General features: G+C 70.7%; 52 protein-coding genes and 2 pseudogenes (2 of these 54 only partly in view). 21 read left to right on the forward strand and 33 right to left on the reverse strand.

Annotated features, from left to right (window positions below; translation table 11 throughout):
- From OHA61_RS06525 to OHA61_RS06540, 4 genes are all read left to right on the forward strand, one after another.
- Positions 1 to 550, forward strand: the final stretch of a protein-coding gene (locus tag OHA61_RS06525; protein ID WP_266482984.1) for an acyl-CoA dehydrogenase family protein. 656 nt of this gene lie to the left of the window's left edge; the window shows 550 of its 1206 coding nt (coding positions 657-1206); its start codon lies beyond the left edge, outside the window; the stop codon is at positions 548 to 550.
- Positions 551 to 720: 170 nt separating this feature from the next.
- Complete coding sequence (locus OHA61_RS06530; protein ID WP_142212906.1) at positions 721 to 1368, forward strand: phosphatidylserine decarboxylase; 648 nt, start codon at positions 721 to 723, stop codon at positions 1366 to 1368.
- Positions 1361 to 2218 (forward strand): CDP-diacylglycerol--serine O-phosphatidyltransferase, encoded by an 858-nt coding sequence (gene pssA / locus OHA61_RS06535; protein ID WP_324974585.1) that lies wholly within the window; start codon positions 1361 to 1363, stop codon positions 2216 to 2218. The genes OHA61_RS06530 and pssA overlap by 8 nt, the downstream gene beginning before the upstream one ends.
- A gap of 85 nt (positions 2219 to 2303) precedes the next feature.
- On the forward strand, positions 2304 to 4145 hold the full coding sequence (locus OHA61_RS06540) for an AMP-binding protein (RefSeq protein ID WP_406302183.1): 1842 nt from the start codon (positions 2304 to 2306) through the stop codon (positions 4143 to 4145).
- On the opposite strand, the gene OHA61_RS06545 is transcribed toward OHA61_RS06540, so the two are convergent.
- The 6 genes from OHA61_RS06545 to OHA61_RS06570 all read right to left on the reverse strand — a co-directional run bounded on the left by OHA61_RS06545 (position 4146) and on the right by OHA61_RS06570 (position 10802).
- Entirely contained in the window at positions 4146 to 5822 is a 1677-nt protein-coding gene (locus OHA61_RS06545) for a GNAT family N-acetyltransferase (protein ID WP_406302185.1), read from the reverse strand. It abuts the gene before it with no gap.
- A gap of 83 nt (positions 5823 to 5905) precedes the next feature.
- The gene (locus OHA61_RS06550) at positions 5906 to 7171 is read right to left on the reverse strand and encodes an ABC transporter substrate-binding protein (protein WP_406302186.1); all 1266 of its coding nucleotides are present in this window, start codon (positions 7169 to 7171) and stop codon (positions 5906 to 5908) included.
- 2 nt (positions 7172 to 7173) lie between these two features.
- A complete protein-coding gene (locus OHA61_RS06555; RefSeq protein WP_324974582.1) occupies positions 7174 to 8235 on the reverse strand; it encodes a branched-chain amino acid ABC transporter permease in 1062 nt (353 codons plus the stop codon).
- 52 nt (positions 8236 to 8287) lie between these two features.
- Positions 8288 to 9178, reverse strand: coding sequence for a branched-chain amino acid ABC transporter permease (locus OHA61_RS06560; protein WP_324974548.1), 891 nt, complete (start codon positions 9176 to 9178; stop codon positions 8288 to 8290).
- Positions 9175 to 9999, reverse strand: a complete 825-nt coding sequence (locus OHA61_RS06565) for an ABC transporter ATP-binding protein (RefSeq protein ID WP_406302187.1) — start codon at positions 9997 to 9999, stop codon at positions 9175 to 9177. Before OHA61_RS06565 ends, OHA61_RS06560 begins: the two co-directional genes overlap by 4 nt.
- Positions 9996 to 10802 (reverse strand): ABC transporter ATP-binding protein, encoded by an 807-nt coding sequence (locus tag OHA61_RS06570; RefSeq protein ID WP_406302188.1) that lies wholly within the window; start codon positions 10800 to 10802, stop codon positions 9996 to 9998. The genes OHA61_RS06565 and OHA61_RS06570 overlap by 4 nt, the downstream gene beginning before the upstream one ends.
- 160 nt (positions 10803 to 10962) lie before the next feature.
- Between OHA61_RS06570 and OHA61_RS06575 the strand changes: the two genes are divergently transcribed.
- Complete coding sequence (locus OHA61_RS06575; protein WP_406302189.1) at positions 10963 to 12156, forward strand: PucR family transcriptional regulator; 1194 nt, start codon at positions 10963 to 10965, stop codon at positions 12154 to 12156.
- 484 nt (positions 12157 to 12640) lie between these two features.
- Here OHA61_RS06575 and OHA61_RS06580 read toward each other — a convergent pair whose 3' ends face one another.
- Positions 12641 to 13756: a glycerate kinase gene (locus OHA61_RS06580; protein ID WP_406307294.1), complete on the reverse strand. Its 1116-nt coding sequence runs from the start codon at positions 13754 to 13756 to the stop codon at positions 12641 to 12643.
- 168 nt (positions 13757 to 13924) lie between these two features.
- Here OHA61_RS06580 and OHA61_RS06585 point away from each other — a divergent pair, with 168 nt between their 5' ends.
- The 5 genes and pseudogenes from OHA61_RS06585 to OHA61_RS06605 all read left to right on the forward strand — a co-directional run bounded on the left by OHA61_RS06585 (position 13925) and on the right by OHA61_RS06605 (position 18319).
- Complete coding sequence (locus OHA61_RS06585) at positions 13925 to 15001, forward strand: ADP-ribosylglycohydrolase family protein (RefSeq protein ID WP_406302190.1); 1077 nt, start codon at positions 13925 to 13927, stop codon at positions 14999 to 15001.
- Positions 15002 to 15072: 71 nt separating this feature from the next.
- Positions 15073 to 15564 carry an NUDIX domain-containing protein gene (locus OHA61_RS06590; RefSeq protein WP_406302192.1) on the forward strand — a complete coding sequence of 164 codons (492 nt, stop codon included), beginning with the start codon at positions 15073 to 15075 and terminating at the stop codon, positions 15562 to 15564.
- A gap of 96 nt (positions 15565 to 15660) precedes the next feature.
- On the forward strand, positions 15661 to 15942 hold the full coding sequence (locus OHA61_RS06595) for a hypothetical protein (RefSeq protein ID WP_406302193.1): 282 nt from the start codon (positions 15661 to 15663) through the stop codon (positions 15940 to 15942).
- On the forward strand, positions 15942 to 17504 hold the full coding sequence (locus OHA61_RS06600; RefSeq protein WP_406302194.1) for a hypothetical protein: 1563 nt from the start codon (positions 15942 to 15944) through the stop codon (positions 17502 to 17504). Before OHA61_RS06595 ends, OHA61_RS06600 begins: the two co-directional genes overlap by 1 nt.
- An 82-nt stretch (positions 17505 to 17586) precedes the next feature.
- A pseudogene (locus tag OHA61_RS06605) lies at positions 17587 to 18319 on the forward strand (SIR2 family NAD-dependent protein deacylase).
- Between the two features lie 236 nt (positions 18320 to 18555).
- On the opposite strand, the gene OHA61_RS06610 reads toward OHA61_RS06605, so the two are convergent.
- The 4 genes from OHA61_RS06610 to OHA61_RS06625 are packed head-to-tail and all read right to left on the reverse strand — an operon-like array spanning position 18556 to position 22571.
- Positions 18556 to 19050, reverse strand: coding sequence for a methylated-DNA--[protein]-cysteine S-methyltransferase (locus tag OHA61_RS06610; protein WP_406302195.1), 495 nt, complete (start codon positions 19048 to 19050; stop codon positions 18556 to 18558).
- A 12-nt stretch (positions 19051 to 19062) separates the two neighbouring features.
- Complete coding sequence (locus tag OHA61_RS06615) at positions 19063 to 20538, reverse strand: AlkA N-terminal domain-containing protein (protein ID WP_406302196.1); 1476 nt, start codon at positions 20536 to 20538, stop codon at positions 19063 to 19065.
- Between the two features lie 49 nt (positions 20539 to 20587).
- Positions 20588 to 21109: an O-acetyl-ADP-ribose deacetylase gene (locus OHA61_RS06620; RefSeq protein ID WP_406302197.1), complete on the reverse strand. Its 522-nt coding sequence runs from the start codon at positions 21107 to 21109 to the stop codon at positions 20588 to 20590.
- A 37-nt stretch (positions 21110 to 21146) separates the two neighbouring features.
- Positions 21147 to 22571: a phytoene desaturase family protein gene (locus tag OHA61_RS06625; protein ID WP_406302198.1), complete on the reverse strand. Its 1425-nt coding sequence runs from the start codon at positions 22569 to 22571 to the stop codon at positions 21147 to 21149.
- An 86-nt stretch (positions 22572 to 22657) separates the two neighbouring features.
- On the opposite strand from OHA61_RS06625, the gene OHA61_RS06630 reads away from it, so the two are divergent.
- Complete coding sequence (locus OHA61_RS06630) at positions 22658 to 23452, forward strand: nucleotidyltransferase family protein (RefSeq protein ID WP_406302200.1); 795 nt, start codon at positions 22658 to 22660, stop codon at positions 23450 to 23452.
- Between the two features lie 252 nt (positions 23453 to 23704).
- On the opposite strand, the gene OHA61_RS06635 is transcribed toward OHA61_RS06630, so the two are convergent.
- The 3 genes from OHA61_RS06635 to OHA61_RS06645 form a co-directional block, all read right to left on the reverse strand.
- The gene (locus OHA61_RS06635; protein WP_406302201.1) at positions 23705 to 24526 is read right to left on the reverse strand and encodes an inositol monophosphatase family protein; all 822 of its coding nucleotides are present in this window, start codon (positions 24524 to 24526) and stop codon (positions 23705 to 23707) included.
- A 201-nt stretch (positions 24527 to 24727) separates the two neighbouring features.
- The gene (locus OHA61_RS06640; RefSeq protein ID WP_406302202.1) at positions 24728 to 26107 is read right to left on the reverse strand and encodes an FAD-binding oxidoreductase; all 1380 of its coding nucleotides are present in this window, start codon (positions 26105 to 26107) and stop codon (positions 24728 to 24730) included.
- Positions 26108 to 26158: 51 nt separating this feature from the next.
- The gene (locus tag OHA61_RS06645; RefSeq protein WP_406302203.1) at positions 26159 to 27088 is read right to left on the reverse strand and encodes an antibiotic biosynthesis monooxygenase; all 930 of its coding nucleotides are present in this window, start codon (positions 27086 to 27088) and stop codon (positions 26159 to 26161) included.
- Between the two features lie 129 nt (positions 27089 to 27217).
- On the opposite strand from OHA61_RS06645, the gene OHA61_RS06650 reads away from it, so the two are divergent.
- Both OHA61_RS06650 and OHA61_RS06655 read left to right on the forward strand, forming a co-directional pair.
- On the forward strand, positions 27218 to 27784 hold the full coding sequence (locus OHA61_RS06650; protein ID WP_406302204.1) for a nucleoside deaminase: 567 nt from the start codon (positions 27218 to 27220) through the stop codon (positions 27782 to 27784).
- A gap of 91 nt (positions 27785 to 27875) precedes the next feature.
- Positions 27876 to 28658, forward strand: coding sequence for a TIGR02569 family protein (locus OHA61_RS06655; protein WP_406302205.1), 783 nt, complete (start codon positions 27876 to 27878; stop codon positions 28656 to 28658).
- Positions 28659 to 28903: 245 nt separating this feature from the next.
- Here the strand turns inward: OHA61_RS06655 and OHA61_RS06660 are convergent, their stop codons facing one another.
- Positions 28904 to 29479, reverse strand: a complete 576-nt coding sequence (locus tag OHA61_RS06660) for a TetR/AcrR family transcriptional regulator (protein WP_406302206.1) — start codon at positions 29477 to 29479, stop codon at positions 28904 to 28906.
- 5 nt (positions 29480 to 29484) lie between these two features.
- Entirely contained in the window at positions 29485 to 30921 is a 1437-nt protein-coding gene (locus OHA61_RS06665) for an amidase (RefSeq protein ID WP_406302207.1), read from the reverse strand.
- Between the two features lie 55 nt (positions 30922 to 30976).
- On the opposite strand from OHA61_RS06665, the gene OHA61_RS06670 reads away from it, so the two are divergent.
- The gene (locus tag OHA61_RS06670; RefSeq protein WP_324979980.1) at positions 30977 to 31768 is read left to right on the forward strand and encodes an SDR family NAD(P)-dependent oxidoreductase; all 792 of its coding nucleotides are present in this window, start codon (positions 30977 to 30979) and stop codon (positions 31766 to 31768) included.
- A 61-nt stretch (positions 31769 to 31829) separates the two neighbouring features.
- On the opposite strand, the gene OHA61_RS06675 is transcribed toward OHA61_RS06670, so the two are convergent.
- The 8 genes from OHA61_RS06675 to OHA61_RS06710 form a co-directional block, all read right to left on the reverse strand.
- Positions 31830 to 33353, reverse strand: coding sequence for an NCS1 family nucleobase:cation symporter-1 (locus OHA61_RS06675; RefSeq protein ID WP_406302208.1), 1524 nt, complete (start codon positions 33351 to 33353; stop codon positions 31830 to 31832).
- 14 nt (positions 33354 to 33367) lie between these two features.
- Positions 33368 to 34369, reverse strand: a complete 1002-nt coding sequence (locus tag OHA61_RS06680) for a TIGR03842 family LLM class F420-dependent oxidoreductase (protein ID WP_406302209.1) — start codon at positions 34367 to 34369, stop codon at positions 33368 to 33370.
- A 12-nt stretch (positions 34370 to 34381) separates the two neighbouring features.
- Entirely contained in the window at positions 34382 to 35788 is a 1407-nt protein-coding gene (gene hydA, locus OHA61_RS06685) for a dihydropyrimidinase (RefSeq protein ID WP_389373329.1), read from the reverse strand.
- Between the two features lie 33 nt (positions 35789 to 35821).
- Positions 35822 to 37105, reverse strand: coding sequence for an aspartate aminotransferase family protein (locus OHA61_RS06690; protein ID WP_406302210.1), 1284 nt, complete (start codon positions 37103 to 37105; stop codon positions 35822 to 35824).
- A complete protein-coding gene (locus tag OHA61_RS06695) occupies positions 37102 to 37944 on the reverse strand; it encodes a nitrilase-related carbon-nitrogen hydrolase (protein WP_361917937.1) in 843 nt (280 codons plus the stop codon). Before OHA61_RS06695 ends, OHA61_RS06690 begins: the two co-directional genes overlap by 4 nt.
- Before the next feature lie 258 nt (positions 37945 to 38202).
- The gene (locus OHA61_RS06700; RefSeq protein WP_406302211.1) at positions 38203 to 39801 is read right to left on the reverse strand and encodes a hypothetical protein; all 1599 of its coding nucleotides are present in this window, start codon (positions 39799 to 39801) and stop codon (positions 38203 to 38205) included.
- Between the two features lie 105 nt (positions 39802 to 39906).
- The gene (locus OHA61_RS06705) at positions 39907 to 40287 is read right to left on the reverse strand and encodes a PPOX class F420-dependent oxidoreductase (protein WP_406302212.1); all 381 of its coding nucleotides are present in this window, start codon (positions 40285 to 40287) and stop codon (positions 39907 to 39909) included.
- Between the two features lie 246 nt (positions 40288 to 40533).
- Entirely contained in the window at positions 40534 to 40791 is a 258-nt protein-coding gene (locus OHA61_RS06710) for a helix-turn-helix domain-containing protein (RefSeq protein WP_406302213.1), read from the reverse strand.
- Between the two features lie 55 nt (positions 40792 to 40846).
- On the opposite strand from OHA61_RS06710, the gene map reads away from it, so the two are divergent.
- Complete coding sequence (map, locus tag OHA61_RS06715) at positions 40847 to 41614, forward strand: type I methionyl aminopeptidase (protein WP_406302214.1); 768 nt, start codon at positions 40847 to 40849, stop codon at positions 41612 to 41614.
- Positions 41615 to 41636: 22 nt separating this feature from the next.
- Here map and ggt read toward each other — a convergent pair whose 3' ends face one another.
- Positions 41637 to 43454: a gamma-glutamyltransferase gene (ggt, locus tag OHA61_RS06720; RefSeq protein WP_406302216.1), complete on the reverse strand. Its 1818-nt coding sequence runs from the start codon at positions 43452 to 43454 to the stop codon at positions 41637 to 41639.
- A gap of 105 nt (positions 43455 to 43559) precedes the next feature.
- On the opposite strand from ggt, the gene OHA61_RS06725 reads away from it, so the two are divergent.
- On the forward strand, positions 43560 to 44303 hold the full coding sequence (locus OHA61_RS06725; protein ID WP_406302217.1) for a hypothetical protein: 744 nt from the start codon (positions 43560 to 43562) through the stop codon (positions 44301 to 44303).
- Here OHA61_RS06725 and OHA61_RS06730 read toward each other — a convergent pair.
- Both OHA61_RS06730 and OHA61_RS06735 read right to left on the reverse strand, forming a co-directional pair.
- Positions 44300 to 45580 (reverse strand): cytochrome P450, encoded by a 1281-nt coding sequence (locus OHA61_RS06730; RefSeq protein ID WP_406302218.1) that lies wholly within the window; start codon positions 45578 to 45580, stop codon positions 44300 to 44302. The two genes, OHA61_RS06725 and OHA61_RS06730, sit on opposite strands and share 4 nt — an antisense overlap.
- 28 nt (positions 45581 to 45608) lie before the next feature.
- The gene (locus tag OHA61_RS06735; protein ID WP_406302219.1) at positions 45609 to 46151 is read right to left on the reverse strand and encodes a PH domain-containing protein; all 543 of its coding nucleotides are present in this window, start codon (positions 46149 to 46151) and stop codon (positions 45609 to 45611) included.
- Positions 46152 to 46317: 166 nt separating this feature from the next.
- On the opposite strand from OHA61_RS06735, the gene OHA61_RS06740 reads away from it, so the two are divergent.
- Positions 46318 to 47907 carry a CocE/NonD family hydrolase gene (locus tag OHA61_RS06740; RefSeq protein WP_406302220.1) on the forward strand — a complete coding sequence of 530 codons (1590 nt, stop codon included), beginning with the start codon at positions 46318 to 46320 and terminating at the stop codon, positions 47905 to 47907.
- Between the two features lie 46 nt (positions 47908 to 47953).
- On the opposite strand, the pseudogene OHA61_RS06745 reads toward OHA61_RS06740, so the two are convergent.
- The 5 genes and pseudogenes from OHA61_RS06745 to pcaC all read right to left on the reverse strand — a co-directional run.
- Positions 47954 to 48112 (reverse strand): annotated as a pseudogene (locus tag OHA61_RS06745) (amino acid ABC transporter permease); the annotation flags it as partial.
- Positions 48113 to 48390: 278 nt separating this feature from the next.
- Complete coding sequence (locus OHA61_RS06750; protein WP_406302221.1) at positions 48391 to 48837, reverse strand: DUF6278 family protein; 447 nt, start codon at positions 48835 to 48837, stop codon at positions 48391 to 48393.
- 58 nt (positions 48838 to 48895) lie between these two features.
- Positions 48896 to 49675 carry an exodeoxyribonuclease III gene (locus OHA61_RS06755; protein ID WP_406302222.1) on the reverse strand — a complete coding sequence of 260 codons (780 nt, stop codon included), beginning with the start codon at positions 49673 to 49675 and terminating at the stop codon, positions 48896 to 48898.
- 44 nt (positions 49676 to 49719) lie between these two features.
- A complete protein-coding gene (locus tag OHA61_RS06760) occupies positions 49720 to 50352 on the reverse strand; it encodes an MBL fold metallo-hydrolase (RefSeq protein WP_406302223.1) in 633 nt (210 codons plus the stop codon).
- Between the two features lie 44 nt (positions 50353 to 50396).
- Positions 50397 to 51689 (reverse strand): 4-carboxymuconolactone decarboxylase, encoded by a 1293-nt coding sequence (gene pcaC / locus OHA61_RS06765; protein ID WP_406302224.1) that lies wholly within the window; start codon positions 51687 to 51689, stop codon positions 50397 to 50399.
- Positions 51690 to 51780: 91 nt separating this feature from the next.
- Between pcaC and OHA61_RS06770 the strand changes: the two genes are divergently transcribed.
- From OHA61_RS06770 to OHA61_RS06785, 4 genes are all read left to right on the forward strand, one after another.
- Positions 51781 to 51972 (forward strand): DUF5999 family protein, encoded by a 192-nt coding sequence (locus OHA61_RS06770; protein WP_406302225.1) that lies wholly within the window; start codon positions 51781 to 51783, stop codon positions 51970 to 51972.
- A gap of 453 nt (positions 51973 to 52425) precedes the next feature.
- Positions 52426 to 53811 carry an MFS transporter gene (locus tag OHA61_RS06775; RefSeq protein ID WP_406307295.1) on the forward strand — a complete coding sequence of 462 codons (1386 nt, stop codon included), beginning with the start codon at positions 52426 to 52428 and terminating at the stop codon, positions 53809 to 53811.
- A gap of 116 nt (positions 53812 to 53927) precedes the next feature.
- Complete coding sequence (locus OHA61_RS06780) at positions 53928 to 54626, forward strand: response regulator transcription factor (protein WP_406302226.1); 699 nt, start codon at positions 53928 to 53930, stop codon at positions 54624 to 54626.
- On the forward strand, positions 54623 to 56020 hold the full coding sequence (locus OHA61_RS06785; RefSeq protein ID WP_406302227.1) for an ATP-binding protein: 1398 nt from the start codon (positions 54623 to 54625) through the stop codon (positions 56018 to 56020). The genes OHA61_RS06780 and OHA61_RS06785 overlap by 4 nt, the downstream gene beginning before the upstream one ends.
- Here the strand turns inward: OHA61_RS06785 and OHA61_RS06790 are convergent.
- Positions 55999 to 56436, reverse strand: the 3' portion of a protein-coding gene (locus OHA61_RS06790) for a TAXI family TRAP transporter solute-binding subunit (protein ID WP_406302228.1). It continues 540 nt past the right edge of the window; the window shows 438 of its 978 coding nt (coding positions 541-978); its start codon lies off the right edge, out of view — the gene reads right to left on this strand; it ends in the stop codon at positions 55999 to 56001. The two genes, OHA61_RS06785 and OHA61_RS06790, sit on opposite strands and share 22 nt — an antisense overlap.

A 56436-nucleotide genomic window follows, 5' to 3' on the forward strand; every position in this document is an offset into this window, starting at 1 on the left:
CAAGGGCGTCGACACGACCGAACTCATCATGGACGGACTGCGCATTCCGGCCAATCGGGTACTCGGCGGCACCACCGGCCGAGGGTTTTACCAAATGATGGACGGGGTCGAAGTCGGCCGCGTGAATGTCGCGGCACGTGGCTGCGGTGTCGCACAGCGTGCCTTTGAACTGGGCGTCTCCTACGCCCAGCAACGTCACACTTTCGGCAAGCCGATCGCTCAGCACCAGGCGATTCAGTTCAAGCTGGCCGAGATGGCTACCAAGGTCGAGGCCGCGCATGCGATGATGGTGAACGCGGCACGCAAAAAGGACTCCGGGGAACGAAACGACCTGGAGGCAGGGATGGCGAAGTACCTCGCCTCCGAGTACTGCAAGGAAGTCGTCGAGGACGCCTTCCGTATCCACGGCGGTTACGGCTTCTCCAAGGAGTACGAGATCGAGCGCCTCTACCGAGAGGCTCCGATGCTGCTGATCGGCGAAGGTACCGCCGAGATCCAGAAAATGATCATCGGTCGTCGGCTGCTCGAGGAGTACCGATTCCAGGGTTGATTGTCGCGTTTGAGTCGGTACGGCCGCGAAGGCGATCACACGCTGTCATCGTCTTCCGGCCGCCGACTCGGGCTCTGGCTTTCCCAGTTGCGGCCCGCAACCGATAGCATCGCCCGAAAGCCGCCGTCCCCCCGTTGCCAGCGCGGCCTCATCCGCTACGAAGGTCATCCATGCCCCACAGCCAAACCTCTGCACCACGCGGCCGCGTCCGCCTTGCGCGCGGAGCATCGCCGTGGCTTCTGCCGACCGTCGCCACCGCTGCCCTCAGCCTGGCCCGCTCGCGCCGCTCCCGGCGTGCGGCGGCCATCGCCGTGCCCACCACCGCGCTCGCGGCGGGCATGCTGTGGTTCTTCCGCGACCCCGAGCGCGAGATCGCCAAGGGACGCGTCATCTCCCCCGCCGACGGTGTGGTGCAGAGCATCATGCCGTGGAAGGACGGACGCACCCGCGTCGCGATCTTCATGAGCCCGCTGAACGTCCACGTCAACCGCGCCCCCCTCGCGGGCACCGTGACGTCCGTCGAGCACGTACCCGGCGGCTTTGTGCCGGCGTTCAACAAGGAGAGCGAGAACAACGAGCGCGTTGTCTGGCACTTCGACACCGAGCTCGGCGACATCGAGATGGTGCAGATCGCGGGGGCTGTCGCCCGGCGCATCGTGCCGTACATCCCCCAGGGGACGAAGGTCGAGCAGGGCGAGCGCATTGGTCTGATCCGCTTCGGATCGCGCGTTGACATCTACCTGCCGGAAGGTGTCGACGTCGCCGTCGAGGTCGGTCAGACCACGACCGCGGGGGTGACTCGAATTGACCGTGATTGATCCCGACACACAGGCGGGCTGGGTCGCCGAGGCAGAGGCCGAGGACGACGCGGAGGAGATGCCGCTCTCTCTGCGGCTGTCGATAGCCGACACCCTCACGCTCGGTAACGCCACGTGCGGCTTCATGGCGGTGTACTTCACCACCACCGGGATCCTGATCCCGCACCTCACCGGCAGCAACGAGAGCGGCATGGCGCGCAACAGCGCGGCGACCGCCGTGATCCTCATGCTGCTGGCCGCGATCTTCGACCTCTGCGACGGGCTCGTGGCGCGCAAGCTGCGCAGCTCGCCGATGGGCGCGGAGCTGGACAACCTCTCCGACCTGATCAGCTTCGGTCTCGCGCCGGCCTACTTCGTGCTCGTGTACGGGATGGTCACGGTCGACGCCCAGCAGAAGGTCTCGGCGGTGGCCGCGATCGTGGTGCTGCTGGCGGTGGTGCTGAGGCTTGCCAGATTCTCGTGCGTGACCATGAAGGACGGCATGTTCCAGGGCATGCCGAGCCCCTTCGGAGCGCTCACGGTCGTCTCGATCGTGCTGCTGGAGCTGCCGTTCATCCCGACGCTGCTGGCGATCATCGGCACGGCCTGGCTGATGGTGAGCCGGGTCGAGTACCCCAAGCCGCGGGGTGTCCTCGCGGTGGCGATGCTCGGCTGGATCGTTGCCGCGATGGGGATGCTGGCGGCCTGGGCGTTCGACGCCCCGGGCGGTCAGGTGCTGCTCCAGACCGGCTGCGCGCTGCAGATCGTGATGGCTGCGACGATTCCGCTTTTCGCGACGGCGCGACGTGTGAACACGTTCCGTGACAACCGGCGCGGGAACCGCGAGGCAAGGGCTGCTCAACTCCCCTAGGGCAGCCTGTGAGCATGACGAGGGCCCGGGTGCGATCCGCATCCGGGCCCTCGTCATGTCCCATGCCTTCTGGAAAGATCGGTCCATGCCAGGGGGAGCGCTTCATCAGCTGTTCGAGGACAGGGTGCGGGCCGAGCCGGACCGTACCGCCGTGATCACCGACCGTGCCCGGCTGAGCTATCGCCGGCTGGACGAGCGGGCCAACCGGCTGGCCCGGCATCTGACCGAGACCGTACGACTGCCTGCCGGTGGCCTCGTCGCCATACGCACCGTACGCACCCCGGATGTGCTGGTCGCCGTCCTGGGCGTGCTCAAGGCGGGCGGGGCATACGCCGTCGTCGGGCCCGAGAGCACCGAGCCGCCCGGCCTCCATGCCCGGGCCCTCATCACACACCAGGCCCATCTGGCCCGCGTCGACGACGGCAGCGGGCGGCCCGTCATCTGCCTGGACACGGACGCCGCGGCCATCGACGCCCACTGTGGCGACCCGCTCGACGAGACGGCGGCCGCGGGCGCACAGGCCGCGGTGCTGTTCACCGCCGGGACCACGGGCGCGCGCCGTGGCGTGCCCGTCTCGCACGCGTTACTGAGAGCCGCATACGACGCCTGGGCGCAGGTCTACCGGCTCACCGGCGACGACCAGGTCCTGGTGACGGCCGCTCCGGACACCACCGAGTTCAACAGCGGCTGGATACGGACCCTGGGCGCGGGCGCCACGCTGAACCTCACGCGGAGTGAGGCGTTCACCGTGGCCGACACCGATCCGGTCACCGCGGCTTCGCTGCTGGATCACGGCACCGAGCTGCCGGGGCTGTGGCTGGTCGCGGTCGGCGGAGAGCGGCTCCGGCTCGACGAGCAGGTGCGGCTGGGGAGCAGGCTCGCCCCGGGCGCGCGGCTGATCAGCGTGTACGGGCCCACCGAGGTCGCCGGGTGCGGGACCTGGTTCGAGACCGGCCAGCTGCTGGGGCCGGTCGAGGACCCCGAGCGGCACGCCTACCTCGGGCAGCCGTTCCCCGGCTGCGCGGCGCGGATCCGCAAGGGGCAGATCTGGCTCACGCCGCCCGGCGGCGGTGACGCGGTGCCCACCGGGGATCTCGGGCGGCAGGAGGGCTCGGGGCCGCTGGAGTTCCGGGGCCGCATGGCGCACCGGGTCACGGTCGACGGCCGTACCGTCGACACCTATCGGGTGGAGACGGCGCTCGCCGGGCATCCGCGGGTCGACGAGGCGGTCGTCGGGGAGGGCGGCGGGCGGCTGATCGCCTATGTGCTGCCGGCCCCGAGAAGTGCGTCGCCGGGGGCGGAGACCTTGCGGAGCCATCTCACCGGCGTCGTACCGGCGGCGGACATCCCGCGCACAGTGGTGCCGATCACGTCGCTGCCGCGCAACAGCGCCGGGAAGGTGGACCGCAAGGCGCTGGTGCGCCCGCCGGCCCGGTCCGCCACGAGCAGGTCGGCCGGCAGCAAGGGCGGCGGCGGAGCGTTCAACGCCGAGGACCGGGCGGTCGCCGGACTGGCCGTGGCGTTCCCGGTCGCGATCATGTCGTTTCTCTTCACCGACGTCATCTGGCCCGGCTCCACCGATCTCTCCCTGGTGCCCGACCCCTGGGCCTGGTTCTTCCGCGGGCTGTACGTCGCCGAGAGCCTGGCCCTCGCCGCCGGGGTGTGGTTCCTGATCGGCGGGCGGAGGCTGATGTCGAGCCTGAGCAGGCCGAAGGGACTGACCAGCGCGGCCCATCTGGCCATCGTCTATCTGCTCGCCTCCTGGTGGCCGCAGGACAATCTGTACCGGCTGGCAGCCAAGCAGGACTGGCCACGGCAGGCGGCGCTCGTCTACACCTTCAACGTCCCGCTGATGATCGCGGCGGGTGTGGTGGCCGCCTGGGCCGTGTGGGGAGCGCTGAAGTCCGATCCGGAGGACCAGAAGTGATCAGCCGAAGATCCGGCCCAGGTCGAGGCTCGCGGCGCGCACCAGGGCCTCGGCCGCATCCAGCCGCTCTGCCCTACGCGCCGCGATGAGCACACCCACGTACGGATCGAGCTCATAGCCTGCCGTGGGGATCGACGGGACGAGATGTGCGTCGATCCCCGCGCAGCGATCCGTCAGCTCCCGCAGGAACAGCATCAGTTCAGGCTCGGGCAGCCGGGCACCGAGCGGAACGCGGTCCAGTGACCGTACGAGATGGTCGCCGCCGTGGAGCTCATCGAGGCGCAGCTTCACCATGAACGCGGCCGAGGGACCCGTGAGGCGCAGATTGATCTCGGTCGGGGCGAGCCGCCCGTCGGGGCCGGTCACGAAGTCGACGTCGAACCAGCCCCGGTAGCCGGTCGCTGCGAGCTCCTGGCCGACCGCATGCCCGAACCGCAGGGCATGCGAGGCGAGGTCGTCCGGTACGGCTCCGGGGCCCACGGTCGCCCCGCGGTAGACAGTGCCCTCGACGTCCATTGCAGCGACGCCCACATCGTGCACTTCGCCGCGCGTGTCCACCAGACCGTCGTACGTCGGATCGCTCGGCGTCCAGTCGCCCGTGATGAATTCCTCGAGCAGCAGCGGGCCGCGCGGCAGCGTGCGTGCCCGGGCCGGGCCGGTCAGCACACGGGTACCCGAACCTCCGGCGCCGTGCTCGGTCTTGACGACGGTGGCCGCACCGGCGCGGGCCCGTGCGGCGATCAGCCGGGCCGCCTCACGGCGGGTGGCGGGCGTCCACCGCTCGGGCACCACGATGGCGGGATGCTCGGGGGCGAGCTGCCGGAATAGGGTGTGGGAGGCCCGTTTGGACTCGTAGCGCAGGGCGTCCGGCCGGAGTCGGCGTCCGGAGACCTCACCGGACGCCTCGGTGTGGCCCCAGGGCACGAAGGGCAGTTTGAGTGCGCGCAGGTTCCGGAGCAGGGCAGGGCGGGCCAGTACATCGGGGCCGGTGAGGTCGTCGTACACCTCTACCTGGCTCCAGCACAGCTGCCGCGCCACCATGGCGATCCACCCGCCGGGTACGGATCCGGGCAGAACGAGCGCCGCCGGGTGCGGGCTCGCGAAGGCGGCCAAGCAGGCGTAGTGGTCGGCCGCCCGCCGGGCCTCATCCGTCATCTCGCCGAACTGGCCCTGGAACTCTGCGACATTGCCCAGATGCACCGCCCGCCGCCCGTCCGTCCAGGCCTGTGCCCAGGCGGCGCGCGGGGTCAGTGTCACCTCCAGGAGCGGCAACTCCCGCCCGGCTTCCGGAACGGGGCGTGCGCCCATCGCCCGGTAGAAGGGCTCGGCGTGCGGATCGGATTCGACGGTCAGCTGCTTGAAGCCCAACTCGCGGGCGGTGTCGAGGACATGGGCGTACAGCGTTCTGCCGATGCCGCGGCCGATCGCCGAGGGCTCGACGAAGAGCAGACCGAGGGCGCCGTGGGGCGGTTCGCCCTCCAGAGACGCGACGCCGAGCACCGCGGTGTCGTTCTCCGCGACGACGATGCAGCGTGCCGCCAACTCCCCCGCCTGGATGGCGAGTTCGTCGCGGCACGCCGCCAGGAATGCCTCGTCGTAGCCCCAGTGCGCTTTGGAGCGCAGGACCAGAGCGGTCAGGGCGTCGGCTTCATCGGGACGGGCGTCACGTATCCACACACGGCGACCTTAGGCGTCCGCCCCGCGCCTCAAGCGCCGGGAGCCGAATGTTCAGCCCGTCCGGCGACCGAGGACACTCCCCCTCAGCCGGCCGTCTTGTACGACTCCGCCGCCTTCGCGACTGCCGCGGGCCGCACCACCTTCAGACCGCCCGGCACCTTGAGGTCCGGCTTCATGATCAGGCTCTGCCGGGTCGACGGCGCCGTGGGGTCGGAGAAGTTGTGCGTGATGCCGAAGCCGCTGTCGTACGAGGACACCGTCAGCAGCGCCTTGTCGATGCCGGCCCTGGTGAGGTCCTTGGCCGCGCAGGCCTTCTTCAGCACCTCGCCGTAGACGCTCGCCGCCGTGTAACCGGCGACCACGCCGTTGTCGAGACCGTCCTTGGGGTAGGCGGCCTTGTACTCCTTGGCGAGCTTGGCCGGGCCGGCGCCCGGGTCGCCGATGGGGAGGGTGGAGGCGGCGACGTAGTAGTCCTTCGTCAGCGCGGGCGCCGCCGGGGTGCCCAGCAGCTGCGGAGCGAAGGCCGAGTTGTTGCCGATCATGGGCACCTTGAAGCCGCCCGCCGCGGCGACGCCGACCAGCGAGGCCGCCTGGCGCGGTCCCGCGCTGATCAGGACCGCCTTGACGCCCGCCTTCTTGAGCGCCGCGACCTGCGCGGACATGTCGTTGTCGGTGGGCTTGATCTTCTGCTCGACGACGGTCAGACCGGCTTGCTGCGCCGCGTACTTGGAGCCCTTGAGGGCGTTTTCGCCATAGTCGCCCTCGAAGTAGACATGGCCGATCTTGTCGCCCTTGGCGATGCGCTTCTGGCCGAGCAGGTAGTCGACCGCGTTGATCGTCTCGATGTCGTACGTCGCTCCCACCACGCGGATGTACGGGCTGCCCAGCAGCGATCCCGACCAGGCCTGCGGCAGCACAAGTCCCTTGTCCTGGCCGTCGATACGGCCCTTGACGGCTGCGACGAAGGGCGAGCCGATGAACTGCGAGAAGCCGAGCACCTTCGGTTCGAGTTCGGTGTACCCGGCGACGGCCTTCTGCGGGTCGTAGCCGTGGTCGCGGATGGTCAGTTCGATGCTGCGGCCGCAGATGCCGCCCGCGGCGTTGGTCTGCTTCGCCCACAGCTGCTGCGCCTGGGTGACGCTCTTGCCGAGCGAGGCGTAGACGCCGGTCATGTCGGTGAGCACGCCCAGGTTGATGGTCTTGGCCGTGACGCCTTCGCCGGTCTTCACACCTCCGGCGTCCTTCTCGTCAACGCCGCCTTCGGTGGCCTTCGAGCTGCATCCGGCGAGGGCAGAGCTGGTCAGAGTGAGGGCGGCGGCCAGCGCCGCCAGGTACAGACGTGGCTTCATGTCTACTCCCTTGGGGTCTTGCGTGAGGTGATGAGACGGGTGAGTCCGCCGGGCAGGAAGAGGACGACCGCGACGACCGCGGCGCCGTACAGATAGCGCGATGCCTCACCGGGTGCGACGCCGCCCGTGCCGGGGGCGGAGACCAGCGGGAGGGTGTCGCTGTAGTGGGTGAGGATCTGGGGCAGCAGGGAGACGAAGACCGCGCCGACGACGGCGCCGGCGACTGTGCCGAGGCCCCCGATCACGATCATGGCGAGGAATTCGAGGGACAGGATCACCCCGAAGTACTCGGGGACGGTGCGCTGGAAGACCAGGGCGATCAGTACGCCGGCGAGTCCCGCGTACATCGAGGACAGGACGAAGACGGCGGCCCGGTAGCGGGCGACCGGAACGCCCATGACGCCTGCGGCGATGCGGTGGTCCCGGATGGCGTTCATGGCGCGGCCGGGGCGGCCTCGTAGCACTCCACGGGCGAACAGGGCGCAGCCGAGCAGCGCGAGCAGGGCGATGTACCAGAGCTTCTCGGCGGACTGGAAGGGGACGGCCGCGATGACCGTCTCGCTGTCGTCGAAGTCGATACCGAAGAGCGAGAGGGGTGGAACCGCCCGGCCGTTGAATCCTCCTGTCAGGTCACCGGCGTTGAAGAGGACGTGCTGGCCGATGAAGATCAGCGCGAGTGTGGCGATGCCGAGATAGGCGCCGCGCAGCCGCCCCGCGATAGGGCTGAACAGGCCGCCTGCCGCGCCCGCGACGAGTACCGCGAGTACTGCGGCGAGCCAGGTCGGCAGGCCGAGGCCGGTGAGGCGGTGGCCGTTCTCGACTCCGCTCTCGCCCGCCAGGACGCAGTAGCTGTACGCGCCCACCGCGAGGAAGAAGGCGTGCCCCATGGACAGCTGCCCGGTGGCACCGGTGAGGAGGTTGATGCCGATCGCGCCGATCGCGGCGGCCATCGCGAAGAGTCCGGCCTGCAGCCAGAAGCGGTCGACATAGAAGGGCAGGGCGAGGAGGACGACACCGCCGGCGAACCAGGCGTACGCGCGGGGGTTCCTGAAGGTCGCGGACAAGGACTTGGACTTGGACTGGGACGGGGACTTGGACTGTGGAGGGGACAAGGTCTCAGACACGGGCGGGCTCCTTCGTGCCGAAGAGACCGGCGGGCCTGATGAGCAGGACGAGCACCATCACCAGATACGGCGCGAGATCGCCGATCCCCCGGCCCAGGAAGGACAGTTCGCTCTGGTAGCCGGTGGCGAAGGACTCGGTGACGCCGACGATCAGACCTCCCGCGAGCGCGCCGGTGGTGGAGTCGAGCCCGCCGAGGATCGCCGCCGGGAAGGCCTTGAGTGCGGCGAGCGAGGTGGCGCGTTCGAGCCCCGGAGTCGGGAAGACGGTGAGGAAGAGGGCGGCGACCGCGGCGAGCGCGCCGGCGACCGCCCAGGCGGCGAGCGAGACCCGGCCCAGACGTACCCCCATCAGCGCGGCGGTCTCGGGATTCTCGGCCGCCGCCCGCATCGACACGCCCCACGAGGTGTACCGGAACGCGAGCAGGAACACGGTGATGAGCAGGGCCGCCGCAACGAATGCGGCGATACGGGTCTGCGCGATGGTGATGTCCCCGACGGTGACGACGCGGTCCCCCCACGGGTCACCGAGCGCGAGGACGTCCGTGCCGATACGGCGGGTGAGTTCGGTGGTCAGGAGAATGTCGACGCCGATGGTGACGATGGCCAGGACGCTGTGGTCGGAGCCCCGGTAGCGGCGCATGACGAGGAATTCCACGGCCGCGCCGACCAGGGCCGCGCCCGCGATGCCGACGGCGAGCGCGGGCCAGAAGCCGATGTCGTCGTGGAGTACGGCGGTGACATAGCCGCCGGCGAGCAGCAGGGAGGCATGGGCGAAGTTGACGACTTCGGTGGCCTTGAAGATGACGACGAAGCCGAGCGCGATCAGCGCGTAGACGGAGCCGATGGAAAGTCCGCCGAGGAGTAGTTCGACGAAGGTCGTCATGCCTGCGCCTCCGTTCCGAGATAGGCCTGTACGACGGCCGGGTCGCTCTGTACCTGGGCGGGGGTGCCGTCGGCGATCCGGCGCCCGAAGTCGAGTACGGTCACGGCGTCCGCGAGCCGCATCACCACCCCCATGTCGTGTTCGACGAGCACGATGGATATGCCGAGGCTGTCTCGTACGCCCGCGATGACGGAGGCGGTCTGCCGCCGCTCGTCCGCGGTCATGCCCGCGACGGGCTCGTCGAGGAGCAGCAGCCGCGGTTCCATGCACAGGGCGCGGCCGAGTTCTACGAGCTTCTGCTTGCCGTACGGGAGTGCTCCCGCGGGCCGGTCCAGATCGCCGCCGAGTCCGGTGAACTCCGCGATCTCCCGTACCCGGTCCAGATGTTGACGCGCCTCGCGGGCGGCGGACGGCAGCCGCAGCCCTGCGGCGAGGAACCCGGCGCGGGTGAGCCGGTGCCTGCCGAGCAGCAGGCTGTCGGCAACGGTGGCATGCGGCGGGAGCGCGAGGTTCTGGAAGGTACGGGCGATACCGAGGGCGGCGACGCGGTCGGGAGACAGCCCGGTGAGCTCCTTTTCGCCGAAGCGGACACTGCCGGAGGTGGCCCGGTAGACGCCGGACAGGACGTTGAAGGTGGTGGACTTGCCGGCGCCGTTGGGGCCGATGATGGCGTGGACGCTGCCGGGTGCGACGGTGAAGGAGACGGAGTCGAGGGCGGTGAGCCCGGCGAAGCGGACGGTGAGGTCGGTGACGGTCAGGGCGGGGACGGCGGGCGCGGGCGGTGTCGCCGTGCGTTCCACGTCGGTACGGGGTGCGCTCATGCCGACCACCTGCTCAGCGTCGGCGCCGCCGCTTCCGCGCCGGCCGCGTCGGCCGCAGCCGTCTCGTCGACCACGCCGAGGTAGCGGCGGCGTACCTCGTCCGAGGAGGCGAGCTCGTCGGCCGGGCCCGACAGGGCGACCTCGCCGACGTCGAGTACGTACGCCGTCGAGGCCAGCCGCAGCGCGATCGCCGCGTTCTGCTCGACCAGAAGGACCGATGTGCCGGCGGCGTTGATCTCCTGCACGGTCTCGGCGATGCGCGCCGCCATCAGCGGGGCGAGGCCGAGCGACGGCTCGTCGAGCAGCAGAAGCCGCGGCCGGGCCATCAGCGCCCGTCCCATCGCGAGCATTTGCTGCTCGCCGCCCGACAGCAGTCCGGCACGCTGGTGCGTCCGGTCGGCGAGGACGGGGAAGAGCTCGTGCACCCGGGCGAGAGCTTCGGCGCTGGAGCGGCGCCCGCCGGTCGCGCCCAGTGCGCCGGCCCGGAGATTGTCGGCGACGGTCATCCGCGCGAAGACCTGCCGTCCCTCCGGGACCTGGACGACGCCCGCGGCGACGACCGCGGCCGCGCTCAGGCCTTCCAGCGGACGGCCGTCGTAGCTGATGGTGCCGGACGTGACGCGGCCACGCTGAAAACTGAGGGTGCGGGAGACGGCGCGCAGCAGGGTCGATTTGCCGGCTCCGTTGCCGCCGAGGACGGCGACGATCGCTCCCTCGGGCACATCGACGGAGACGTCGCGCAGTGCCCGTACCGGCCCGTAGCCGACGGACAGCGCACGCACTTCGAGCGAGGTGGCAGCCATGTGGACCCCCTTTCCGGGCTTGTTCGAAATTGCCCTGTGGGGGCACACACCAGCACCGGCCGGGCGTACCGTCCAGGCGGTATGCTCGAATCGCTGCGCATGACCAGCGGTGCGGCGCGCGCATTGTGCACCGGCACAAGGGCTGGCATCCTCACCGGTCATGGCCGGCCACAGAGCACGCACCGAGCGTGAGTGGTCCGTCCTGGTGAGCGCCTCCAAGGTGCTGCTGGAGCGCGTGCCCAGACTGACGGACCTGCTCATCGACGAACTTCAGGCCCATTCACCGCAGTTCGATCTCGCCGTACCGCGGGACGAGCACTGGCAGCAGATCAACGAGGCGATGCGGTACGGCATCGAGGCGCTGGCCGCATCGCGTTCGGCGCCTCGGCGGGACCTGCTGTACGCGGAACGGCTCGGCCGGCAGCGCGCCGAGCAGGGGCTTGCGCTCGACCTGGTCCTGTACGCGTACCGGCACGCTGGCTATCTCGTCTGGGACGAGCTCCTGGAGATCGTCACCGACAAGAACCCGGACGCACTGCCTGTGCTCGTGCATCTGGCGTCCGACGTGTGGGCGGGCGTGGACCGGCAGGCCTCCACGGTCGCGGACGCCTACCGCGACACCGAGCAGGAGATGCAGCGGCGCAGCGACGAGCGGGTCCAGGCACTGCTGGACGCGCTGCTGGAGGGCCGCTCCACGCCGGGCCTGGCATCGAGCGCGGCGGCGGGCCTGGACCTGCCGGAACAGGGGCGGTACGCGGTGGTCGTGGTCCGGGTGGAGCGCGCGGCGGGGCGCGAGCCGTTCCGCCGGGTCGCGGTGGCACAGGGGCAACGGTTCTTCTGGCGGATGCGTACGGATTACGAGATCGCGGTGGTCGCGCTGGAGGCGGGGGTGGGGCTGACGGAGCTGTCCGCTGTCCTGCACCGGCACTGCCAGGGCCCCGGCGGGATCAGCCCGGTGGTGCCGGGCCTGGCGGACCTGGGCCTGGCGCGGCGCCTCGCGGAGACAGCCTTGCGTACGTGCGGCCCGGACGCGCGCGGGATCGTGCGCCTGGACGAGCGCCTCCCCACGGCCCTGGTGGTGAGCCAGCCGGAACTGGCGGCCCGCCTGATCGCGGACGTTTTCGGCCCCCTACTGGACCTGGACCCGGCGGACAGGGCGGTGCTGCTGGAGACGCTGGACGCGTGGCTGGAATGCGGGGGCTCGGCGGGCCGGGCGGCGACGCGGCTGTACTGCCACCGGAACACGGTGTTCAACCGCCTGCGCCGCCTGGAACAACTGACGTCGAGATCACTGGGCCGCCCCCGGGACCTGATCGAAATGACGCTGGCACTGGACGCGTTCCGATTGGGCTGAGGAGCGGGTGCGGCCGCCCGGGGTGCGGGTCACGGGGTTGCCCGGCGCCGCGGGGTGGGCGCCTGGGGTCCGCTCCGGGGTGGAGCCGGGACTGCACGATTTACGGCGCGTCTCCGGTCTGCCGCAGGGTACGGGCGTCCCCGCGCCACAAATCACGCTCTACGTCCCGACTCCACCCGCTCCACGGCCCCCCTTGCGGGGCAACGCTTTTCGGTGCCCCGCACCGCGGAGACGCGGGTGCATTGCTCGCGCCGCGAAGCTGGCGCTCGGGGGGTGTGGGGCGCCAGCCCCCACATTGCCCCTCCCCTCGGGACCCGGAGGCCCGCGCCGCGCAGCCGGCGCATTCGGGTGGGGGGCGTGGCGCGCCGCGAAGCCGGCGCCCCGGGGGTGTGGGGGCGTCAGCCCCCACGTTCCTCCCCCTCCCCCGGGGGGCCTGGGGGCCTCGCCCCAGTTTCGGGAAGGGGCGGGGTGGGGGAACAACCCCCTACCGCAGGAAATCCCGCGCGATACCCTCCGCCACCCGCTCCAGCAGCGGCCCCGCCTCCGCCATGCACTTCCGTGGATCCGGTTCCAGCGCCGTCAGGGGATACGCCCTGCGGATCCCCGCCCGGCCCAGCGCCTCGGGCGGCAGCGCCAGGCGCCCGCAGACCGCGACGACCTCGATGTTCCGGGCGCGGGCCGCCGCCGCGACGCCCGCGGGGGCCTTGCCGTGGAGTGTCTGTTCGTCGAGGGAGCCCTCGCCGGTGATCACCAGGGTCGCCCGGGACAGTGCCGTCGCGAAGCCGAGTACGTCGAGCATGACCTCGATGCCGGGCCGGAAGCTCGCCCCGAGGGCGACCAGCGCGCCGTAGCCGATGCCGCCCGCCGCCCCCGCGCCGGGGAGCTGGGCCTGCTCGCGGCCGAGGATGGACGCGTAGTGGACCAGCGCCGCGTCCAAGGTGGCGACGTCCTCCGGTGTCGCGCCCTTCTGCGGGCCGTACACCGCGGGCGCGCCCTTCGGCCCCGTCAGCGGGTTGTCGACGTCGCTGGCGAGGACCAGCTCGACGTCCTTGAGCCGGGGGTCGAGGCCGGACAGGTCCGCGGACGCGAGGTCGCGGAGGCCGCCGCCGCCGGGGCCGACCGGCTCGCCGTCCGCGTCCAGGAAGCGCGCGCCGAGCGCGGCGAGCATGCCCGCGCCGCCGTCAGTGGTCGCGCTGCCGCCGACGCCGAAGACGATCGTCCGGGCTCCCGCGTCGAGCGCGGCGCGCAGCAGCTCGCCGGAGCCGTACGTCGTCGAGGTGAGCGGAGCGAAGACCCCGTCGGGGAGGTGCTGGAGCCCGGAGGCCTCCGCCATCTCCACCACCGCGGTGCCCTCCCGCAGGGCGTACGCCGCGGTGAGGGGTTCGCCGAGCGGCCCCGTCACCGGGACCTCGCGGCGTTCGAACCCGGCCGCCACCGCCGCGGCGACCGTGCCGTCGCCGCCGTCCGCGACGGGCAGGGTCTCGACCGCCAGACCGGGTACGACACGCTGGAGACCTGCGGTGACCCGTTCCGCGACCTGTACGGCCGTGAGCGAGCCCTTGAACTTGTCAGCCGCGACGAGCACACGCGCGGGCTGAATAACTGCTCCGTTCGTCACCTTGCTATCCCTTGCTTTCGAACAGGCAGTCGCGCCGCCCCGACCCTATCCGGACGTCTCGAGGGTCTGCCACTTCATCACGGCAGGACATTTCGAACCATAGCCGGGCACTGCCGCGCGGTTCCGGCGCCGATTCGGTAAACCGGACGTATGGGCCTCCAGCACATCGACCTCGCCGACCGGATCCTCGGCGGCTGGCTGGGCCGCGTCGCCGGCAACATGCTCGGCAAGCCCGTCGAGCGTGGCGACTACTGGACCCGCGACCGCATCGACCGGTACCTGCGCCGCACCGACGCGCTCCCGCTCACCGACTACCTCCCCGAGCCGCCGGCGGACGCGATGCCCGGCGAATTCGAGCTGCGCCCCGAGTGGCGTGAGTGCGTACGGGGCCGGATCCACGGCAGTTGCCGGGACGACGACGTGGACTACACGGTCCTCGGCCTGCATCTGCTGGAGAGCCACGGCTTCGGGTTCACCACCGAGCAGGTGGGCGAGGCATGGCTGCTGCATCTGCCGTTTCTGCAGACGTTCACCGCCGAGCGGGCCGCGTACCGAAATCTCGCGAACGGTCTCCAACCGCCTGTCAGCGCCACGCGCGACAATCCCTACCAGGAGTGGATCGGCGCGCTCATCCGCGCCGACATCTTCGGCTGGACCTGTCCCGGCGACCCGCGCCGCGCCGCCGCGCTCGCCCGCCGCGACGCGGTCCTCTCGCACACGGGCAACGGCGTGTACGGGGCGATGTGGGCGGCGGCCCTGATCGCCGCCGCGTTCACCGCGAACATCCCGCGCGACGCGGTCGAGGCGGCTCTGGAACGTATCCCCGCGGGCTGCCGGCTCGCGCGCGTGGTGCGCCACACCGTGGCCCTGCACGCCTCCGGGACGTCCTGGTCCGACACGCTCGGCGAACTGGCCGCGGAGACCGGGGGCCTGGGCTGGATCCACACCGTTCCGAACGCCGCCGTCATCACGGCCGGACTGCTGTACGGCGCGGGCGACTTCACCGCCACCATCGCACTCACGGTCCGCGGCGGCCTCGACACCGACTCCAACGGAGCGACGGCGGGCTCGGTGGCGGGTGTGCTGAGCGGAGCGGCCGCCATCCCCGCACAGTGGACGGAGCCTCTGGAGGACCGGCTGCGCACCGCGGTGTTCGGATTCGACGGCGTACACATCAGCGAACTGGCGGAGCGTACAGTGCGGTTGGCGGCGTTCTCCGCAGCCTGACGCGCGACCCGGCCGGAAACGCCCTCCGGGCGCCAAGGGCTGACGCCCGCACCCCCGTTACGCTTCCCCGAGTGACTACCTCTGACTACGCGACGTACATCGCATCCCTGCCCCGCATCCTCGCCGGTGCCGCCGTTCTCATCCGTGACGGCGAGGGACGTGTGCTGATCGTCGAGCCCAACTACCGAGAGGGCTGGGCGCTGCCCGGCGGAACCATCGAGTCGGATCTGGGCGAGACGCCGCGGCTGGCCGCCCGCAGGGAGGCGCTCGAGGAGATCGGACTCGACGTAGAGCCGGGCGCGCTGCTGGCGGTCGACTGGGTGCAGGGCACCGCGCGGCCGCCGATCGCGGCGTATGTGTACGACGGCGGGGTGCTGACCGAGGCACAGTTCGCGGCGATCCGGCTGCAGGAGGAAGAGCTGCTCTCCTGGCGGCTGGCGTCCCGTGACGAGATCCCGGCGCACTTCCCGGACTCGCTGGGTCACCGGGTGCTGGCCGCTCTGGACGTCCTGGAGAAGGGAAGCGGGACGGTGGAGCTGGAGAACGGGCTGCCGCCCGCATAGGCCTGTCCGGCCGATCTTGCCTGGCTGCGGTCTGATCGACGTGGACAGGATCTTAATCGGCTCACTGCGGTGCGGCCTGCTGCGTACGCTCGCGGCATGAATCTCGTCGCGATCCTGAGCGGCGCCGACGGCACCCCGGACGTGTCCGCCGCGCTCCGCTCGTACGACCTGCTGCGCCGTCCGCGGACCCAGGCCATCACACGCCGCTCCGCCCGGCTCGGCGCAGTCGCCCAACTGTCGTGGCCGCGCGCTGTGTTGCTGCGCGACACGGCCGCCCGGCTGATGTCGCCCCGGGCGCCGCTGCGTTCCATGACGTCGGTGCTCGGCTGGACCGCGCCCGGTGACCGGGCGACCGCGACGGGGAGCGAGAGCCACTGATGCCGGACTGGACTTATCACCCGCTGCGCGGCACGGCCGCCGCCGTCTTGGGCCGGCGCCGTTCGCAGCGGACCGCACTGAGGCTGTTGGCCTCGATCGGCTCCCGTCCCGTCGGCGCGCGGCTGATCGCTGGGTCGCTCGGCCGCCGCCGTCCGCCGGAGCGGCTTGCCGGCGAGATCGCCGGTGTGCCCGTGACCGTCCGCCTCGGCATATCCGTCCCGCCCTCGCTCGCCCGCGAAGCGCTACGCGCCATGCCCCCGCTCGGGGCTGGTTTCGTCGAGGTGGCACCCGTCTCGGCGGCCGACGCGCAGACCGTACGCGAGGCCGCCGCCGGCCGCTCGATCCCGATGGTCGTCCGCGCTTGCGACCCGGAGGCCGAGGCCGCCCTCAGGCCCCATGTCGACGGGTTCACCAGCGGCGACGACCCGCACGTAATCCACATGTCCGACCCGTCGGTCACCGCCGCGGCCGCCGCGCTCGAAGAGCCGGGCGCCGCCGCGCTCGAAGAGCCGGGCGCCGTCGTGCTCGCCCGGCCCGGGGTGCTCGTCGCGGCCGGACCCGGCTGGTTCGCACGGGTCGCCGAGGCAGCCACGCCCACCGCGCCCGCTCCGGTGCTACGGGACGTCGGTCCCGATCCCCGACGCTGGCCCGCCTGGTGGTGGGCGCTGCTCGTCGGGCTCGGTATGACAGTCGGCGGTCTCAGCGCCGCGGCGATCACGCTCGGGCCGGTACTGCTCTGGTACGACCGCGATTACCTCGGCATGACGCTGCACGACATGCATGCCGCCAATCACCACCTCGTGCACTTCCTCCAGCACGATCGGATCACCTTGGCCGGCACGATGGTGGCGATCGGCGCCCTCTACACCGGCCTCGCCGTGGGCGGGATGAGACGCGGCTGGCCCTGGGCCCGCGATGTCTATCTACTCTCGGGGGCAATCGGCTTCCCCACCTTGTTCTACTTCCTGGCCACCGGATTCGTGGAACCTCTGCACACAGCAACCACCATCGTGCTGTTCCCGATGTTCGTGGCCGCGGCCCGCCGGACCCCGCACGCACCGCGGTGGCGCCTGGCGCCCGAGGGACCGGAGCCGGAGCGCCGACGGGCACTGGTCGGCCAGTTGCTGCTGATCGTCACGGGAGCGGGGCTGTTCGTCGGCGGAGCGGTGATCTCGGTGGTGGGTCTGACCGGTGTCTTCGTGCCGACCGACCTGGCCTTCCTGGGCACCAGCGCGCAGACGCTGGAAATCCTGAATCCGCGGCTGGTGCCGTTCGTCGCCCACGACCGCGCGGGGTTCGGAGGCGCCCTGATGGCCTCCGCGGTGGCGATCACTCTGCTCAGCGCGTGGGGCTGGCGGCGGGGTGAGACGTGGGTGTTCTGGACCCTGGCAGCGGCGGCGGCCGCCGGCTTCCTGCCGGCTGTCGTGGTGCACGGCGTGATCCACTACACGGACTTCATCCACCTCGCGCCGGTGTACTTCGGCATCGCCCTGACCGGCACCGGTCTGCTGCTCGCGCGTCCGTATCTCTGTGCCAAGGCGTCGGCGATGTCGGAGGACTGACGGGCCGCCCCGGCTCCCCCCGGAGCACACAAGCCCGCGATATCCGGTCGCCCAGTGGGGACGCGCGACTTACCCTCGGCCCATGAACAAGCCCCTCGTCGCCATCCTCAGTGGCGCCGGTGTCTCCACCGATTCCGGGATCCCCGACTACCGCGGGCCGAACGGCCTGTGGCGGCGCGATCCGGAGGCCGAGAAGCTCGTGACCTACGACTACTACATGGCCGACCCGGAGATCCGGCGCCGGTCCTGGCAGATGCGGCGGAAGAACCGGGACGCTGCAGGCCGAGCCCAACACGGCGCACCGGGCCGTGGCGGAGCTGGAGCGGTCCGGGGTGCCGGTGCGGGTGATCACGCAGAACGTGGACGGGCTGCACCAGCTCGCCGGCATGCCCGCCCGCAAGGTCCTCGAACTGCACGGCACCGCACGGACCGTGGTGTGCACCAAGTGCCACGCCAAGGCACCGATGGAGGAAGCGCTCGCGCGAGTCGAGGCCGGTGAGGAGGATCCGCCGTGCCTGGAGTGCGGCGGCATCCTCAAGTCGGCCACGGTGATGTTCGGCGAGCGGCTCGACCCCGTGGTACTGGGCGAGGCTCTCGCGATCACCAAGGCATGCCAGGTCTTCATCGCCGTCGGGACGAGCCTCCAGGTGCAGCCCGCCGCCGGACTTGCCGGTGTCGCCGCCGACCACGGCGCCCGGCTGATCATCGTCAACGCCGAACCGACACCGTACGACGACCGAGCCGACGAAGTCGTCCGGGAGCCGATCGGCACCGCTCTGCCCGAACTCCTGCGCCGGCTGGGCACCGAGAGCTGAGAGTCGTTCCCGAGGGCTTCGCGCTACTGGGCCTTGCTGAAACGCGGCCGCGTCACCGACCGCGCGTACGATCGCACCGCCGCCGGCGAGGTCGTCGAGCCGCTTGACACCCTGTGGCGTCGGCATGGGCATGCCGCCGATTTCACCGGCCCATCCTCGTGAGCCGCGGACGAACCGTCGCGAAACCCATCGCCCCGTTGGGAAGCCGAGCGGCCTGAGATCGCCGGGGCCCGTGCCTAGAACAACGCGTCGTCGGGCGTGCCGGACTCGAACGCCAGCAGTCGTTGCTTGCGGTCGAGTCCGCCGCCGTAGCCGACAAGGCTGCCCGTCGAGCCGATGACCCGGTGGCAGGGGACGATGATCCCGATCGGGTTCTTGCCATTGGCCAGACCCACCGCGCGGGAGGCACCGGCGTTGCCGAGCGCCTCGGCCAGTTCGCCGTAGGTCCGTGTCTCGCCGTACGGGATCTGCCGCAGCTGCTCCCAGACGCGCCGCTGGAAGTCCGTGCCCTGCAGCCGCATCGGCAGGTCGAATTCCGTGAGCTCGCGGGCGAAGTAGGCCTCCAGCTGGCGGATCGCCTCGCCGAAGGGCGCGGGATCCTCCTCGCCGAAGGTCTCTTCGTCGGGCCGGTGGCGCTGCTGGGGCATGTAGAGGCCGCTCAGCACTCCGTCCGTGGCGACGAGGGTCAGCGGGCCGTAGGGACTGTCGACGACCGTGTGCTGCTTGATCATGGCTGAACTTCCTTATGAGGGGAGGCGGTTGATGGGGTGATCGTCGGTGGCCCAGAGGTACTGGACGGCGTACGCCCGCCAGGGCCGCCAGGCTGCGGCGCGGTTGGTGAGAGCGGCGGGGGTCGAGGGCAGACCCAGTTCGGCGGCGGCGCGTCGCATGCCGAGGTCGCCGGGCAGGAACGCGTCCGGGTCGCCCAGGGCGCGCATCGCGATCACCTCGACCGTCCAGGGGCCGAAGCCGGGGATCGCGGTCAGCTGTGCGCGTGCCTTGTCCCAGTCGCTGTCGATGCCGAGCCGCAGTGAGCCGTCGGCCAGCGCCCCGACAAGGCTCATGAAGGTGGTGCGGCGGGTGCCGGGCAGCGCCAGGGTCTGAGGGTCCAGCGCCGCCAGCGCCTCGGAGGACGGGAAGAGATGCGTGAGGCCGCCCTCGGCGTCCTCGATCGCCTCGCCGTGGGCTGCGACCAGGCGGCCCGCATGGGTGCGGGCCGCGGCCGTCGACACCTGCTGGCCCAGCACCGCCCGCACGGCGAACTCCGCCGCATCCACGGTGCGCGGCACCCGTCGCCCCGGCGCCTTGTCGACCAGCGGTGCGAGCAGCTCGTCCGTACGCAACTGGTCGTCGACGGCGACCGGATCGGCGTCCAGGTCGAGCATCCAGCGGCAGCGGCTGATCGCGATGGTGAGGTCGCGCGGGTCGGTGAGGGAGAGCCGGCAGGCGATGTGGTCAGGCCGCGGGGTGAGGGCGGCGATGCCGTGCCCGTAGGGGAGGTTCAGGGTGCGGCGGTACGCCCCGTCCAGCCACTCCTCGACGCCGGGTACGCCGGTCGCGGCGAGATGGCCGAAGAGGTTGCTCGGATTGAGCGGCGCGCGGTACGGCAGCCGCAGGGAGATCACTCCGGGGGTCTGTGGGGGTGCGGTACGGCTGCGGGTGGCGCGGGTGCGCAGTTCGCCGGGGGCGAGTGCGAAGACCTCGCGGACGGTGTCGTTGAAGGTGCGGATGGAGGCGAAACCGGCCGCGAAGGCGACCTCGGCCATCGGGAGCGCGGTGGTTTCGATGAGCAGGCGCGCGGTCTGGGCACGCTGCGCGCGGGCCAGGGCGAGCGGTCCCGCGCCCAGCTCGGCGAGGAGCTGGCGCTCGATCTGCCGGGTGGAGTAGCCGAGGCGAGCGGCCAGGCCCGGTACGCCTTCGCGGTCCACGACTCCGTCGCGGATGAGACGCATGGCGCGTGCGACGGTGTCCGCGCGGGCGTTCCACTCCGGGGAGCCGGGGCTGGTGTCGGGGCGGCAGCGCTTGCAGGCTCTGAATCCGGCCTGCTGACAGGCCGCGGCGCTCGGGTAGAAGGTCATGTTCTCGACCTTCGGCGGCACCACCGGGCAGCTGGGGCGGCAGTAGATCCGCGTGGTCAGCACGGCCGTGAAGAACCAGCCGTCGAATCGGGCGTCCTTCGACTGGACGGCGCGTACGCAGCGCTCGGTGTCGGTGTGCATGGCTCAAGCATCCGGCAGCGCCAGGGCCGGTGCTAGCGAGAAAACGACATCAACCTTGCTCTGCCAGGGCGGTCTCGAATTCCTTGTACGCGTACTCGTCGAAGAGCACGAAACGTACCTCGGTGACCGGCGCGGCAGCCGCCTCGCGGACCGTACGGACTGCGATCCGCGCGCCGTCGTCCATCGGCCAGCCGTAGATGCCGGTCGAGATGGCGGGGAAGGCGACGGTGCTCGCGCCCAACTCCCGTGCCACGCGCAGCGATTCACGGTAACAGGAGGCCAGCAGGCCGGAACGGTCCTCCTGCCGGGACCAGACGGGACCGACCGTGTGGATCACATGGTCCGCGTCAAGGCGGCCGGCGGTGGTGGCGACGGCCTGCCCGGTGCGCAGGCCCTTGCCGTACTGCGAGGCGCGCAGGGCACGGCATTGAGCGAGGATCTCGGGCCCGCCGCGACGGTGGATGGCTCCGTCGACACCACCGCCGCCGAGCAGGGAGGAATTGGCGGCATTGACGATGACGTCGACACGCTGCTGGGTGATGTCCCCGCGCACGAGCGTGATCTCGACCATGACCTCAGCCTACGCAAGTGGACCATGCGGCGTCGGCCTACGCAGAGCGCACCCTGCGCAGACTGCGCCAGACCGCCTTCGCGGCGTGGTGGCCGGACATGCCGTGCACACCGGGGCCCGGCGGCGTCGCGGAGGAGCAGATGAAGACGGCGGGGTGCGCGGTGGCGTACGGAACGCGGGCGAGCCTGGGACGGATCAGCGTCTGAAGTCCGGCGAAAGCTCCGCAGGCGATATCCCCGCCGACGTAGTTGGCGTTGCGCAGGGCGAGCTGGGGCGGGCCCGCGACTGCGCGGGCCAGCACGAGATCGCGGAAACCGGGCGCGAACCGCTCCAGCTGCCGCTCGATGACCTCGGTCGCGTCGCCCTCCCAGCCGGCCGGCACATGGCCGTACGCCCAAAGGACGTGCTTGCCCGCCGGAGCGCGAGAGGGGTCCACCAGGCTGGGCTGGGCGGTGATCAGGAAGGGGACCTTGGGGTCACGGCCCGCGACGGCGGCGGTCAGGGCCGCGTCGATCTCGCCGGCGGTGGGGCCGATGTGCACGGTCCCTGCCGTACGGGCCTCCTTCGCGGTCCAGGGCACGGGCCCCGAGAGCGCGTAGTCGATCTTGAACGCGGCGGCCCCGTAGCGGTAGTGCTGATACGCCTGGCCGAGACCCGCGATCCTGGCGAGCGCGGTCGGCGAGGTGTCGAAGACATACGCACGGGCAGGGGGCAGCTCGTCCAGCCGCTTGACCTCCGTGCCCGTGTGGATCACACCGCCCTGCTCACGCAGATACGAGGCGAGAGCGTCGGAGATCGCCTGCGAACCGCCGCGCGGCACCGGCCAGCCGACCTCGTGCGCGGCGAGCGCGAAGCACAGGGCGACCCCGGCGGTGGCGAACCCGCTGGTGGGGGCGATGGCATGGGCAGCAAGACCGGCGAACAGACCGCGGGCCCGCTCCCCATCGAAACGGCGCGAGATCCAGGTGGCGGGCTGCAGTGCGACCGTCCCGAAGCGGGCGAGACGATACGGGTCGCGGGGCAGGCCGTCCCAGGGGGTGCGCAGAAAGTCCGCGGCGAGGGTGTCCCAGTGCCCGAGGAAGGGTGCGACGAGCCGTCGGTACGCCCCGGCGTCACCGGCACCCAGCGACATGGCGCTCTCACCGACCGACCGGCTCAGCACGGCCGCGGTGCCGTCCGGAAAAGGGTGCGCCAGAGGCAGTTCGGGGTGCAGCCACTCCAGGCCGTGCCGGGCCAGTGGCATGGCGGCGAAGGCCGGTGAGCCGATGCCGAGCGGATGGACGGCGGAGCAGGGGTCGTGGCGGAAGCCCGGGAGGGTGAGCTCCTCGGTCCTCGCTCCCCCGCCGACGGTGTCCATCGCCTCGTACACCGCCACCGAGAAGCCGCGACGGGCCAATTCGACAGCTGCGGTCAGCCCGTTGGGCCCCGCCCCCACGACGACGGCATCGAGCATCGACGGCACCTTCGGACTCCTTTGTCAGCCGATGGCCAAGGTCCCCAGGATATTGCGGAGCACGGACAGCGGGGGCGGCGGTAGGCTCCGCGGCGATGATTTCCCGGATCGAAGCGATGTCGCAGCAGCTCATGGCGGTACGCGGGGTACGCGCGGTGGCCCTGGGCGGCAGCCGCGCCCGGGGCACGCACCGCCCGGACTCCGACTGGGACCTGGGCGTCTACTACCGGGGTGCGGTCGATACCGGGGCGCTGGCGGCCCTCGCCACGGAGGTGACGGGCACCCAGGTGGACATCGCGGGCCCCGGCGGCTGGGGTCCCTGGGTCAACGGCGGCGCGTGGCTGACGGTGGACGGCGTCCAGGTGGACTGGATCCTGCGCGACCTCGACCGCGTCGAGGCGGTCTGGGCGGACTGCCGGGCGGGCCGGTACGAGACGGGCATGCAGCCGGGCCACCCTCTGGGCTTCTGGTCGCCCGCGTACGCGGGCGAGGTGGCGCTGTGCCGCGTACTGGCCGACACGGACGGCGAGTTGACGTCACTGCGCACCCAGGCCCACGGCTACCCGGAGCCACTGCGCCGCGCTCTGATCAACGCGGCGTGGGAGGCGGACTTCTCGGTCGCGGCGGCGCGGAAGTCGGTGGCCGCGGGGGATGTGCTGCATGTGTCGCTTTGCCTGAGCAGGGCGTTCGGCGTCCTGGTCCAGTCGCTGCACGCGCACGCGAGGGTGTGGTGCCTGAACGAAAAGGGCGCGCTGAGGACGGCGACGTCCTTGCCTGCGGCGCCGGAGGACTTCGCGTCGAGGGTGTCGAGGGCGCTGCGGGGCCTGGACGCGGGGGCGGTGGAGTCGGCGGACGCGCTGGTGGCCGAGGCGAGGTCGCGGCTGGCCTAGCGGCGCGGGGGTGGGGTCCGGTGTGCTGGCGGCCGCGTGGCACGGGCCAGCCGCGTCGCGCGGGCCTTGAGGGTTCGTTGCGCGGCCTGCCGCAGGTTGCGGGTCGGGGCCGCTGCGCGGGGCTTTATCCCCTCCCCGCCCCATCCCGCAACCGGGGCTCCGCCCCGGACCCCGGTCCTCAAACGCCGGACGGGCTTGGTTGGCCGGAGCCGCGAATGTCACCGCAGGAAGGGGCGGGGTCGGGCAAGCCCCTCACCCGCGCAACAGGTCCCGCACCCTCTCCGCCGTCCCCCCATCCCTCGCCGCCGTGAACGGCAGCGCATTTCCTCCCCCGATACGGAACCGCTCCCCTGACACCGTCATCTGCGCCCCGCCCGCCTCCGTCACCAGGAGCAGGCCCGCCGCGTGGTCCCATGCGTTCTCCCACGAGAAGGCCACCGCGTCCAGGTCTCCCCGGGCAACCGACAGGTACTCCAGGCCCGCCGATCCACAGGGGCGGGCGCGCACGCCATCGGCGTTCAGGCCCAGCAGGGCGTGCTTCTGGTCCGGGGTGGTGTAGTCCGGGTGGGACATCGCGATCTCCAGCACCGCGCCCGGCGTCGGTGAACCCGACCGTATCGGCGTGCCGTTGAGCCGTGCCCCGCCGCCCCGTATCGCGATCGCCATCTCCTCCAGGACCGGCGCGTACGTCCAGGACGCGAGCACCTCGCCGTGCTGGGCGAGAGCGACGAGCGTGCAGAATCCGGGCTCGCCGCGGACGAACTGCCGCGTGCCGTCCACCGGGTCGACGATCCACACGGGCGCGTCGCCCTGCAGCGCCTCGTACACCGACGGGTCCGCGTGGACGGCCTCCTCGCCCACCACGACGGAGCCGGGCAGCAGCGCCGTCAGCGAGGCGGTGAGGTGCTCCTCGGCATTGCGGTCGGCCGTCGTCACAAGGTCGTGCGGGCCGGTCTTCTCGACGATCTCGTGCGCGGCGAGCTGGCGGTAACGCGGCGTGATCTCGGTGGCGGCCGCCTTGCGGACCGCCTCCTCGACTGCGGAAAGATCACCGTTCAAGAAGTCATCGATCATTTCTCCAGCAAAGCACGGCCCGCTGACATCGCGCTGTCCGCCCGGCGCCCCACGGCGTAACCCTGCATTCCCCTCGGGTTCGCCGCGGCGGAGAGCGCGGCGGCGCGCGGGTCCCGCGGGTCCCCGGCCACCACGCAGAGCCTGCCCTCCGGCCTGAGACCTGTTGTCACCGAAGGTGACTTCGCGAACACGTTCCGCAGTTCATCGCCCGAGATAGGAGAAGAAGACGTCCTCGGGGTCGTAGCGCGCCCTGAGCCGTTCCAGGCGGTCCCAGTCGGACGGGCTGAAGGAGCGCCGGGCGCGGGAGGGATCGGCCGTGAGGTCGGCTTCAGCGATGTAATGGCCCGTGCCGAGGGGTTCGACGACTCGCATGGCTTCGCGCAGCCAGCGCGTGTTGGCGTCGTCCTGGGCCGGAGAGTCCCAGATCGCGAACGGGACGACATAACTGTCGCCGAGCACCGAGAAGGCCATCTCGTGCTGGAGCGCCTTGTCCCGTGAGACCGGTGACACGGGGGCGAGTACGAGGGACTTCTCCGAGGGTGCCGCGGCGACCACGGCGGCGAGCCTCGACAGCAGGGTTTCGTAGTCCGCGTCCGACCACAGGGTGTCGACGGCACAGCGGTAGCTCGCCGGCCACAGGGTCCCGGAGGACTCGTCCAGGGCCTCCAAGGAGGCCGGCTCGTCGGCCTGGATGAATATGGCACGGTCGTCGAGCGGGCAGGCACGCAGCGGCCCGAGAGAGCGGATCGCCTCGTCCTGACTGTCTGCGAAGGCGGTGGCCGCGACGACGACCACCTTGGGCCTCGGCGTGGCCGCCGACATGACCGGGTCGGCGGTGCCCATCAAGAAGGACAGTTCGACGGTCGGCGGGAGTTCGGTGACGGCATCGCTGACCCAGCGGGTCACGGGTACGACGTCCGCCAGCGCAAAGGCGTACGTGGTCGTGACGATCGCCTTCGGGAGCGGGTACAGGGCGAGGCGGAAGCCGGTGACAATCGCGAAGAAGCCGGGGCCGGCTCCGCGCGCCGCCCAGAACAGGTCGGAGTTCTCCTTCGCGTCGCACTGGACGACCTCACCGGCGGCGGTGACGGCTTCTATCTGCCGCACACTCGCGCAAGCCGGCCCCAGCGCGCCGGAGTTCCAGCCGAGACCGCCGCTGAGTAGGTACCCGCCGAGGGCGACGGATCCGCAGTGCCCGGTGGGGAAGGCCAGGCCGTGCCGGGAGAGTTCGGAGGCGAGTGCGCCACCGGTGACGGCGGGCTGGACGGTCGCCGTGGCCGAGTTCGGGTCGATGTGGATCCGGTCGAGTGCGGCGAGGTCGATGAGCATGCCCCCGTCGCGCAGTGGCGAGCCGCACCAGCTGTGCCCGCCCGCCCGTACGGCGATGCGCAGACCCTCGGAGCGGGCGAGTGCCACGGCTTCCGCGACATCGCGCTGCGAGGCGACCCGGACGATCAACTCGGGGAACCGGTCGGGCTTGAGCCCGTTCCACAGGACACCCTGCCGGGCGCTCTCGTATCCGGCATCGCCCCGCCGGACGATGTCTCCCTCGATACGCCGCGCCTGTGTCTGTCCGCCCACGATGACCCCATTGGTTGACCAGTCGTCAGTCCGTCGTCAGTCGGTCCTCAGTCAGTCAGTGGTCAGGCCGAATACCAGGATGAAGACCGCCCAGCACAGCATCACGACCAACGCACCCCCCACATGCGTACGCGCGGAACGTGCCCGGCTCGGCAGCAGCCAGAACGCGAGAGCTCTGTTGACCAGCGGCATCAGCACCCAGGTCAGGATGGAGACACTCAGCACATTGGAGATGAACAGGCTCAGATACCCGGGAATGCCCCAGTCGTCGAATTCCTTTCCCACCGTCAGATTCAGAACCATCACCGTCGGATAGAGCGCCAGGACGACGGACATGGCCTGTTTCCAGTTGGACGGAATCCCTTCCTCGTCGCCCTCCCCGAAGCGGAACCAGCCGCTGAACGCCGACCCGATCTTGCGTACGTCGTACGAGGAGAAGTACTCGCGCCCCTCGTGCAGCAGCTTTTCGCGTTCGGCAGAGGCGAGCCATTCGTCGAGGTTGTCACGAGTGTCGTAGCGGAAAACAACCACCCAGTTGTCCTGGATCCCCTCCACCGGCTCGAACAACTCGGTCCCCATGAAACCGGGATGCTTTTCCTGCGCCTTCAGGACCTTGTCCTGCCAGCGCATGAAGTCGCGTTCTTTCCCCGGCCGTACGGAATGGGAGATGACCGCCGTGACAGCCGACGGCTCCTGAGGGGCGGGCGCTCCGCCGGCCAGTACCTCCTGGGTCGGGGTGCCGTCGAACAGCAGTTGCGCCTCGTCCAGGAGCCTGCGGCGAGCACCGGAGTCCAGCCATGCGGTCAGCTGGTCGACACGGGAGAACCGGAAGACCACCACCCACTCGTTCTCCTCGCCGGAGTCCGGCGGATACAGCTCCGCGCCCTCGAAGCCGTCAAAGCCCTCGGCCACGTGGTTGGTCTTCTCCTGCCAGCGCTTATAGGCGTCAACCCGGCCCTCCCGGACTTTCTGGGAGGTCACGACGGTGGCACCGTCGTGACCCGGGACACGGCTTGCAGTAACACCCATACGGAGTAGCCTACTACGTAGGGGAGTTATCGGACAAATGGGGGAATTGTAACTCGGTGTGTGGTGAAGCGGAGGTTCGACATGGGGCACAAGGAGTTTCTGTCGGAGGCGATACGCCTGGCCACCGAGTCCGTGGAAGAGGGATGGGGTGGCCCTTTCGGCGCGGTCATCACCCGTGACGGCGAAATCGTCGCCCGCGGGCAGAATCGCGTACTCCTCACCGGCGACCCCACTGCGCACGCCGAAGTGGAAACCATCCGCAAAGCGGTTCAGCGGCTCAACCCCGAGGCGCCCTCCATATCGGAGGAGCACCAGAACGAGAGCACGCTCGAATACATGCAACGTCCGGCCGGATCCCCCGACCCGGTACCGGAGAGAGCCCGGATGCTCAAGGGGTGCACGATCTACATCAGCGGCGCCCCGTGCCCGATGTGCATGAGCGCCATCTACTGGTCGCGGATCGACAACGTCTATTTCAGCTGCGACCTGAAGGCCACTCGTGAGATCGGATTCGATGACGCCTTCCAGTACGAGGACTTCATGAAGCCCCTCGACGAACGCAGGATCCAGATCGAGCAGATCCATCCCGAGATGGGCGCGAAGGCATACGAGGCATGGAGCACCAAGCCCGACCGGCATCCCTACTGAACTGACGGGGCGTCACCGAGCACCTCGAGTTCATCGAGTACGAAGGGAAAGTTCGGCAGCCATGCAAGCCAGCCGCCTACGCTTCCCGGCCATGACCCAGTCCCCCGCACCGTCCGCTCGTGTACTCACGGCTTTCGGGGCATCCGAAGCACCCGTCCCGCTCCCCGGTGGCCAGGGTTCCGCCTGGCGTTCAGGACCGCTGTTGCTGAAGCCCGCCGTCTCGGAGCCCGAGACGGTATGGCGCGCCGGCGTGCTGCACCATCTCCCGAAGGCCCCCGGCTTCCGGGTGGCCTGCCCCGTCCCGGCGGCGGACGGGGGCTGGGCGGCGCACGGCTGGGAGGCCTGGCGGCTGACCGGCGGATCCGCCGATCCGCACCGCGCCGACGACGTCATCCGGGCGGGCGAGGCGTTCCACGCGGCGCTCAGCGACCTGCCCCGTCCGCGCTTCCTCGCCGTACGGGACGACCCGTGGTCCCGGGCGGACCGGCTGGCCTGGCAGGAGACCGATGAGGTCCCGGACTTCCCGTTGCTCAAGCCGCTGTTGGCCGCCCGCGGCCCGGTCGAGGCACCCGCCCAGATCGTCCATGGTGATCTTCTGGGCACCGTCCTCTTCGAACCCGGCCTGCCGCCCGCCATCACCGACTGGCCGCCGTACTGGCGCCCGGCGGCCTGGGCCTCGGCGATCGTCGCCGTCGACGCGCTGTGCTGGTCCGCGGCCGACGCGGCGCTGCTGGAGCGCTGGTCGCATCTGCCGGACTGGCGTCAACTCCTCGTCCGCGCGCTGATCTTCCGTATCGCGACGCACGAGAGCCTGGACGAGGCCGCGGAGAGCGAGTACCGGCCGGTCGTGGACCTGGTCCTGACCGCGGGCTGACCGGGTCCCGCCGGGTGGTTTTCCCCACCCCGCCCCTTCCCGTAACTGGGGCTCCGCCCCAGACCCCGCGCCTCAAACGCCGGCGGGGCTGGATAGTGCGGCAGGGCCGCACATTCAGCCCGTCCGGCGTTTGAGGACATGCGGCCGAAGGTCGCATACGGGGGTCTGGGGGCTTGCCCCCAGTTCGGGAAGGGGCGGGTAGGGGAACAGGCCCGCCGCAGGCGGCGCCGCCCGCACCGCGCCGCCTACCTCGCCACCGCCCCCCGCGCCAGCAGCAGCAGCGCGTCGACCAGGTCCTGCGCCGGGCCTCCCGTCGCCAGGCGGCGGAGTTGGAGGCCCATCACCAGCGCGACCGTCGTCGCGGCGAGGTGTTCCGCGTCCGGGACGCCGAGGCCGGTGAGGATCTGCGTCGCCAGCCGGTCGTACGCCGCGAAGGCCTCCGCCGCGGCCTCCCGCAGCCGTTCGTCACGCCCGGCCTCGACGTACAGCTCGAAGGGCGCGATGTGCTCGCTGTCGAAGGCGGTGCCGCCGGCCACTTGGCCCGCCAGGGCGGCCGCGCCGTCGATGTCGACGCCGTCGCTCTGGCACTGGTCGGCGAGTTCGGTGAAGCGCCGGGTCTCCTCGCGTACGAAGTGCAGCAGGCTCTCGCGCAGCAGCTCGTGCTGGGTCTCGAAGTGGTACGTGACCGAGCCGAGCGAGACCCCGGCCTCCTTGGCGATCCGCCGGTTGGTGACCGCCGCGACCCCGTCCTTGCCGATGATGTGCAGGACGGCGGTGATGATGCGCTGCCGGGTGGGGGCGGAGCGGGCGGGGCTGGACATGGCGGTCATTGTTCCACCGGCACGCTCCCGGGGATCAGCGGGGCGGGCGGGCGCTTCTCGTACCAGCGCAGGTCGGCCTCCAGTTGGGCGGCCAGCGAGATCAGCCGCTCCTCGCTGCCTGCGGGGCCGAGCAGTTGGGCGCCGAAGGGCAGTCCGTCGGCCGTGAGACCGGCGGGGACGTTGACGCCGGGCCAGCCGAGGACGTTCCACGGCCAGGCGTACGGGCACGCGGCGGCCATGGTCGCGTCGGTGCGCCAGGCGCTGAGGCCGTCGAAGGTGCCGATGCGCGGGGGCGGGGCCGCGGTCGTCGGCGTGAGGACTACATCGAACCCGGACGAGTCGAAGATCGCGCCGATCCGCCGGTGCTGGCGGACTTCGCGGGCGCGGGCGGCCCGCACGACGCGCCCGCCGAGTGTCCGGCCGTGCCGCATGGCGGTGCGGGTGCGGGGGTCGAGGAGTGCGGGCTCGGGGTGGAGGGCGGCGACCTCGGCGATGCCCGCGGTGGCGCGCGGCACGAAGGCGAGGCCGATCAGCCCGTAGCGCGGCCGGGCTTCCTCGACATGGTGGCCGAGCCGGGCGAGTGCTTCGGCAAGTGCGGTGACGCCGCGGCGTACTTCGGGGTGCGGCATGCTGCGGGTGAGGGTGAGCGGGGGCCGCCAGGCGAGGGCTATGCGCAGTCGGCCCGGGTCGCGGCGGGCCGCGGCCGAGGCGTCGATCGCGGCCGGCTGGTGCAGGTCTTCGGCATGCGGGCCCTGCACCACGTCGAGCAGCAGGGCGGCGTCGGCGACGGTGCGGGCGAGCGGGCCGTTGACGGCGAGGCCCTGGAAGGCGTCCGCGTAGGGGTGGAGGGAGACGCGTCCGCGCTGCGGTTTGATGCCGACGAGGTGGGACCAGGCGGCCGGGATACGGACCGAGCCCGCGCCGTCGGAGCCGAGGGCCGCGGGCACGAGCCCGGCGGCGACCGCTGCCGCGGAGCCGCCGGAGGAGCCTCCGGGGGTGTGTTCGGTGGACCAGGGGTTGCGGGTGGCGCCGAAGGCGGGGCCCTCGGTGAACGGCCACTGCCCGAGTTCGCAGGAGTTGGTCTTGCCGACGATGACGGCGCCGGCCGCGCGGAGCCGGCGTACCGCCTCTCCGTCCCGCTCGGCCGGGGCGAGTTCGCCGGAGCAGCCGAAGAGGGTCGGCAGCCCGGCCACATCGGTGTCGTCCTTGACGGCGACGGGCACACCGAGCAGCGGCAGCCGCTCCCCCGCCGCGAGCCGCCGGTCGGCGTCCCTGGCTTCGTCCACGGCCCGTTCGCCGCGTGTCCAGCGGAAGGCGTTGATGGTGGACTGGCTGGCCTCGATGCGCTGGAGCGCGTCTGACACGAGCTCCTCCGAGGAGGTGTGACCGCCCCTCAACACCCTTGTGTGTTCTGCCAGTCCGCCGAATTCGTCTGTGGACACGACCGCCCCGCCTCCCTATTGTTCGTTCGAACGAACAGAACTGGAGGGTAACCAGATGCGCATCACCGGAGCAACCGTTCTGCTGACCGGGGTCACCGGCGGCATCGGCGGCGCACTCGCCGCCGAACTGTCCGCCAAGGGCGCGAAGTTGGTGCTGAGCGGCCGCCGCCGCGAGGCCCTGGAGCCGCTCGCCGACCGCTATGGGGCGCGCACGATCCTCGCCGACCTCGCGGACGACGACGATGTACGGCGGCTCGCGGACGAGGCCGCCGGTACGGACATCCTGCTCGCCAACGCCGCACTGCCCTCCAGCGGTGAGTTGCTGGACTACACGCCGGAGCAGATCGACCGCGCCATCGCGGTCAACTTCCGCGCTCCCGCGCTCCTGGCGCGGCTGCTCGCCCCCGCCATGGTCGAGGCGGGCCGGGGCCACATAGCCTTCGTCGGCTCGCTCTCGGGCAAGGCGGCGACCAAGTCCTCGTCGCTGTACAGCGGAACCAAGTTCGCGCTGCGCGGCTTCTCGCTCGCCCTGCGCCAGGATCTGCACGGCACGGGTGTCGGCGTCTCGGTCGTCCAGCCCGGTTTCGTACGGGACCTGGGGATGTTCGCGGCGACCGGCTCGGGGACTCCCGCCGGTGTGCGTACGGTCTCGCCGCGGCAGGTCGTGAACGGTGTGGTGCGGGCCATCGAGCGCGATGTCGCCGAAATCAATGTCGCGCCCCTGGAGTTGAAGATCCTCAGCGCGATCGCAGGCCAGTTCCCGGGCTTCGCCGAACGGGTCCAGCGGCGGTCGGGGGCCGAGCCCACGATCCGCAAGATCGTGGAGTCCCAGCGGCAGAGCCGCTGAATCGGCGCGTGGCGCGAGCGGGCACCGAATGTGCTCGCTCGCGCCACCGCATGCGCGCCGTTCAGCTTGCGGTCAGCCGGGCCCGCTCCGGCAGCATCAGCACCATGTAGAGCACGAGCGAGGCCCCCAGCCCCACCGCCCAGCCGTAGTCGGCGAGCGGCTTCAGGAACGGGATGAGGCCGTCCTCGGGGAAGGGCCCCTTGCCTGGCGCGGAGTGCGATCCGCCCACCGCCAGCACCCCGCCGACCACAAAGGCCGCGACCGCGCGAGGATTCCAGCCGGAGGCGTACCAGTAGCGGCCGCCGGGGGTGTAGAGACCGGGCAGGTCGAGCACGGTCCGGCGGACGACCCAGTAGTCGGCGATGAGGATGCCCGCGACCGTGCCGAGCAGCCCGCCGACCAGACCGAGCCAGGTGAAGATGTAGAGCTCGGGTGTCTCGGTGAGCTTCCACGGCATGATCAGCACCCCGACGACGCCCGCGATCAGCGCTCCCCTACGGAAGTTGATCAGTTTCGGCGCGAGGTTCGCCAGGTCGTACGCCGGTGAGACGACGTTCGCGGCGATGTTCACCGAGATCGTCGCGACCAGCACGGTCACCAGGGCGAAGAGCAGCCCGAAGACATTGTCGGTCTTGGCGGCGAGCTGGACGGGGTCCCAGACGGCCGCTCCGTACACGGCCTGCGAGCCGGAGGTGACGAAGACCGACAGCAGGGCGAAGAGCGTCATGGTGGTCGGCAGTCCGAGCGACTGGCCCCAGATCTGGGCCCGTTGACCGGCTCCGAAGCGGGTGAAGTCGGGGATGTTCAGGGAGAGGGTCGACCAGAAGGCGATCATCCCCATCAGGGAGGGGAAGAAGACCGTCCAGAAGTCCGGGCCCCAGCCCAGCTTGGACGGCTGGTCGAGCAGCGGGCCGAGTCCGCCCGCCTTCGTGGCGATCCACACCAGCAGCACCAGCGCGCCGACGATGACGAAGGGCGCCGCCCAGTTCTCGAACCGCCGCAGCGCCTCCATCCCCCGGTAGATGATGGCCAGTTCGAGCGCCCAGAAGAGTACGAAGCACACCCACAGCGTCCACGGCTGCCCGCCGACCTCCGCGGCCTCGGCCCAGCCGCCGAAGATCTTGCCGAGCAGGACGAAGATGCCCTGGCCGCCGATCCAGGTCTGGATGCCGAACCAGGCGCAGGCCACCCCCGCCCGGATCAGCGCGGGCAGATTCGCCCCGCGCAGGCCGAAGGAGGCCCGGGCGAGAACGGGGAAGGGGATGCCGTACTTGGGTCCCGCGTGCCCGGTCAGCAGCATCGGGAACAGCACGATCAGATTGGCCAGGGCGATGGTGAACACCGCCTGTTTCCAGTCCATGCCGAGCGTGACGAGTCCGGAGGCGAGCAGCCAGGACGGGATGTTGTGGGCCATGCCGACCCACAGCGCCGCGAAGTTGTACGTCGTCCAGCGGCGCTGCACGACCGGTACGGGCAGCAGATCGTCATTGACGAAGCGGTTGTCGCAGGGTGCCGCGCCGGGCGCAAGCTCGACGCGGCCGTCCTGGTCGATTATGGATTCTCCGGAGGGGACGGTCGCAGTCACTGGCGGCTCGCCCTTCAGCCGTTGAGTGCCGGGATGATCTCGGAGCCGTACGCGTCGATGGTCGCTTCCTTCGCGTCGTGCATGTTGTAGACGGCGAACTGGTCCACGCCCAGTTCGCGCAGCGACTTCAGCTTCTCGATGTGCGCCTCGGCCGGGCCGAGCAGACAGAAGCGGTCGACGATGTCGTCCGGTACGAAGTCCGTCGACGGGTTCCCGGCGCGGCCGTGGTGGCTGTAGTCGTAGCCCTCGCGCGCCTTGATGTACGCGGTGAGGGCCTCGGGAACCAGGTCGGAGTGCTCGCCGTAACGGGAGACCAGATCGGCGACATGGTTGCCGACCATCCCGCCGAACCACCGGCACTGTTCGCGGGCGTGCGCCAGGTCGTCACTGACATAGGCGGGCGCGGCGACGCAGATGGTGAGGGATGCCGGGTCGCGTCCGGCGTCGGAGGCGGCCGTGCGTACGGCGGTGACCATCGACGCGGTCAGATACGGGTCGGCGAGCTGGAGGATGAAACCGTCGGCCTTCTGGCCCGTGAGCGCCAGCGCCTTCGGCCCGTATGCCGCCATCCACACCGGCAGCTTCCCGTCTCGCACCCACGGCAGTTGCAGCGGCTGGCCGTCGACCTCGGCCTCGCGGCCCTCGGCGAGGTCCCGGATGACGCCCATCGCCTCGCCGAGCCGGGCCAGGGTGTTGGGCTTGCGGCCCGCGACGCGCATCGCCGAGTCCCCTCGCCCGATGCCGCACACCGTGCGGTTGCCGAACATGTCGTTCAGCGTCGCGAAGGTGGAGGCGGTGACCTCCCAGGTCCTGGTCCCCGGGTTGGTCACCATCGGTCCGACGTGCATCTCCTGCGTGTGTTCCAGGATCTGGCTGTAGATGACGAAGGGCTCCTGCCAGAGCACCGCCGAGTCGAAGGTCCAGCCGTAGCGGAAACCGTTGCGTTCCGCGCGCTGCATGAGCGACACGACCGCCGAGGCCGGCGGGTCGGTCTGCAGGACAAGTCCGAAATCCATGAGGTGGAGCTCCTAGTTCAGGTACTGACAGGTGCCTCGGGGGGTGTACTGGCCGTGTCCCGCCCGGCCGGTGAACTCCCGCTGGTCGATGACCACTTCGCCGCGTGAGAGCACGGTCTCCACCTGGCCGGTGATCCGCTTGCCCTCGTAGGCGGAGTAGTCGACATTCATGTGGTGCGTCTCGACGGAGAGAGTCTGTTCGGCGTGCGGGTCGTAGATGACGACATCGGCGTCGGCGCCGGGGGCGATGGTGCCCTTCTTGGGGTAGAGGCCGAACATCCGGGCCGGTGTGGCGCAGGCGATCTCGATCCAGCGCCGGCGGGTGATGTGCCCGTCCAGGACGGCCTGGTGCAGCAGGTCCATCCGGTTCTCCACGCCCGGCAGCCCGTTGGGGATCTTGGAGAAGTCCCCGCGGCCCAGCTCCTTCTGGCCGCTGAAGCAGAACGGGCAGTGGTCGGTGGAGACGACCTGGAGGTCGTTCGTCCGCAGTCCCCTCCAGAGTGCCGCCTGGTGCTCGCGCGGCCGCAGGGGCGTGGAGCAGACGTACTTGGCGCCCTCGAAATCCGGCTCGGCGAGATTGTCGGTGGACAGGAAGAGGTACTGCGGGCAGGTCTCGCCGAAGACGTTGAGCCCTTTGTCGCGGGCGGCCGCGAGCTCGGCGACGGCTTCGTCGGCCGACACATGGACGACGTAGAGCGGGGCGCCGGCGACCCGGGCGAGCTGGATGGCGCGGTGGGTGGCCTCCGCCTCCAGCAGGACTTGGCGCACCTCGCCGTGGTAGCGAGGGTCGGTGCGGCCCTGGGCGAGTGCCTGTTCCACCAGGACGTCGATCGCGATGCCGTTCTCGGCGTGCATCATGATCAGCCCGCCGTTGGTGGCGGAGCGCTGCATGGCCCGCAGGATCTGCCCGTCGTCGCTGTAGAAGACGCCCGGGTAGGCCATGAAGAGCTTGAAGGAGGTGATGCCCTCCGCCACCAGGTGGTCCATCTCCTTCAGCGAGGACTCGTTCACGTCCGAGAGGATCATGTGGAAGCCGTAGTCGATGGCGCAGTTGCCGTCGGCCTTGGCGTACCAGGCGTCGAGTCCTTCGCGCAGGGCATGGCCGACCGACTGCACGGCGAAGTCGACGATGGTGGTCGTGCCGCCCCAGGCGGCTGCCCGGGTGCCGGTCTCGAAGGTGTCGGAGGCGGATGTCCCGCCGAACGGCAGCTCCATGTGCGTGTGCGCGTCGACGCCGCCCGGGATGACGTACTTGTTGGTCGCGTCGATGATGCGGTCGGCGGTCCAGCCTTCGGCCACGGCGGAGGCGTGCGCTGCGAGAGCGGCGATCCGGCCGTCCTCGATCAGTACGTCGGCGTGGATCTCGTCCGCGGCGGTGACGACCAGGCCGCCGCGGATCAGGGTGCGGGTGCTGCTCATGGGTGGTGCGCTCCCTCTCGTGCGTACGGTCGACTACACGTTGTGCAGAGCCTGTTCGAGGATTTCGGCGCCCTCTTCCGCCTCGGAGACGGTCAGCGAGAGCGGCGGGGCGATCCGCAGGACGCTGGTGTTGTGGCCGCCGCCCTTGCCGATCAGCAGGCCGCCCTCGCGTGCGGCTTCCAGGACGGCCGATGCCGCCTGTGGATTCGCCTCGTCGGTGCCGGGCTTGACCAGCTCGATGCCGATCATCAGGCCGCGGCCGCGTACTTCGCGTACGGCGGCGATGCCCGCCCCGATGGCTCGCAGCCGCTCGATCAGCAGACCGCCGACTCGGCGTGCGTTGCCCTGGAGGTCGTGCTCCAGCAGATACGAGAGATTGGCGATGCCCGCCGCCATGGTGATCGGGGAGCCGCCGAAGGTCGAAATGGAGTTGGCGTCCAGGGAGTTCATGACCTCGGCGGATGCGACGACTCCGCCGATCGACATGCCGTTGCCGATTCCCTTGGCGAAGGTGAGCATGTCGGGCGGCCCGCTGTCGGCGTGCGCCTGCCAGCCCCAGAAGTGCTCGCCGGTGCGGCCCCAGCCGGTCTGCACCTCGTCGGCGATCCAGAGGATGCCGTGCCGGCTCAGGACTTCACGGAACGCGGCGTACAGACCGTCGGGCGGGGATGTGAAGCCGCCCACGCCCTGGATGGGCTCGGCGATCAGCGCCGCGACCGAGCCGCGGGTCTGGCCGAGGATGTCCTCCAGGTCCGCGACACAGGCGTCGATGAACTGCGCGTCGGACAGCTGGGCGTAGGGCCCGCGGGTGCGGACGCCGCCGTGCACGTACAGCGTCTGCAGCGGGGAGAGACTGGTCGGCGACCAGCCCCGGTTGCCGGTGATACCGACCGCCGAGAAGGACCGGCCGTGGTAGCTGTTGCGCATCGCCAGGACCTGGTTGGACCGGCGGTATCCGGTCGCCAGCAGCAGGGCGGTGTCATTGGCCTCGGTGCCCGAGGTGGTGAAGAAGACCCGGGCGTCGGGGATGCCGGAGAGGGTCGCGATCCGCTCGGCGAGCTCGACCATCGGGCGGTTGAGATACAGCGTGGACGAGTGGACGATCCGCCCGGCCTGCTCGCTGACGGCCTTGGTGACCTCGGGCAGGGCGTGGGCGGTCATGGTGGTGAGGATGCCGCCGAAGAAGTCGAGGTAGCGATTGCCGTCCGCGTCCCAGACATGGCGGCCCTCGCCGTGCGTGATCTCGACCGGCTCCTTGTAGTAGAGGGCGACCCAGTCCGGGATGACGGCCCGGTGCCGGTCGTACAGGCTGGTCACGGCTGCACCAGCCCCTCGTACGCGTCCGGGCGGCGATCGCGGTAGAAGGCCCACTGCTGGCGTACGACATCGATCAGGTCGAAGTCGAGGTCGCGTACGAGCAGTTCCTCCTCCTTGTCGCTGCCGACCTCGCCGACGAACTGGCCCCGGGGGTCGACGAAATAGCTGGTGCCGTAGAAGTCGTTGTCGCCGTACTCCTCCTGGCCGACGCGGTTGATCGCGGCGATGAAGTACTCGTTCGCGACGGCGGACGCGGGCTGCTCCAGCTGCCAGAGGTAGGCGGAGAGGCCGCGCGAGGTCGCGGACGGGTTGTAGACCAACTGGGCGCCGTTCAGACCCAGTTGACGCCATCCTTCCGGGAAGTGCCGGTCGTAGCAGATGTACACCCCTACCCTGCCCACCGCCGTGTCGAAGACCGGCCAGCCCAGATTTCCCGGCTTGAAGTAGTACTTCTCCCAGAAGCCCCTGACCTGGGGAATGTGGTGCTTGCGGTATTTACCGAGGTAAGTGCCGTCGGCGTCGATAACCGCGGCGGTGTTGTAGTAGAAGCCCGCGCCCTCGACCTCGAACACCGGGACCACGATCACCATGCCGGTCTCGCGGGCGAGCTCCTGCATCCGGCGGACGGTGGGGCCGTCCGGGACGGGCTCGGCCCAGCGGTAGTGCTCGGGCTCCTGGACCTGGCAGAAATAGGGAGCGTTGAACACTTCCTGGAAACCGATCACTTTCGCGCCCTGGCGGGCCGCCTCACGGGCGTGTTCCTCGTGCTTGGCAATCATGGATTCGGTGTCGCCGGTCCAGGTCGCCTGGACGAGTGCGGCGCGTACGACGTTGGCCATGAGCTGCTCCTTCGACGCGGGGTCAGAGACCCTCTACGCACGTAGATACTTGCGTAGGAGGAGAACGTAAGCCCCGTCACACACTGGGGCAAGACCATCGTCGTTAACCGGCAGAGTCGATCATGTTTCACACCCGAGCGGTCCACACCGAATGGCGTCGGCCCGGGATGTGGTGATCAGCCGCGGACCAGGCCCGGGGCAAGGTACGGGGCCAGGCACGGGATCGGGCCGCGGTTCGGGCCGCGAGTCAGGCTCGGTTCAGGCGCCGAGATGACCCGCTACGCGCAGCGCGTGCACAAGATCGCGTTCATGCGACGTGGAGATCGTGCGTGCGGCGTCGAGCAGTTGCGGCACCAGCCTGCGCGAGTCGCGGTCGGCGATCCTGACGGCGTCCTCGGCGGAGTGGAGCTGGACGAACGCGGTCAGTAAAGCCCGCGCCTCAAGATCGCGGCCCTCGTCCTCCAGGGCGAGCACGGCCGCGGCGATGTCGCCGGCGGGGCGGGTCACGCCCTGCCGGAGCAACCGTCGGCTGTCGTCGGTGCGGCCGGCCGCGGCGAGTGCGCCCGCGGCGGCCGCAAGCCTCAAAGCCGGCTGCGATGCGGTCTCCCACAGCAGGGTGGTCCAGTCGGCGGCGAGACCCGCGCGGTGCAGCTCGGCGGCGAGTACGGGCAGCCAGGAGGCGGGCCGGGCCGCCGCCTCGCAGAGCACGGCGTGCGCCTCGCCGCTGCGACCCTCGGCCCGCAGGCGCCCGAGCGTGGCGACGGTGTCACGGGCAGCCTGCCGAGCCCCGGCAGGGGGCTCGGGCGCGGTGGGCGTCTGCTGCTCCGTGGGCGCGCCACCGAACCGTGCCCCGCGCGGTGTGTCGCCGACGACGGGCAGCACGGGCACGGCGGCGACCTCGTCCCCGCTCCCCTCGACCCCGGCGAACCGGGCGCCGCGGGGGCGCCGCTTCTTCTTGCCGGCGGCGCGGTCCGCGGGGTGCGCAGCCGCCGGAGCTGTCGGGTCCGCCTGGGCGGGCGGGCCGTCGTGGGGCGCGGCGGGCTGGGGCCGGAACCACTCGTCGGGCAGAGCGGGTACGCCGGCGGGTGCGGGGGCTTCGTACGCGGGGCTCACGGGCGCGCCCGGCTGCGGCGGCACGGCGCTGTTCGCCTCGTACGCAGGACCTGCGGGCGCGCCCGGCTGCGGTACCGGGGCGTGGGCACCGGCCTCGTGCTGCGAGTCCCCTCGCTCCCGGAGGTCCATCCGGCCGTCGGCCTCGATACCCGGCGGCTCATGTGCCGCACGCGCCGCGAAGCCCGACCACTCCTCCGGCTCCCCGCCGTGCTCCGGCCCGGCCGCTCGCGCCGGGGCCCCGCACAGCACCGTGTGGCGGGCCCGCAGCTCGCTCACCCGGGCCGTCGCGCGGGCGTAGTCGTCGCGCGTCCACTCCAGTTCGCCTGCCAGCTGTTCCGCCGCCGCGCTGCCCTCCGGCTCCCCCGCCAGGCGGCGCAGCAACTCATCCGCGCGGCCCGTCGCGTACACCTCTTCCCGGAGCATCAGCTCCAGCCGCTCCTCCAGCGCCTCGCGGCCGCCTGGCAGCCGGTCGTGCGCCGCCGCCGAGTCCGCGTGGAGCTGGCGCGCGCGTACGGATTCCACCTGCGCGAACTGCCTGCCGCGCACCCCCGCGAGGTCCTGGAGCAGCGATTCCACCACGTCCCAGGGCGGGATCTCGGTCCCGTCCAGACAGGCTCGCATGCCCTCGGGATCACGCTGCCAGAAGATTCCGTACCAGCCGCTGCCCGGGTCGATGAGCGCCGCGAGCCCCTTGAGGTATCGCGCGAACACGCCGGTCTCGACCGGAAGTTGATACACCGCCATCGCTGCCGCCCCTGCCCCACCGTCGAATGGAACCTTCCAGTCTGGAAGCTTCCAGTCCGCAGGCATTCGACCGCAGGCGTGTTACGACGCTGTCACGCAGTGTTTTCAGATAGTCACCGCGATGCCGGTGTGCGGCCGCTTACCGAGCCGTACGACCGTGGCCGGCCAGTCGACAAGCCAGAACTGCCAGGTGTACTTGCGGGAGAGCAGCTTGCGGATGGCGCCCGTCCCCTCGTCGTCCAGCAGCCGCGCCGTACCCTCCGCGCTCGGCGCACCCTCCGATATCCGGCCGCGCGCATCGCAGACGGTGACTGCGACGCGGCTGTTGTTGCGCAGCCGCTTGACCTTCCAGGAGTCGGACCGGGTCCATACGAACAGCTCACCGCTGTCCACGGCGAACCAGACGGGTGTTGCGACGCCTGTCCCGTCCTTGCGGTAGGTGGTGAGGCTGGCGTATCTGGCGCTGGCGAAGTCCTCGGCATTCACGCGGCGAGCCTACGCCGGGCGGCAAGCCGTGGGCCCTGCCGGGGGCTGTTCCCCACCCCGCCCCTTCCCGAACTGGGGCTCCGCCCCAGACCCCGCGCCTCAAACGCCGGCGAGGCTGTATTACCGGCGGGAAATTTCAGCCCGTCCGGCGTTTGAGGACATGCGGCCGAAGGTCGCATACGGGGGTCTGGGGGCCTGCCCCCAGTTCGGGAAGGGGCGGGGTGGGGAACAAGCCCGCCGCAGGCGTCATGCCGCCGCGCGCGTCGGCGCGCAGCTCACCGCCAGCTCGTCCATGGACAGACCCAGCACCGCAGCCACCGCCGCCACCGTGAAGAACGCCGGAGTCGGCGCGCGCCCCGTCTCGATCTTGCGCAAGGTCTCCGGGGACAGCCCCGCCGCCGCCGCCACCTCCACCATGCTCCGGTCACCGCGCGCCCGCCGCAGCAACTGTCCGAGCCGCTCGCCGCGTTCGCGCTCTTGGGGGGTGAGAGGGGTGCGTACCATGCCGTTACTCTAATGCCGGTATTTCAATACCGGAAGAACCGGTATAGTAATTGGCATGATGGAGATCAAAAGCGATACGTCGATCGACGCGATGCGCGAGGCGGGCCGCATCGTGGCCCAGGCCCTCACCTCGGTCCGCGAAGCCGCGGCCGTCGGCGTCAGCCTGCGCGAGCTGGACGGCGCCGCCCGCGCGGTCCTCGCCGAAGCCGGAGCCGGTTCGCCCTTCCTCGACTACCGCCCCAACTGGGCGCCCACCCCCTTCCCCGCCGTCATCTGCGCCTCCGTCAACGACGCGATCGTGCACGGCATCCCCGACCACTACCGGCTGCGCGACGGCGACCTGGTGAGCATCGACTGCGGTGCGACCCTCGACGGCTGGGTCGGCGACGCGGCCGTCAGCTTCACCGTCGGCCGCGCCCGCCCCGAGGACGCACGCCTGATCGCCACGGCCGAAGAGGCCCTGCAGGCGGGTATCGCGGCGGCCGTCGTGGGCAACCGCATCGGCGACATCGCCCATGCGGTCGGCCGGGTCTGCCGCTCGGCGGGATTCGGCATCCCGGACGGCTTCGGCGGCCATGGCATCGGCCGCCATATGCACGAGGACCCGGGCGTACCCAATGAGGGCCGCCCGGGCCGGGGCATGCCGCTGCGTCACGGCATGGTGCTCGCGATCGAGCCGATGGTGATCGGCGGCGGCACGGACGAGCACCACACGGCGGGGGACGGCTGGACGATCCGTACGACGGACGGCAGCCGTGCCTCCCACGCCGAGCACACGGTGGCGATCACGGACGACGGCCCGCGGATCCTGACCGCTCTCTAGGCGCTCGCCGCGCCAGGCCCCGTCAGCCGCCGGACGGATGGACGACCATCGCCGAACCCCCGCCCCTGCGCACCTTCTCAGCCGCCGCCAGCCAGCGCCCGTCGGGCAGCCGCTGAATGCCTGTGGCCGCGCCGATCTCCGGGTTCTGCCGGAAGGCATGACCGATGGCTTCCAGTTCGGCGCGCAGCGTGCTGTTCCACAGCGCGGGCTCCAGCTCCGTGGTCGTCTGGTTGCGCTGGCTCGCGCGCGGCGCGGCGATCGCCTCGACCAGTGGCAGACCCCGGTCCAGATGGCCCGTCAGCGTCTGCAGCACCGTCGTGATGATCGTCGCGCCGCCGGGTGAGCCGAGGGCCAGGATCGGGCGGCCGTTCTCGAGCACGATCGTCGGTGAGATGGACGAGCGGGGGCGCTTGCCCGGGCCCGGCAGATTCGGGTCGTGGACCGCGGGGTTCGCGGGGGCGAAGGAGAAGTCGGTCAGCTCGTTGTTGAGCAGGAACCCGCGGCCCGGCACGGTGATGCCGCTGCCGCCGGTCGACTCGATCGTCAGGGTGTAGGCGACGACGTTGCCCCACTTGTCGGCGGCCGTCAGATGGGTGGTGTTCTCACCCTCGTACGTGGTGGGGGCGGCCGTTCCCGGCGTACCGCATGCCTCGGGCCTGCGCGGGTCGCCCGGAGCCAGCGGGCTGGTGAGTACCGCGTCGTCCTTGATCAGGCAGCCGCGGGAATCCGCGAAGCGCTGCGACAGCAGCTCCTTCACGGGCACGTCCTCGAAGGCCGGGTCGCCGACCCAGCGCCCGCGGTCGGCGAAGGCGATCCGGCTCGCCTCGATGAAGCGGTGCAGATACTGCGCCTGCGTGGCCTTGGAAAGGTCGCTCCGCTCCAGGATGTTGAGTGCCTCGCCGACGCTTGTGCCGCCCGAGGAGGCCGGCGCCATGCCGTACACGTCCAGACCGCGATAGGCGATCTTGGTGGGCGCGCGCCGGATCGTCTCGTACGACCGCAGGTCCTTCGCCGTCAGATCGCCGGGGCGTACCTTGCGCGTCGTGCCCGCGGCCACGGGTGGTGTGCGGACCGTGCTGACGATGTCGTCGGCGATGGCACCGCGATAGAGCGCGCCGACGCCCTTGCGGCCCAGTTCCTTGTACGTAGCCGCCAGGTCGGGGTTCTTGAAGACCGAGCCGACCACCGGCAGCGCACCGCCCGGCAGGAAGAGCTCCGAGGTGTCCGGGAAGTCCCGGAATCTCGCCTCGTTGGCCTGGGTCTGGGCACGGAAGGTGGCGTCGACGGTGAAGCCGTCCTTCGCCAGCCGCTCGGCAGGCTTCAGCAGCGTCCGCAGGGATCTGCTGCCCCAGGCGTCGAGCGCCGACTCCCAGGTCGCCGGGGTGCCGGGAGTGCCGACGCCGAGGCCGCTCGTCATGCCCTCCTCGAAGGGGATCGGCTTGCCGTTCTCCACAAAGAGGGAGGCGTCGGCGGTGCGGGGGGCGGTCTCGCGGCCGTCGATGGTGTGGACCGTGCGGGACTTGGCGTCGTAGTAGACGAAGAAGCCGCCACCGCCTATGCCCGCGGAGTACGGCTCGGTGACGCCGAGGGCGGCCGCCGTGGCCACCGCCGCGTCCACCGCGTTGCCGCCGCGCCGCAGCACCTCGATGCCCGCCGCCGAGGCATCGGCGTCGACGCTCGCGACCGCGCCGCCGTAGCCCACTGCGACGGGCGTCTTCACCGGGCTCGCGGCCGGTGGGGCGTGCGGGGGCGGAGCTGCCGCTCCGATCGAGACCACGGTCGAGACCACGGCCGCGGCAACGGTAAGAACCTGCACATTTCGTGCGGTTGAGCGACGCATCCGTACCTCCAGTCAACATACGTCCGCGCACTGTAACTTCACCGCCACTGCCCCGTCAGGACCGCATCGAACAATGGTCCGCAAACACCGCTAACATGCGCGCCCATGACTGACGACGTACGCAACATCGTGCTCGGCGTGCTGGCCGCCGGCATCAGCGCCACTCTCGGCTGGCTCGCCCGTACCTATCTGTGGCGGCGCAGACTCCGGCGTAAGCAGGACTTCTTCGGGCTGCCCGGGAACTCCGAGTCGCTGCTCGTCGTCAATCGCGAAGCCGGCAGGGACGGTTCCGTACACCGCTTCGATGTCTTCGCGCTGCTCGAACTCTCCGCGCTGATCAAGGACTGCGGGGCGAACGCGCAGATCGTCTGGCACGACATAGCCCAGCAGGGCTTCGGCGAGCGCACGGAATTCTGCGTCGGCGGTCCGGTCTCGAACCGGCGGATGGCCGCGCATCTGCACTCGCTGCTCCCCGGCGTGAAGATCAACACCGATCCGGAGCCGGGCCCCGACCAGGGCGCGTTCCAGATCGGCCCGGAGCGCTACCGCATGGAGCCGGGTGTCGCGGAGTACGTCCTGCTCGCCCGGCTCACCGCGGGCCAGGACGCCCGGCCCGTCTTTCTCTTCTGCGGCCAGCGCGCCATCACCAACCAGGCGGCCACCCGCTATCTGGCGCGCCAGCACGAGAAGCTCGCCCGCAAGCACGGCGGCAATTCCTTCTGTCTGCTGCTGAAGGTCGTCAACTCCCAGGCATACGGCGCCGATGTGGTCGAGCTGGTCTCCGATGTGACGAGGACGGCACAGACTGCCCTCCCCGCCGCGCGCAGTTCCCACCGCGCCGCAACCTAGACGGTCAGCGGCAGCGACTTCACGCCATTGATGAAGTTGGAGACGAGCCGCCGCGGCTGGCCCGCCATCGCCATCGGCGGCAGCAGATCCATCGCTTCCCCGTACAGGATCCGCAGCTGGAGCCGGGCGAAGTGGGCGCCGAGACAGACATGCGGGCCGTCGCCGAAGGAGACATGCGGATTCGGGGAACGGCCTAGGTCGAGCCCGTACGGCTGGTCGAAGACCCGCTCGTCGTAGTTGGCCGAGGCGTGGAAGACGACCACCTTGTCGCCGCCGCTGATGTGCTGCCCGGCGAGCGTGGCGTCACGAGTCGCGGTCCGGCGGAAGCTGAGGACCGGCGGGTGGCGGCGCAGCAGCTCGTCGACGGCTCGGTCCAGGTCCACATCGCCCGCCCAAAGCCTGCGCTGTTCGTCCGGGTGCTCGGCCAGTGTCAGAAAGCCACCGGGGGCGGCGCTGCGCACCGTGTCGTTGCCCGCGACCGTCAGCAGGAAGAAGAACATCTCCAGCTCCGCGCCGGAGAGTTCCGACTGCGCGAGCGAGGTCATGACGTCGTCGGCGGGGTTCTTCCGTTTGTACGCGGCGAGCTCCTGGGCGTAGCCGAACATCTCCTGGAGCATGGCCGGCGAGCGGGGATTGACCGGACGCCCGTCTGCTCCGAGCACCGGCGGCTCGTCGGGGTCCTGGTAGGCGATGACGCGCTCGGTCCACTTCAGCAGCAGTCCGCGGTCGCTCTCCGGGATACCCAGCAGGTCGGAGAGGTTGAGCAGGGCGTAGTCGTCGGTGACGGCGGTGACCAGGTCGAAGGCGGGGCCGCTGTCCCGTGCGGCGGTGAGCAGTTGGCGGGCGCGGGCCCGCGCGGCCGCGCCGAACCGGTCGATCCGTCCAGGGGTGAAGGCACGGCTCACCAGCCGTCGCAGGCGGCCGTGGTCCGGCGGGTCCTGGTTGAGCATCATGCGCCGGATGAAGGGCAGGTCGGCCGGGTCGGGGTCGCGGATCTGGGTGGCGCCGAGGTGGGAGGAGAAGGTCCCGGAGTCCTTGAGGACCCCGACCACGTCGGCGTGGCGGGTGACGGCCCAGAAGCCGGGGCCCGCGGGCCAGCCGAGGACTTCGTACTCCTGCTGCCAGGCGACGGGGTGACGGTCGCGGAGCTCGCGGAAGGCGGCGTGCGGCAGACCGGCGGCGTAGATCCGCGGGTCGAAGACATCGGGCACGCCCGGACCGGCCACGCTCGGACCGGGCTCCCCCGGACCGGGCTCGCGCTCTTCGGGCCTCGTCATTGCTCCATTGTCGTACGCGGACACCCGTCTACCGCGGCGTTTCATCGGTGATGGTGATCCCTGTCGGCGCGTACTGCCTGATGGCGTCCAGCAGTTCGGCCGGATCGACATCGAAGACCTGCGTCTCGAAACAGAGCCCGTCGCCACCCGGACGCTCCAGCTCGGGGCCGAGCCTGCGGTGCGCGGCCCGCAGTCGGCAGGTGCGCGGGAGCTTCCCGACGGGAGCCTCGCAGTCGACGAAGACGTAGCGGGAGGAGGCGCTCACCCCCCGGACCGCGGACCAGGGCACGGTTCTGGCGGGCCAGGCCGGCAGCCGTACGGTCAGCCCGTCGGCGTCGACCGTCAGCCCGAGCGGTCGCACGAGATGCGCGGCGCAGCTGACCGCGATGAGGGCGATGGGCACGCCGAGCACCGACAGGGCGATCCCGCCCGCGGTGCCGTTGGGCCCTTCGACGATCGCCGCCACGGCGATGCCCCACACGACGAGCAGCACGAGCGCGGCGACGGGCACCCACTCCACCCGCCGTCTCAGCCGCAGTTGCAGGTTCGTCCCATCAGTCGTCGCATCCACAGCGCGAGCGTGCCGCTCCGTCCGCCAGAACACCAGGGGCTCACGCGCCAACTGACACGACGTCCAATAATCGTTACCGTCGCGTAACTTACCGAGGAGTTACCCCAAGTAAGTCCTCAAGGTTACCGTCGGGTCACTTTGCAGTGACACGAGTGAGGAGTGACCCGTGGGACAGTCGCGCAAGGCCCTGCGTACGACCGCGATCGGTACGGTCTCCGCCGCGCTTCTCGCCGGACCGGCCGTCGGGGTGGCTCCCGCCGTCCCGATGGCCGGCGACCAGGCCCAATCCGCCACCGCGGACGTACGGTTCGTCGACATCACCGGTGACGGCGGCACCGTACTCAAGGCCAATGTCGTCACGCCCGCGGGCTCCGACGGCACGCGCAGATACCCCGTGATCGTGCTGCCCACGAGCTGGGGACTGCCCCAGATCGAATACCTTGCGCAGGCCAAGCAGCTCGCCGACTCGGGCTACGTCGTGGTGACTTACAACACCCGCGGCTTCTGGCAGTCGGGCGGCTCCATAGAAGTGGCGGGACCGCCCGACATCGCCGATGCCTCCAAGGTGATCGACTGGGCGCTCGCGAACACCCCCGCCGACCCCGGCAAGGTCGGCATGGCCGGCGTCTCGTACGGCGCGGGCCTCACGCTCCTTGCCGCCGCCCACGACAAGCGCATCAAGGCGGTTGCCGCCCTCAGCGGCTGGGCCGACCTCGTCGAGTCCATCTACAGCGGCCGCACCCAGCATGTGCAGGCCACCGCGATGCTCAGCGGTGCGGGGTATCTCACCGGCCGGCCGAGCGAGGAGTTCAAGCGGATCACGGCGGACTTCTTCTCCTCCAACCTCGCCAAGGAGCAGGAGCTGATCGACTGGGGGAAGAAGCGCTCCCCCGCCACCTATCTGGACCGGATCAACGCCAATGGCGCGGCGATCATGCTCGGCAACGCCTGGGGCGACTCGATCTTCCCGCCCAACCAGTACGCCGACTTCTACGAGAAGCTCACCGGTCCCAAGCGCCTGGAGTTCCGCCCGGGCGACCATGCGACGGCGGAAGGCAGCGGTCTGTTCGGTCTGCCCAACGACAGCTGGACCAGCGCCCATCGCTGGCTCGACCACTACCTCAAGGGTGCCGACAACGGCGTGGACCAAGAGCCGCCGGTCCGCATCAAGTCCCGTTCCACCGGCGGATACGAGAACTACCCCGACTGGAAGTCGGTGGCCGCGACCGAACGGAAGATCGAACTCGGCGGGTCCAAGCGGATCTTCGCCAATGTCGACTCGGGCGCCAACGGCGGGGTCATCTTCCTGTCCAGCATCCTGGACCAGTTCGCCAAACTGCCCCCGATGGCGTCGATCCCGCTGCTGCCGCGTCTCTTCGCCGCCGTCTGGAAGTCCGAGCGCTACGGCTCGGAGCAGCAGATCCGCGGCACGGCCAGGATGCACACCACGGTCACAAGCACCAAGGAGAGCGGCACCCTCGTCGCATACCTCTACGACGTGGGCCCGCTCGGCCTCGGCAAGCTGGTCAGCAATGCGCCGTACACCTTCCACGGCATGACACCCGGGAAGCCGTTCGCCGTCGACCTGGAGCTCTTCTCCACCGCCTACGACGTCCCGGCGGGCCACCGTCTCGCCCTGGTCGTCGACACTGTCGACCCGCTCTACATCGAGCACAACCCGTCCGGCGCGCAGCTGACCTTCTCCTCGTCCGCAGCCGACCCGTCATATCTGTCGGTCCCGCTGCGCGAGAAGTGATCACCGGCTGCCGCCGGGCGGGAATGGCCCTGAGCTGCTGCTCCCCCTACGGCCTGGGGGCCGTGGGGGGACCCCCACCCGGCAGCAGCGTCCCTGGTCCGGCCGGAGCCGGATCCGCGGCCTTGGTACGCGGGGAGATCGCCATCACCACGGGGATGAACGGCACATCGTAGTCGAGATCCGGTGGTCGAAGCGGCTGCCGATGGCAGAGTTTCCGCGCGGCGCGGGCGCGAGCGCCGCGGCGTAGGGCTTGTCTTGGAAGTCGCGTCATGGGTCCTGCACCCCCCGTCAGTCCCGCGGCACGTGCACCTGTCCGTCGTACGTGTTGACGTCACGCAGCTCGATCAAAGGATCGACGACCATACGCTGACCTACCCACTCTCGGCTGTGTCGAGGTCAGCGCAAACTATCCAGCCGGACAAGGGACTTCACACTCGACACGCATAAATAGGGCATAAGCCGTATTAATGGAGTCTGTGCAGCTCAGGCCTCTGCGGCCTCTGCGTACACCTGAGACAGCTGAGGCGCCCCATTGACCGCCCAGTCCAGGCCCGCCTCCACCACGCTGATCTCCCGGCCTGAGGCGAGCTGCACCACGGGATGACCGCCCGGCCAGATGTGCCAGGCCGCCCCGGGGACCGTGCGGACGATCACGGTGCCGAGGTAGAGACCCGCGTCATTGCCCAGCCAGGGCAGCTCCTCCGGGTCGTCGCGCCAGCGCGGCGGGAGCTGGTCGAGGGCGGCCAACGAGGCGGGGCTGTCGTCCAGTTCGAGCCCGGCCTGCCCCGCTCGGACACGCAGCAGCTCACACTCCGAGAGCAGCTCGGCGATGGCCGCCTCGCGCTCCGGGTCGAACTCCGCGGCGGGCTCACCCTGCACCTGCCCGGGGTCGCGCCGCTTGAGCCAGTTGTCCAAGAAAGGGATGTTCATACCACTCAGCCTCGCATCCCTGCCGCCAGGCGCACCACAGGGCGCGCGTCAACCAACGTCAGATGTCCAGATCCACAACGACAGGCGCATGATCCGACGCGCCCTTGCCCTTGCGCTCCTCGCGGTCGACGTAACTGTCCTTGACCGCCTTGGCGAAAGGATCATTGCCGTAGACCAGGTCGATGCGCATGCCGCGGTTCTTGGGGAAGGACAGCTGGCGGTAGTCCCAGTACGTGAACGGGTGGTCGTACTTGAGGGGGCGCGGCACGACGTCGGTGAGGCCCGCCTCCTGGAGCGCGATGAGCGCCGCGCGCTCGGGCGGGGTGACATGCGTCTGCCCCTCGAAGAACTCGCGGTCCCAGACGTCCTCGTCGGTCGGGGCGACATTGAAGTCGCCGAGGACCGCGAAGGGGCGACTCGCCGCCGCGTCGGAGGCGACTGAGGCCTTCAGGGCATCGAACCACTGCAGCTTGTACGCGTAGTGCGCGTGCCCGGGCTCGCGGCCGTTCGGCACGTACACCGACATGGCGCGGACCGGGCCGCAGGTCGCGGCGATCGCCCGGGGCTCCTGCACGCCCTCGTACTCCGGGCCGCCGGGCAGGCCCTTGACCACGTCGTCGAGGCCGACCCGGGACACCAGCGCCACGCCGTTCCACCGGCCCGTGGCGTGGACCGCGGACTCGTAACCGAGCTCGCGCAGCTCGTCGGAAGGGAACTGCTCCTCGGTGGTCTTGGTCTCCTGGATGCACAGCACGTCCGTGCCGCTGTTCTCCAGCCAGGCCAGCAGGCGCGGCAGTCGGGCGGTGATCGAGTTGACGTTCCACGTGGCGATGCGCATGCGAAGAGCCTAGCCGGGCGGTCTGACAGCCGGGCCCGCGGCCGTTACAGGTCGGTCGTCTCGCCCGGTGTCAGCCTGCCGTGGTCCGTGCCGCCGAGCTCGCCGATCTGACGGTCGTAGATCGGCCGGGCGAGATCGGTGAGCAGGGCGTCGTGCACGTCGATGGCACGCCGCGGCTTCACCTCGCGCACGTAGTCGATCACCTCGGAGATCTTGCTCCAGGGGGCCTGTACGGGGAGCAGCAGCGTCTCGACCGGATGGCCGGGGACGGTGAGGGCGTCGCCGGGGTGGAAGACCGAACCGTCCACCAGATAGCCGACGTTGGTGATCCTCGGGATGTCCGGGTGGATCACGGCGTGCAGCTCTCCGTGCACCTGCACGTCGAACCCGGCCGCGGTGAAGGTGTCACCGTGGCCGACGGTGTGGACCCGGCCGGGGAAGGCGGCCGAGATCTTCTCGGCGACGCTGCGCAGGGTCCAGATCCCGGCGCCCGGGTTCGCCTCCATCGCGGCCCGCAGCCGGTCCTCGTTGAAGTGGTCGGGATGCTCGTGGGTGACCAGGATGACGTCCGCACCGACGGCGGCGTCCTCTTCACTGAAGGTGCCGGGATCGATGACGAGCGTCTGCCCGTCCTTCTCCAGCCGGATGCAGGCGTGCGTCTTCTTCGTGAGCCTCATGGGCCCATCCTGCTACGCCGGGCCATGACCGGCCGGACAGGGACTCAGGGTGTGGTCTCCTCCTGGATGACCTTGTGGGCGACCCGGAAGGCGGAGTTCGCCGCCGGGACGCCGCAGTAGACAGCCGCGTGGATCAGGACTTCCTTGATCTCGGCGGGGGTGAGTCCGTTGCGCAGCGCCGCACGGGTGTGGAAGGCCAGCTCGCCCAGGTGCCCGCCCGCGACCAGCGCGGTGAGCGTCACCACGCTGCGGGTGCGCCTGTCGAGGCCCTCACGGGTCCAGACCTCGCCCCAGGCGTAGCGGGTGATCAGTTCCTGGAAGTCGCCGGTGAAGTCGTCGGCGGCGGCCGTCTCCCGGTCGACATGCGCGTCGCCGAGTACCTCGCGGCGCACCTTCATCCCGGCGACGTACGGATCCGGGCGTCCCGGCTGCACCGCCTCGGGCTGCGAGGGCGAGGCGGGGGCGATCTCCCCGATGGGTGTGACCGGGGCGGACAGGGCGGGCGTGATCGGCGTGGCCGGGATCGGGGTGAGCCCCGTCGTTGAATCGGATGCGTTCTGCCAGGCGGTGGAGAAGTGGTGTACGAGCAGGTCGGTGACCGCGCCGGGCTGCTCGACGGGTGCCAGGTGCGATGCGCCCGGCACGAGCGCGAGCCGGGCGTCCGGTATGCCGGCGACCAGAGTGCGGGCCTCGGCGGGCCCGGTGACCTGGTCCTCGGAGCCGACCAGGACGAGGGTCGGGACGCCGACGTGGCCGAGTTCGCCGCGTACGTCGAAGGCCGCGAGCGCCTCGCAGGCGGCGATGTAGCAGCCGGGGTCGGTGGTGCGGACCATCTGGACCGCCCACTCGACAATGGCGGGCTGGGCGGCGGCGAAGCCGTGCGTGAACCAGTGCTCGGGCGCGCTGCGGGCCATCGGGTCGAGACCGTTGGTCCGCACGATCACACCGCGCTGGCGGAACTCGTCGGCGGTCCCGAACCGCGGAGAGGCGGCCACCAGAGCGAGGGAGGCCACCCGGTGCGGCTGGCGCAGCGCCAGCTCCACGCCGATCGCGCCGCCGATGGAACAGCCGGCGTAGCCGAAGAACTGGATGCCCAGCCCGTCGAGGGTCGCGAGCAGCCGGTCGGCGAGCTCGGTGACGGAGGTCGCGGGGTGGGCCGGGGCACCGCCGTGGCCGGGCAGATCGAACCGGAACACCCGCCACCGGCGGGAGAGATCGGCTATCTGCCGGTCCCACATGTGCCAGGTGGTTCCGAGGGACGGTCCCAAGATCAGGACCGGGGCGTCTTCTGGCCCGTCAATGCGGTATTGCAGGGTTTCGGCCTTCGTCTCACTCACCTGCTCACGCTCCCACATCTCACAATTTCTCACGGGAGGGGGTCGGGAAGCTCGCCAGACCGCCCCAGGCTTCCGCCGCCGGGGGGCCGAAATGTGTTCCCACACCCCGCCCTGTCCAGCCTGGGACGCCCCGGACCACGACGCCGCCCGCCTCGTGGCCTTCCACCCCGACCAGGGATGGTTCCTGCTCTGCAACGGTGTGCTCCTCTTCGACGACACCGGGGAGATCCTCCCCAACCGGGCCGGCATCCCGCCGCAGCGAGCCCCACGGGACCTGCTGTGAGCGCGGCCGTGCAGCCCCGCTGAACCACAGCCCCCTCGGCGCAACAGCCATGTATCTGCGCTGCTACCCCTACGACATGTCGCAGATGGAAACCCACCAGACGGCACTGCGCCTGCACGCCCGCCAACTCGGCCTGCGTGATCCGGTGCTCTGTGGCAGCCGAGGAGGCGGATGCCTTCTACCAGGTAGCGGACCGCCTGCCTCCGTAAGACACCCCACCCCGGGCACGCGCCTGCTGCGACCTCGCCGCCGGGCGCTAGGGCGGCAGCCTACGGCCGGCGCAACGTCTTCCATCGGCTCGCTTTCTTAGCGGGATGTTAGATCTGCGCGCCGAATCTTGTGGCGGTGTGACGGGCGCCGCATGCTCCTGCATTAGTCCCCGTTCCGGGGCGCTTTCCCTCGTCTCTCACCAGGGACTTTTCGTCTGGAGCCGCCATGTCCTCATCCGCTGCCATGACCACATCGCCGCCCGAAGACGTTCGCAAGAAGCGACGGCTCGCCCTGGTCGGCGGGTCGCTCGGCAATCTCGTCGAGTGGTACGACTGGTTCGTCTACGCCAGCTTCGCGATCTACTTCGCCGGCTCCTTCTTCCCCGGGGACAACCCGACCACCCAGCTGATGAACACGGCGGGCATCTTCGCGGTCGGCTTTCTGATGCGCCCCGTCGGCGGCTGGGTCCTCGGGCGGGCCGCGGACCGGCACGGCCGCAAGAGCGCGCTCACGCTCACCGTCTCCATGATGTCAGTGGCCGCCCTGCTGATCGCCGTCGCCCCGACCTACGGCCAGGCCGGCTACTTCGGCGCCGTGGTCCTGCTGCTGGCGCGGCTGCTCCAGGGCATGAGCATCGGTGGCGAGTACGCGGCCAGCGCCACGTATCTCACCGAGGCCTCGGCCCGCAACCGCCGGGGCCTGGGGTCGTCCTTCCAGTACGTGTCGATGACCTGTGGCCAGTTGCTCGGCCTGGGCATTCTGATCACGCTTCAGCGCACGCTCTCCACTGCCCAGTTGGAGAGCTGGGGCTGGCGGATCCCGTTCGTACTGGGGGCCATCTTCGCGGTGGTGGTGTTCTGGCTGCGGCGCCGGTTGCAGGAGACCGACGCCTTCACCGAGCAGACCTCCGGCCAGGGGACCGGCCACGACGACAGCGCGCGCGGCACGCTGAAGGCCCTGTGGCAGCATCGGCGCCAGGCGGGTCTCGTCATGGCGCTGACCCTGGGCGGCACGGTGGCGTACTACACGTACACGACCTACCTGACCAAGTACCTGATCGGCAGCGCGGGCATGGCGAAGAACACCGCCACGCTGGTCAGCTTCACCGCGCTCACCCTCTTCGCCGTGCTCCAGCCCTTCGCCGGGATGCTCTCGGACCGGATCGGCCGACGCCCGCTGCTGATCACCTTCGCGGTCGGCTGCACGGTCGGCACGTACCCGATCATGACCGCCCTCGGTTCGGCGTCCTCGTACTGGCCGGCGCTGGGACTGTCCCTGCTCGCCCTGGTGATCATCACCGGCTACACCTCGATCAACGCGGCTGTGAAGGCCGAACTGTTCCCCACCCATGTGCGCGCCCTGGGTGTGGCGCTGCCGTACGCCATCGCGAACGCGCTGTTCGGCGGTACGGCGGAGTATGTGGCGCTGTGGTTCAAGGACGCAGGTCACGAGAAGATGTTCTTCTGGTACGTGTCCGGGTGTGCGCTGATCTCCCTGGTGACGTACGTCTTCATGCGCGACACGCGTGACGCCACGCTCAGCCGCGCCGAGGCGGAGGCCGTGGCCGAGGCCGCCTCCGGGACGCGCGGCCGAGCCGGGACGGTGGCTCCCGCCAAAGCCGTCGGTTGACCTGCGATTCCCCCGTCCTGGCGACGTACTCCCCGGTGACCTGGAAAGGCTGCTTCCGTATGCTGCTGTCCAGGTCACTGGGGTTTGAGCAGGTCCGAGGTCACGAGGAAATCCCTATGCACGCCCTACTCGTCGAGGACGACGACCGCATGGCTCACGCCCTCGGCACCGCCCTTGCCCAGCGCGGGCACACCGTCCGCCGGGTCGGCCGCGCCCTGGACGCGCTGCGGCACGTCCACGAGGCGGAGTTCGTCCTGCTCGACCTGGGCCTGCCGGATCTGGACGGGCTTGAGCTGCTGCGGCGGCTGCGTACGGTCTGCGACGCCCCGCTCATCGTGGTCACCGCGCGCTGCGAGGAGCGGGACATCGTGCAGGGACTGCGGGCGGGCGCCGACGACTACGTGGTCAAACCGTTCCGGATGGCGGAGCTGATCGCCCGTATCGACAGCGTGCGCCGGAGGACAGACGCGCCGTCCGCCGTGGACCGTACCCGCGTCGATGAGCAGCTGGTGCGTGCCGGGGATGTCGAGATCGACCTGGCCGGCCGCACCGTCACGGTGGGGGGCGCCGAAGTAGGGCTGACCCGCCGCGAGTTCGATGTGCTCGCCTTCCTCGCCGCGCGGCCGGGCGAGGTGCACTCCCGGGAGGAGATCCTCGACCGGATCTGGGGCGACGCGTTCCTCGCCACCTCCCGTTCGCTCGATGTGCACGTATCGGGCATACGCACAAAGACCGGGCGCTCGGGTCTGGTGCGTACAGTCCGCGGCTTCGGCTACCAGTTGGGGGCCGGAGACAGCGAGCGGAACCCCCGATGAGACGCCGCCTCCTCGCCGTACTACTGGCTCTGATGGGAGCCGTCGTCCTGCTCGCCCTCCCCCTCGCCGATGCCTACGCACGCGGACGGACCGACCACCTGCTGCTCCAGCGGCGCTCCGAAGCGGTCCGGTTCGCCGACCTCGCAGACCGGGTGCGCACCAACGCCGACCGGTCCGAACTGTCCGCCGAGATCCGCCGGTACGCGAGTCTGTACGGAGCCGGAGTCATGGTTGTCGACACGGCGGGAGGAGCGGTCGCGCGGGCCGGTGACGGCATGGCTCAGGTCGCCTCAAAGGCGCTGGACGCCCGGGACCGGGCGCTCACCGGCCGCCCCACCGACCGGCTGCCGACCATCCGCCCCTGGGGCCCCGACACCGTCGTCCTGGCAGAGCCCGTGGGACGGGATGAGCGGGTGAGCGGGGCGGTCCTGCTCGCCGCACCCACCGACGCGGCCCGCCGGGACGTGATGGTGCGCTGGTCGCTCATAGCGGCCGGCGCGCTCGCCGCCTTCACAGCGGCGGCCCTGGCCGCGGCCGGCATCGCCCGGTGGCTGATGCGCCCGGTCCACGACCTGGACCAGGCAGTGGAAGGACTGGCATCCGGCAGCCTGGACACCCGGGCGGTCTCGGACACCGGTCCGCCCGAACTGCGGCGTCTGCGACAGCACTTCAACAGCATGGCCGAAGCCATGGCCGTCTCCATCAACCGCCAGCGCGACTTCGTCGCCGACGCCTCCCACCAGCTGCGCAACCCCCTGGCCACCCTGGTGCTGCAACTGGAGAACGTCGAGCCGCACCTCTCCCCCGGGCCGGGTCGCGCCGAGCACACCCGGGCCCTGGACGAGGCGGAACGGCTGGAGGAGCTGCTCGACCGGCTCCTCGCCCTGGCACGGGTGGAGTCCGGTACGGCCGAACGGACCGACCAGGACGTGTCGGAGGCGATACGGGAGCGGGTGGCCGCCTGGACACCGGTCCTCCGCGACGCCGAGCTGGAGCTGACCGCCTCCGGCGTCCCGGATTGCCTGCGGGCCCACGCCCTGCCCGACGCGGTGGGCCGCATCCTGGACGCGCTCTTCGACAACGCCGGCAAATTCGTACCGGCCGGCGGTCACGTCGACGTGGCAGCCACACTCCGGGACGGGAACGTCGTCGTTCAGGTCTGCGACGACGGCCCCGGAGTACCCGAGGAGCAACTGCCCCTGCTGCTCCGGCGCTTCGCGCGGGGGCCGGCGCACCAGAACATCGCCGGCAGCGGACTGGGACTGGCCATCGCCGACGAGATCGCCCGCATCAGCGGGGGGCGGCTCAGCGCGGGACATCGCGAGCCCCGCGGCCTGGCCTTCGAGCTCGAGCTGCCTCGCGCTCGTGGCACTCAGCCGTACAGCGAGCGGTAGTACGCGACCGCGCCCGGATGCAGCGGCACGGCCCCGGTGGAGATCGCGAACCGGGGCTCCAGCCGCGCCCCCGCCGTCACCTCCCGCAGCAGATCGCGCCGCCGGTCGAAAAGCACCTGGAGGAGTGCGCGCACGGCACCTTCGGGCACATCGGCGCGAGCCGTCAGATAGTTGCCGACACCGATGGTGCCCACCGGCTCCTCGAGGCCGTACGCCCCGGCCGGAATCGTGACCGTCGAGTAGACCGGGCCATAGGTGTCCCGCAGTGTTCCGACGAAGCCATCCAGAGGCAGGAACCGCAGCGGCAAAACCCGCTCCAACGCCGACAGCGCGGGCGTCGGTACGCCCCCGGACCAGATCAACGCGTCGATTGTCCCCTCGCGCAGCGCCGTCACCGACTCCGCGAGCCCGAGCCG

It is taken from the genome of Streptomyces sp. NBC_00885 (assembly GCF_045207475.1).
Lineage (GTDB): Bacteria > Actinomycetota > Actinomycetes > Streptomycetales > Streptomycetaceae > Streptomyces.

What these genes read in the sequence shown, in the direction of transcription:
- OHA61_RS06575 (WP_406302189.1), top strand. Translation starts at nt 10,963, where the DNA reads ATGGCCGGCCACAGAGCACGCACCGAGCGTGAGTGGTCCGTCCTGGTG.
- OHA61_RS06620 (WP_406302197.1), bottom strand. Translation starts at nt 21,109, where the DNA reads ATGGTCGAGATCACGCTCGTGCGCGGGGACATCACCCAGCAGCGTGTC.
- OHA61_RS06775 (WP_406307295.1), top strand. Translation starts at nt 52,426, where the DNA reads ATGACCACATCGCCGCCCGAAGACGTTCGCAAGAAGCGACGGCTCGCC.
- OHA61_RS06780 (WP_406302226.1), top strand. Translation starts at nt 53,928, where the DNA reads ATGCACGCCCTACTCGTCGAGGACGACGACCGCATGGCTCACGCCCTC.
- OHA61_RS06710 (WP_406302213.1), bottom strand. Translation starts at nt 40,791, where the DNA reads ATGGTACGCACCCCTCTCACCCCCCAAGAGCGCGAACGCGGCGAGCGG.
- map (WP_406302214.1), top strand. Translation starts at nt 40,847, where the DNA reads ATGATGGAGATCAAAAGCGATACGTCGATCGACGCGATGCGCGAGGCG.
- OHA61_RS06550 (WP_406302186.1), bottom strand. Translation starts at nt 7,171, where the DNA reads ATGAAGCCACGTCTGTACCTGGCGGCGCTGGCCGCCGCCCTCACTCTG.
- OHA61_RS06725 (WP_406302217.1), top strand. Translation starts at nt 43,560, where the DNA reads ATGACTGACGACGTACGCAACATCGTGCTCGGCGTGCTGGCCGCCGGC.
- OHA61_RS06650 (WP_406302204.1), top strand. Translation starts at nt 27,218, where the DNA reads ATGGGGCACAAGGAGTTTCTGTCGGAGGCGATACGCCTGGCCACCGAG.
- OHA61_RS06540 (WP_406302183.1), top strand. Translation starts at nt 2,304, where the DNA reads ATGCCAGGGGGAGCGCTTCATCAGCTGTTCGAGGACAGGGTGCGGGCC.
- OHA61_RS06755 (WP_406302222.1), bottom strand. Translation starts at nt 49,675, where the DNA reads ATGCGCATCGCCACGTGGAACGTCAACTCGATCACCGCCCGACTGCCG.
- OHA61_RS06585 (WP_406302190.1), top strand. Translation starts at nt 13,925, where the DNA reads ATGGGCCTCCAGCACATCGACCTCGCCGACCGGATCCTCGGCGGCTGG.
- hydA (WP_389373329.1), bottom strand. Translation starts at nt 35,788, where the DNA reads ATGAGCAGCACCCGCACCCTGATCCGCGGCGGCCTGGTCGTCACCGCC.
- OHA61_RS06785 (WP_406302227.1), top strand. Translation starts at nt 54,623, where the DNA reads ATGAGACGCCGCCTCCTCGCCGTACTACTGGCTCTGATGGGAGCCGTC.
- OHA61_RS06680 (WP_406302209.1), bottom strand. Translation starts at nt 34,369, where the DNA reads ATGGATTTCGGACTTGTCCTGCAGACCGACCCGCCGGCCTCGGCGGTC.
- OHA61_RS06660 (WP_406302206.1), bottom strand. Translation starts at nt 29,479, where the DNA reads ATGTCCAGCCCCGCCCGCTCCGCCCCCACCCGGCAGCGCATCATCACC.
- OHA61_RS06670 (WP_324979980.1), top strand. Translation starts at nt 30,977, where the DNA reads ATGCGCATCACCGGAGCAACCGTTCTGCTGACCGGGGTCACCGGCGGC.
- OHA61_RS06695 (WP_361917937.1), bottom strand. Translation starts at nt 37,944, where the DNA reads ATGGCCAACGTCGTACGCGCCGCACTCGTCCAGGCGACCTGGACCGGC.
- OHA61_RS06595 (WP_406302193.1), top strand. Translation starts at nt 15,661, where the DNA reads ATGAATCTCGTCGCGATCCTGAGCGGCGCCGACGGCACCCCGGACGTG.
- OHA61_RS06760 (WP_406302223.1), bottom strand. Translation starts at nt 50,352, where the DNA reads ATGAGGCTCACGAAGAAGACGCACGCCTGCATCCGGCTGGAGAAGGAC.
- OHA61_RS06565 (WP_406302187.1), bottom strand. Translation starts at nt 9,999, where the DNA reads ATGAGCGCACCCCGTACCGACGTGGAACGCACGGCGACACCGCCCGCG.
- OHA61_RS06655 (WP_406302205.1), top strand. Translation starts at nt 27,876, where the DNA reads ATGACCCAGTCCCCCGCACCGTCCGCTCGTGTACTCACGGCTTTCGGG.
- OHA61_RS06730 (WP_406302218.1), bottom strand. Translation starts at nt 45,580, where the DNA reads ATGACGAGGCCCGAAGAGCGCGAGCCCGGTCCGGGGGAGCCCGGTCCG.
- OHA61_RS06750 (WP_406302221.1), bottom strand. Translation starts at nt 48,837, where the DNA reads ATGAACATCCCTTTCTTGGACAACTGGCTCAAGCGGCGCGACCCCGGG.
- OHA61_RS06700 (WP_406302211.1), bottom strand. Translation starts at nt 39,801, where the DNA reads ATGGCGGTGTATCAACTTCCGGTCGAGACCGGCGTGTTCGCGCGATAC.
- OHA61_RS06530 (WP_142212906.1), top strand. Translation starts at nt 721, where the DNA reads ATGCCCCACAGCCAAACCTCTGCACCACGCGGCCGCGTCCGCCTTGCG.
- OHA61_RS06570 (WP_406302188.1), bottom strand. Translation starts at nt 10,802, where the DNA reads ATGGCTGCCACCTCGCTCGAAGTGCGTGCGCTGTCCGTCGGCTACGGG.
- OHA61_RS06610 (WP_406302195.1), bottom strand. Translation starts at nt 19,050, where the DNA reads ATGATCAAGCAGCACACGGTCGTCGACAGTCCCTACGGCCCGCTGACC.
- ggt (WP_406302216.1), bottom strand. Translation starts at nt 43,454, where the DNA reads ATGCGTCGCTCAACCGCACGAAATGTGCAGGTTCTTACCGTTGCCGCG.
- OHA61_RS06615 (WP_406302196.1), bottom strand. Translation starts at nt 20,538, where the DNA reads ATGCACACCGACACCGAGCGCTGCGTACGCGCCGTCCAGTCGAAGGAC.
- OHA61_RS06770 (WP_406302225.1), top strand. Translation starts at nt 51,781, where the DNA reads ATGTGTTCCCACACCCCGCCCTGTCCAGCCTGGGACGCCCCGGACCAC.
- OHA61_RS06560 (WP_324974548.1), bottom strand. Translation starts at nt 9,178, where the DNA reads ATGACGACCTTCGTCGAACTACTCCTCGGCGGACTTTCCATCGGCTCC.
- OHA61_RS06600 (WP_406302194.1), top strand. Translation starts at nt 15,942, where the DNA reads ATGCCGGACTGGACTTATCACCCGCTGCGCGGCACGGCCGCCGCCGTC.
- OHA61_RS06630 (WP_406302200.1), top strand. Translation starts at nt 22,658, where the DNA reads ATGATTTCCCGGATCGAAGCGATGTCGCAGCAGCTCATGGCGGTACGC.
- OHA61_RS06635 (WP_406302201.1), bottom strand. Translation starts at nt 24,526, where the DNA reads ATGATCGATGACTTCTTGAACGGTGATCTTTCCGCAGTCGAGGAGGCG.